Here is a 47007-nt window from a genome sequence, read left to right as displayed (position 1 = left end):
GGGCCAAAGTCGATTCATCCGCGACAGAAGCCGTTGAAAACAATCTAACCGAACAGTATTGAGACCTGACCCTAATTTTCCTTCAAGTTTATGACTTCTCGGTTTTCAACACCGAAGGCAAGCGTATTGCCTTCCTGACGGCGCAGGTTGATCCATTTGGCCCAATCTCCGCGATACACGATATCGAGTGCGCGAACACGCGCGATCTGCCGGCGTTGGTCGACGGATTGTTGAATCCATAGTTGCGAACCAGCCGGATACGGTTCAAATTATCGATATGATCCCGCAGTCGCGGGAGTTCTGGCGCAAGCTGGGGATTGAAAATGAAACAAGTAGAAGCGATGACTTCATCCAGAACGGGGAACTCAACTGGGACAGTCTCCGACGTGCTGACCGGCAGGGAACGCCTGCACCGGCAGCGCGAGAAAGCGATACGGATTCTCGAAGAGCAGAGAGTGCAGGAATCCTTGGCGAAACGCCTCGCGGAGAGGGAGCAACAGAAGAACAGCTGAGCGACGAAGAATTCGCCCGGCTTTTCCCTGATCGCCCCAAGTATTCCCGCCTTGGCCAACGCACTGAGGGCATTCAAGACCAACGACTTGTAGAGCGCCAACAGCGCATCAAAGAAGTACAAGACCAACTGAGTGGCCTCGGCGACAGGCTTTCGGACGATGCCGATGGGGCAGAGTCCTTGGTTCCAAACAAGGCGAACTATTCGTTGCGCCCATACAGTGGCAATGAGTTGGAACTGGACTTCGTTGGCCCTCTGCGTCCACTTAGTCGACAGCAGCTTGATATGCTCACATCGCATCCTGATGCGCACTCTACTGTGCGTCACGGAGGGGCTGTTACCGATCCGCAATTGATGGATAGATCACTAACTGGGGTGGCACCTGATGGCCACGTGAAGATAGACAAGAAAAGCGGAAAAGTAATGCTGCCTCCAATGTCATCTGCATTTCATTCAGATCGATTGATGGCTTATGCCGACGATGTAGTGCGTAACAATGGTGTATTGGCGTCAAAGACTGCCCAGAACCCAGGTGATGATCTTGTTACGCTCTACCCAGCAGATGTCGGTGATTTGGGATTAAATCTCGGGCGCGGATATGCCCGTCTTGGCAGTAGCAAGCTTAATCCTTCGCTAGAAGGTGCGCCTCAGTTAATTGATAATCTTAGAAGCGTCCAGGCTACTTATGGCTCCAACCCACTTACCAATCGGTGGGAACCTGTAACAATTTTCCCTGCGAGATAGAGCATGAGTGAATACCGAACACTGAAAAATTTACTGGCATCTGTTATGTCAGTAGAAGTTGGATTGTCTGAAGAACGCGAAGAGGCTGTTCTGATGGCGTCTTTGCAAAAGACGGAGTATCGGAACAGGCTTCGAGAGGAGTTGGAAACTGCCTTTGCCGATTCCAGCTTATCTTGGATAAATCTTCTAGACAATGAGAGATATTGTGTCTTCGCTGCCGACTCTGACGAGGAAGCAAAGGAATACATAAAGGAACACCTTTGGGATAGGATTGTTTCTATGGATTCTTGACCGCCACATTCAATAGGGCTGGCGAGCCTCCAGCCTTATTGTTCCAAACAACGTGTCCCCGTTTGGACCAGTACGTGCAGGCCTGGAAATTCCACAAGGACTATCCGGTGCGCAGTTTGACCGTATTTCAGGTAGGGTCAGAAATGCTGCAAGTAGCATGGGGCTTGGTGATGATATCTTCGTGATGGGATCACGGGCCGGTGGAAATGCGAAGACAGGGTCAGACCTTGACATAGGTATTCGGGTTACTCAGGAACAGTTCGACGACTTGATTGCTAGTTCGTTTGCTAATGCCAAGAACGCGCCGGCGGCGACGATGGAGGTCGCAATCAGAGATGGTCGCATTCAGGCTGGAGAAGCTGGATTGAGTCGGCTTGGCAGGCTTGTGGCCAAAGATTTGAGTTTTCCGACAAACAAGGTCCAGATTTCTGTAATTCGTGCGGGAGGCGTTTTCGATAACGGACCTCAATCCGCGTTGGTATACACACTTGGGTTTTAAACGATGAGTTACTGCAAACTCTATATTTATGCGAACTTAGACCTGGACCAGATGGAGGGTGTTTTTGATCTGGGTTTCAAGGAGTGCATATGCATTCCAGGGGTGGAATACTCTTTGTTTGTAAATGACAACCACATTGACGGGGCGAGTATTACTTCATCTACTTATCCAGTGGATAGATCTCGATATTACGTTGAGATTGATTCTGATCCTGCTGACGTGGGTAGTGAGGGCGATTTCAATCGATCCGTGTCGGAATTAGTGATTTGGTTGCGTTTGAAATGTGACTTTGTCGTGGCGTCTTGTGATTTCGAAGATTACATAGTTGAGGTTACCGGGTGGAATTGGACCCCTGAACATCCCTTGCCACCCCCAGGCTAATTAGTTGTTTGTGGTTTGTAAGCAAGGGCTCTGACCTTGGCTTATTGTTCCAAACACCGTAGGAATAGAGCTTCACGCATCACGTTTACTACAGATGGTATGGACCTTGATGGGCTTGGACCAATCTCATTGAGGAATTTCGGCAATCACTTAGGGCAGCATCCAGTTTCCTATGCCGCTTTACGGCAGGTTCAGCGAGTACAAGAGCGCATGGGAGGGTGCGTAACTCTGCAGTTTGGTGATGGACCATCTGGGCTGGCTGGTGAAGTCGGTAAGGCAATTGATGGTTCTATGGAAATGGATCTGTATATGCTCAATCGTGCGAACCTGTCTGCCGAGGGGGCTGCTTCCACTTTTATCCATGAATCGAGCCACTACATGCGTGGCGCGCGTGGCTTTGAAATTGGAACTCAGGTTGAAGAATATATGGCATTCCGCCGAGAGAAGTTGTTTGAACTTGGCCGTCGCCCATCATTCGATGAACGAAAAGCCATATGGACAGATAAAATTTTGAATGATCCATAATATTCAACGCGCCCTGCTGGTGGTGACATTCCGAAGTTATTGCAAGGACTGGGAGGCTGATGTGGAAAAAATAATCTACGATGGGAAGTTGGAGACAAAAAAGAAGATATTTGACGAGTATCGCCACGGGAACTTGTCCGTAGTTTGTCCAAAATGTCAGGAGCAGGTAATTGTTGTGCTTGATGTTTCGGACATAGGAAGGCATCAAAAAGCACCGGGAATATACTGCCCCAATGGGCATTTCTGGACGGTCTTTAATTACAGATGATTTATTGGCCTAAATCAGCCTTGCTTGCGTGAAGTTGATTTATATATTCCAGACGGCGCAGTTGATTTGCAACCCGGCGTGGCTACGGCGTCTCAGCCGAGGAAACGACTTCAACGCTGAGCGCTCTGTGGCTTACCCGTATAATGAAGTTTACATCAACAGCCCCAAGGGTTCTGGATATACCCGCCTTGATTCGTATAATCCAACTGCTGGTGAAATTGTTTCCCGTAACTTTACGCAGCTTTCTGAGGTTCAAGAGCAGACAGCAGTTGGCTATATAAATGAATTGATTGCCAAGTACACGGTCAATGAAAAAAATCTGGGGTCTGGTCTTGCAATCATACATTTTTCATCGCCTTGATTGCTCCGGCTGACCGTGGCGTAGTGCACGCCAAAGCGGGTACAGCCCAAAGTACCCGGCCACTTCCCGCAGGGCTTTGCGTGATATTTGTAAATTCTTTTAAATCATCGATTTATAGGCGATACGTGCACATTTTTGCTTCATCGCGGCACGATCCCAACTAATCTGCTCGCTGCACTCGCTCTAAATCGTCTTCTTTTACTGTTAGAACAGCTAGTGACTCACCGGTACTATCGACGAACTCCGCTTCGTAATGCGGGAGATCCGAGGCAAACACCATCAGCACGGCTCCAGATGTCCCCAAGGGGACGCCAGCAAATGATCGAATCGATCTTACAACATCATACTCAAAGAATTTTTGATTCATTTTTTCGTTCAACTGCACAGAGCCCCGGCGGGGATGAAAGCCATCATATCGGGACAGCTCTTCAAGCGTGGCCGACATGGCGTATCAAAAGCCAATGCAAGCATGCAATATCGTGGCGCAAATTCAGCAATTGCCGGTTGCAATGCAAAAAAGGGGTGCTTCAAAGTCCCCCCTTTTGTTAGCAACCCACCCCAGCTCAAGCCCCCAGAAACAGCTGATACGCCGGATTATCGCTTTCCACCCAGTGCGGGTAGCCCAGCTTTTCCACGAAGGCATTGAATGCCGCGTCATCCTCGGCCGGTACCTGGATACCGATCAGGATGCGGCCGTAATCGGCGCCGTGGTTGCGGTAGTGGAACAGCGAGATATTCCAGCCCACGTTCATGCTTTCGAGGAAGTTGAGCAAGGCGCCCGGGCGCTCGGGGAATTCGAAGCGCAGTACGCGCTCGTTGGTGACCTGCGGCGCGTGGCCGCCCACCAGGTGGCGGATGTGCAGCTTGGCCAGTTCGTTGTCGGTCAGATCGACCGTGGGCAGGCCGTGGTTGGCCAGCTTTTCGATCAGGTCGGTGACTTCCGAACGGTTCTGGATCGACAGGCCGACGAACACGTGCGCTTCCTCCGCGCCGCTGTAGCGATAGTTGAATTCGGTGACGTTGCGTGCACCGATCAGGCCACAGAAGGTGCGGAAGCTGCCGGGTTTTTCCGGCACGGTGACAGCGACGATGGCTTCGCGGCCTTCACCCATTTCTGCCTGTTCGGCCACATAGCGCAAGCGGTCGAAGTTCATGTTGGCGCCGGAAGCAATGGCGACGAAGGTCTTGCCTTCCTGCTTTTCGCGCTTGGCCCACAGCTTGGCGCCGGCAATGGCCAGCGCGCCGGCTGGCTCCAGGATGGAACGGGTGTCTTCGAATACGTCCTTGATCGCCGCGCACATCGCATCGGTATCGACCAGGATCACGTCGTCGACCAGATCGCGGCACAGCCGGAAGGTTTCTTCCCCTACCTGCTTCACTGCCACGCCATCGGCAAAGATGCCCACTTGCGGCAGCGTCACGCGTTCGCCCAGTTTCAGGCTCAGGTACATGGCGTTGGCGTCTGTCGGTTCCACGCCGATGATCTTCACTTCCGGGCGCAGGCGCTTGATATACGCGGCCACGCCGGCGATCAGGCCACCACCGCCTACCGGGATGAAGATGGCATCGAGCGGATCCGGGTGCTGCATGAGGATTTCCATGCCCACCGTGCCCTGGCCGGCAATCACTTCCGGATCGTCGTACGGGTGCACGAAGGTCATGCCGTTTTCTTCACACAGCTTGATCGCGTGCGCGTAGCAGTCCGAATACGATTCGCCTACCAGCACCACTTCGGCGCCGCGGCGCGATACCGCGTCCACCTTGATCTGCGGTGCGGTGGCCGGCATCACGATGATGGCGCGGCAATCGAGGTACTCGGCCGAGAATGCCACGCCCTGTGCGTGGTTCCCGGCGGACGCACAGACCACGCCACGATCGAGCTGGGCGCGGGTGAGCTTCACCATCTTGTTGTACGCGCCACGAATCTTGAAGCTGAACACCGGCTGTACATCTTCGCGCTTCAGGTAAATCTGGTTGCCGATGCGGCGGGACAGATTGGGCGCGAGTTCGAGCGGGGTTTCCACTGCCACGTCGTAGACGCGCGCAGTCAGGATGCGTTCAAGATAATCGTTGGGCGTTTGAGCCATGGGGAAAGCCTTTTAAAATCAATGGCGGAACCCATGACTGTAACGCCGAAAACGCTGGCGGGCCAGCCCGGCAAGGGCTGGCCATGTATCAATGTGTGCTGGAGGGGCTGACAAACCGGGAACAGTGCGGCCGGCGAGGTGAAGCTCGCGAGGTGCGGGCGGTGAGGGGATGAACAGGCTCGGCCGGAGAGGTACGTGGCAAAGCATCCCTACACCACACAGTCAGCCACGTGCATCAATCTTTGCCAACCGATCTCAGTGCGCTGCCCCGGCATCACGGTACAGCAATCGCACCGCTTCCACTTCGTGCAGGATACCGAAGAACGCATCGACCACTTTGGGGTCCAGGTGGCTGCCGCGCATGCGGCGGATTTCTTCCAGCACCTCTTCGGTGGGCCACGCTTCCTTGTAGCAGCGCTTGTTGGCCAGCGCATCGTACACATCGGCCAGCGCGGTAATGCGCCCGGCAATATGGATATCCTCGCCGGACAGGCCCTGCGGATACCCGCTGCCATCCCATTTCTCGTGATGCTGTTGCGCAATGGTGGCGGCCATCCTGAGAATGCGCGGCTTCGCCCCCTTGAGCATGGTGTAACCGATCTCCGCATGGCGGTTCATGATCACGCGTTCATCGGCATTCAAGGGACCGGGCTTGAGCAGTACCGCATCCGGTATGCCCACCTTGCCGATATCGTGCAGCGGCGCGGCGGTGCGGATCACATTGGCCTCTTCCTCATCCAGCCCCATCGCCCGCGCAATCAGGTACGAGTATTCGGCCATGCGGCGGATATGCTGGCCGGTATCCTGCGAGCGGTATTCCACCACTTCGGACAACTGGTAGATGATGGTGCGCTGGGTTTCCTCGACTTCACGCGCCATCAGCAGGTTCTCGTAGGCGATGCTGACGTTGCTGCAGAACAGCTCGATCAGGTCGCGGTCACCATGGGACAGCGATACCGGCCCCTCGATGATGAACAGGTTGACCGGGCCGTGCGGCGTCTTGAAAAAGCCGACGAAATGATCATCGGCGTAGATGCTGCGTTCGGTCTGGATGGCTTCGTCGATGGTGGGGCGGAAGCGTACCAGGTCGGCTTCCGGCAGGGTCTTGCCACGCAGTTCCGAGTAGCCCCCGGTGGCGTACAGCACGCGCACCGCGTCGTCGTCGGTCAGTGCCGCCACGCCGCCATTCACCACCACGTACAGCGCATCCTGCTCGAAAAACAGCAAGGATTGCAGCTGCTCCAGCACGCCCTGCGCCAGTTGCTCGATCGACGATTGCTGGAAAATCACGCTGGAGGCTTCGATCACCTTCAGCAGCCCGCGCCGGTTGGCGTCCAGCATCTGCCGTTGCTGGTCGATCAGCATGATGTCGTTGTACGAGCGCAGCGTGCCCAGCACGGCGGTATACAGCTTGTCGCGCGTCAGCTCGGTCTTGGCCTTGTAATCGTTGATGTCGTAGCTCTCGATCACCTGGCGCTCCGGCGCCACGCCGGGCTGGCCGGTGCGCAGGATGATGCGTACCTGGCGGTTGCCCAGTTGCTCGCGGATCGCGCGCGCAGTCTTGAGGCCGGCATCCTCGCTTTCCATCACCACGTCGAGCAGGATCAGCGCGATATCGGTGGTGTGCGCAAGGAATTCGAGCGCTTCCTTGCCGGAATAACACGAATGCAATTTCAGCGGCCGGCCAAGGAAATCGATGCCGGACAACGCCAGCTGCGTAACGCGATGGATATCGGGCTCGTCATCGACGATCAGCACATGCCACGCGGGCCCGGTGTTTTCCTCGGCGGCTTCGTGGCTATCGTCGATCAGCCAATCTTCGTCTTGGGACATGGTCTTGGTATTCCGGCAGCACAGGCGGGAGTTTCACTATAGAACGCCGTACCGCTGACGTAAGCCGAAACGATGAAGTGTTGATGAAACCTGCCGCAATCTCCCGGTACCGGCACGCACCTCATTCGAATGCCTGCTTGCGCAGCGCAGCCAGCGCGGTCACGTACGCATAGTCTTGATGATCGGGATAACGGCGGTCCAGCTCGGCCAGCGCCACTGCATACGCCTGCTGGCGTGCCTGCTGTGCAGCTGCCGCGGCTTCCTGCTGCGCCTGGGCCTGCGCATCGGCTACCGGCAGGTATTTGCTGCGCAAGCTACCGCGCAGCGCGGCGTCGGCTGCGGCATCACGCGCATCCAGCCGGGCCAGCCCGTATTCGATCTGGTAGTTGGCTTGAGGGCTTTCCGCAGCTTTCAGCTCGGCATAGTCGCTGCCGTAGTGCTGCTGGCGCAGCGCCTCCACCCTGGCCATGCGGGCCTGTTGCGGCATGGTGGCTGCGGGGCCCTGGGCAAACTCGTTCACGGCGGCCTTGAAGGCGATGCCGGCTTCTTCCGCGCCATACCAGGCCTCGGCGGCAGCTTCGCCCATGCTGGCCTTGCGCAAGGCGCTCAGCTTTGCCAGCCGTTGCGACAACGGCGTGCTGGTCGATTGCACCAGCTGTGCTTCTGCATGGGCGGTGGCCGCCAGCTGCGCGATGGCGCTGCGGGCGATGGCGGCCGCTGCCTGATCGGGCCAGCTGGCCAGCGCATCCTGCAGCACGCGCTCGCAGTTGTTGCCGCCGGCTTGCTGGCACAGCGCCAGCCCGTCGCGCCACCAGCGTTGCAACTGGCCCGAATGCACAGCGGTTGCGCCGCTGGCGTAATGCGCCTGCATCACGTCCGCCAGCCGCTTGGGCAGATCGGGCGGCGGGGCTGCCTCGCCCCAGGCGCGGGCGAACAGGCCATCGCGCCGGGTTGGGGCTGCCGTTGCCACCGCGCTGGCGGTGTTGCCCGCTGCAATGGCCCGGGCGCCGCCGGCAGGGGCCGCTGCCGGCCACCACTGCCAGGCGGCCGTGGCGCCTGCGGCCAGCAACGCCGCTACTGCTACCGTGCGTTTCAGCATGTGCGGGCTCAGAAGCTGAACAGGCCGGCTACCGGGAAGTGATCGGACAGATCACGTACCGACCACAGGTCGTCGCGCAGCGTGCGCAGGATGCGTACGTCGTTCACGCTGGTGCGCGGCTGGCGGTTGTCGTTGCCCACCAGCACGTAATCCAGGTATTCGACCGTGCCGCCGGATGTGGGGTTGCCGGCATTGGTGTTCACATTGGCGTCGAAGGTGTTGATATAGCCCGAGCTGGCCGGTGCCCTGGCGCGCAGCAGTGTCTGCATCTGCACGTAGTCATCCGGAAACTTGTACTTGTTGACGTTCATGTCGCCGGCGATCAGCAGGGTTTCGGTCGCCGGGATGCGCTTGCTGTCGAGCAGCGTGCGGATCTTGCCGAATGCCAAGCGGCGCATCTGGCGTGCTTCGTCGGTATCGAACGAGGGGGCGTGCGTGGTGCTCAGGTGGTAAACCGCGCCCTGCTTGAGCACTTGTACGTAGTTGGCGCCCTTGTTGGCCAGGCAATCGCTACCGGTGCACTGGTCAAACACGATGGTGGCATCGGCCATGATGGGCCAGCGGCTGATGATCATGGTGCCGCCGTCCTGCAGGATATTGCCGGGGATATCCACCAGCGTGGATTGGTACGGGAACGCGCTGCGTACCTTGGCCAGGAATTTGCTGCGGCAATCGTTATCGAACAGCTCCTGCACGGCCACTGCATCGTAGCCGGCCAGGTTGCTGGCAATTTCATCCAGGCGTGCACAGTTGTTGCTCGAGATCGGTGGCAGCGCCCACACGTTGTAGGTGAGCATCTTGAACTCGTTCGGGCCGCTGGTGGTTTCCACCTTGTTGCGGTTGTGGATCACATACTTGAAGTCATCGTAGCCACCGGTGGCCTCGGCCCGGTACGACAGGACCGATGCCGCGTTGCCGTACACGGTATCGCGGTTGTGGATGGCGCGGTCGCTGTACCATGGATCGTCGAAATTGTTGCCGCGTGCTGCGTGCCAGATATTGCTGGAAGTCCAGGTCCCGGTGAGCTTCTGGCGCAGTGTTACCGTGCTGCCACCCCCGGTGACGGTGGTATCGAAATAGAAAGTCTTGCCGTTGGTGATGCCGATATTGCGGTTCATCCACAGCACGCGGCGGGTGGCATATGCGGGGATTTCGGTGGCTTCGCTGTCCCAGCTCTTGCCGCGCACCAGCGTGGCATCGCCGCTCTGGCGGGTTTGCACCTGCACGGTGTTGGCGGTGGTGTTGGTGATGTAGATATAGGATTCCGCGTGCACGACGCTGGCCACGCAGGCCAGCAGCAACAGCGCGAGGGTACGCAGCCATATGGTCATGATTTTCGCCCGGTTCAAGGATTTGAATATGGGCGGAACCTTACTCACCCCTCGTGACGTATAGATCACCGATAAATGACGAGTGCATGGCGCGGGGGTGACAATGTGACGACGGCATCCCCGCCGGGCGTGACCGGCGCTGAACTGTCAGCGGCGGTGGGCGATGGCCAGTAACACCACGCCAGCCAGTACCACGCCCATGCCGGCCAGCATGGGGGCGCTCAGGTGTTCGCCTGCCAGCAACCAGCCCAGCAGCACTGCAACCGGCGGGTTCACGTAGGCATAGCTGGAAGCCAGTGCGGGGCGGGCGTGCGACAGCACATAGACGAAGGCGTTGTAGGCAATCAGCGAGCCGAAGACGATCAGATAGGCGAGCGCGGCCCAGCTGTGCCAGTGCACATCATGCGGCCACGGTTCGCCGCGCAAGCGCCCCAGCAGGAACAGGATGACGCCTGCACTGCTCATCTGCACCGCAGCGGACATCGCGCCGGCCGGCAGATCCAGCTTTTTCTGCCATACCGCCGCAAACGACCACGATAGCGATGCGGCCAGGATCAGCGCGAATGCCCACGGGCTGCCGCCCAGCCGGGTGTCCTGCTGTAGCAGCGCCACGCCCGCGAGGCCCAACACTACGCCCAGCCATTCCTCCTTGTGCGGCGGCGAGCCGAATGCCCAGGCAAACAGCACCGCGAACAGGGGCGCCACCGCCAGCAGCAGTGCGGTCAGCCCGGATGGCACCGATACTTCGGCCACGCTGACGCCGCCATTGCCCACCACCAGCATCAGCGTACCGACCGCAATGGCAGATACGGTCTGTTTCAGGCTGGGCCATGCGGCGCCACGCCATTTCAGCCAAGCCAGCATCACGCCGCCGGCAACCAGGAAGCGGAACGACGCCATGGTCAGCGGCGGGATATCCGCCACGGCAATGCGGATGCCCAGGTAGGTAGAACCCCAGACGAGGTAGATGATGAGCAAGGCAAGCAGCAGGCGGGAACGGATCATGGCGAACAAGGCAGGGGCTGATCCGGCACCAGCATACGCGCGCGCATGCCACCGCGCAGTGCACAGCCGCCAGCCAAACGGGCCCGCACAGCGCCGCTAGGTGTTGCTGCCCTCACCCGGAGCAATGATGGGGATCAGCACGGTGAACGTGGTGCCCAGTCCCGGTTTGGAGCTGACGGTGATTTTGCCCCCCAGTCGCGCCACCACCAGGTTGTAGACGATGGCCAAGCCCAGCCCGCTGCCGCCCCGGCCGCGCTTGGTGGTGAAGAAAGGCTCGAAAATGCGCTTGAGTTCACCGGGCGGGATGCCTGGCCCGTTGTCGGAAAACTGCAGCACCACGGTGTCCTTGCCGCGTGCTTCCACGGTGATGGTGAGCAAGCCGGCATCGACCTGTTCGAAGCCGTGCAGCAGCGCATTGGTGACGAGGTTGGTAAACAGCTGGGTGAACGCGGCCGGGTAGCTGTCCAGCTCCAGATTGGGCGGGCAATCGAAGGTGAAGCGGTGCGGCGTATGCCGGAACTTGGGCGCCAGGCTGTTGAGGATGTCGGTAAAGTAATCGCGTGGCTTGAATAGCCTGCGCTCGTCGATGTTCTGGTCCACCGAGATCTGCTTGAATGAGCGTATCAGCGTGGCGGCGTGCTCGATATGCTTGAGCAGCAGCGTGCTGGTATCGCTGCTATGCGCAAGGAACGCTTCCAGCTCGCTTTTCTTGATCTGCCCGTCTGCCAGCCGTGCAATCACGCGGGCGGTTTCTTCATGCAGGGTGGAGGCGGCTGTCACCGCGATGCCCAGGGGGGTGTTCACCTCGTGCGCGATGCCTGCCACCAGCCCCCCCAGTGCCGCCAGTTTTTCCGACTGCAGCATCTGCTGCTGGGTGCTTTGCAGTTTCAGCAATGCGTCTTCTGCTTCGTCGCGCGCATTGATCAGCGCCGCTTCGGCCAGTTTGCGCTGCGTGATGTCGGTTTGCGTGCCCACCACGCGGATCACATTGCCGCCGCTATCGTGCTGGGCGCTGCCATTGCTTTGCAGCCAGCGCCAGCTGCCGTCCTTGTGCTTGAGGCGGAACTCCACCCGGTAGCTGGCCTGCTGGCCTTCCACGAAGTGCTTGTATGCGGTGAGCGCGCCGGGCGCATCGTCCGGGTGCAGCCGTAGCGCCCAGTTGTCGAAATCATCGTGCAGTTGCGCCGGGGCGAAGCCGAGCTGGGCTTTCCAGCCGGCGGAAAACTGCACGCGGTTGCGCAGCAGGTCGTGTTCCCAGATGCCCGATTCGCTGGCTTCCAGTGCCAGCTTCCAGCGCTCTTCGTTGGCTTGCAACGCAGATTGCGATTGTTCCAGGTCTGCCAGCGTGCTGACCAGCTCATCGTTCTGCGCGTGCAGTTCGTCCCACTGCACTTTCAGGCGCTCATACACAGCCAGCAGGTTGTCGTGAATCTGGCCGATTTCGTCGCCCCCTTCCAGCGCGGGCGGCAGATCGAGGTCGTTGCGGGCAATTGCGGCAGACAGCGCCTGGATCGCCTTCACCCGGCGGATCAGGTAAAACGCCAGCGCTGCGCCGCCAAAGCCGGTGACCAGATACGCAAGAATGGCGACATTGATGGCCTGTGCACGCGCCTGCATGACGGTATCGCGTGTCTGCTTGAGCGATGCATTGGTGCGCGTCAGCTCGGCGCGCATCTGTTCTTCCACCAGCGTGGTGAACGGATCGATGGCCGGATACAGCTCGTACTGGATGAAGCTGCGCAGCGCCGCCGGTTCCTCGGTGCTCAGCACTGCACCCAGCCGCGCAAATGCCTTGCGCGCGCGTTCCTGTGCTTGGCTCAGCTGCGCGCGCTGTGCCAGCGGCACGTGTTCGGCATAGCTGCGCCAGCTGGCATCGCTGGCGCGCAGCTCGGCCTGCATGCGAAAGCGCACCGTGGTGCTGTCGAGGATGCCCAGGTTGAGCTTGTGCGCCAGATCCACCATGGGCACCGCATAGCGCCATGCGGTCTGGCGCAGCGATTCCTCGCGCTGCTGGCGGGCTTCGATGATGTCGTTCAGCGACTGGAAGCCGGCACGCTGGGTGCGGTCGATGGCCACGGTCGTCAGAACGCCGATCAGCATGCTGACCGCCAGCAAGGCTAGCAGAAGGGTGGCAAAACGATGGCGCATCGAGCAACAGGGTGATGATTTGTCTAGATACTATAGCTGGCGCTTTAAATCCGGCTTGCTGCCATCATCTTCTCAGCTATCGTTTGCACGGATGCCACCATGAGCACCATGACCCCGCAGGAAATCGTCCACGAGCTGGATAAACACATCGTCGGCCAGGCCGATGCCAAGCGTGCGGTGGCGATTGCATTGCGCAACCGCTGGCGTCGCCAGCAGGTGGCCGAACCGCTGCGGCATGAAATCACTCCCAAGAACATCCTGATGATTGGCCCCACCGGCGTGGGCAAGACCGAGATCGCCCGCCGGCTGGCCAAGCTGGCTGATGCGCCGTTCATCAAGGTGGAGGCCACCAAATTCACCGAGGTGGGCTATGTGGGCAAGGATGTGGACAGCATCATCCGTGACCTGACCGAGATCGCCATCAAGAGCGCGCGCGATATTGCCATCAGGCGCAACCGGGCCAAGGCCGAAGGCGCTGCCGAGGAACGCATCCTGGATGTATTGCTGCCGCCGCCCGGCAAGATTGGTTACGCATCGGTGGGCGAGGTGGAGCAGGGCAGCGAAACGCGGCAGAAATTCCGCAAGATGCTGCGCGAGGGCAAGTTCGACGACAAGGAAATCGATATCGACGTGGCAGCGGCCACGCCGAGCATGGAAATCTTCAGCCCGCCGGGCATGGAGGATTTTTCCAGCCAGCTGCAGGGCATGTTCAAGACGGCGTTTTCGGACAAGAAGAAAACCCAGAAGCTCAAGGTGCCCGATGCGCTCAAGCTGGTAACCGATGAAGAAGCCGCCAAGCTCGTCAACGATGAAGACCTGAAGGCCGAGGCGCTGCAGGCGGTGGAGCAGAGCGGCATCGTGTTCATCGATGAAATCGACAAGGTCACCAGCCGCGGGGAAAACAGCGGCGGCGAAGTCAGCCGCCAAGGCGTGCAGCGCGATCTGCTGCCGCTGGTCGAAGGCACCACGGTCAGCACCAAATACGGCATGGTGAAGACCGATCACATCCTGTTCATTGCCAGCGGCGCATTCCAGCTGGCCAAGCCGTCAGACCTGATTCCCGAGCTGCAGGGCCGGCTGCCGATCCGCGTGGAATTGTCATCACTGACGGTGGAAGACTTCGGCCGCATCCTCACCGGCACCGATGCCTGCCTGACCAAGCAATACCAGGCATTGCTGGAGACGGAGAGCGTGGAACTGGCGTTTACCGATGACGGCGTACGCCGGCTGGCCGAGATTGCCTACCAGGTGAACGAAACCACCGAGAACATTGGCGCGCGCCGCCTGCATACGGTGATGGAAAAGCTGCTGGAAGAGATTTCCTTCGACGCGAAGCGCGGCACCGTGAACATCGATGCTGCCTATGTGGAAGGCCGGCTGGGCAAGCTGGCGCAGGACGAAGACCTGGCGCGCTACGTGTTGTAGCAGCGCGGGGGTGGGCAGCAAAGCACAAGGGCCGCATCGCGGCCCTTGCTGTTTATCGGATATGCGCTGATCGCGTTGCCAGGCGGGTATTGCGAAAGCACGCGCTGCGCGGTGGGCAATCAGGCGCTGGTATTGACCAGCGAACCCGGCTGTAGCGGTTGCGGTTGCGGTGTTTCGGCCGCATTGGCCTGCCGGTTTTCATATACAGCCACCGTGGTGGCGCGCCGTTGCACCAGTTGCTGCGCATCCAGCACGTTCTGGGTATCGAAGCCTACCTGCTGGGTGTTGGTATCGCTACTGTCTTCGCTGCTGCTGGCGCTGTTTTGCACGTAGATGTCGTACTGCTTTTGTGCCTGCTGCGAGATATACACCGTTTCCACCAGCGGCTTGGCCGCTTCGCGGATATCCTGCCGCTGCGTTTGCAACTGCTGCGCCAGTTCGCCATTGCCGGATGCTGGCGCCGGCGGTACATACGCGCTGCGGGATACATTGCTGATGTCGGCCATGGCGGGGCTCCTTGCGGAATGCATTGCGGATATTGCTTCAATATACGCCGCGATTTTCGCCGTGCATGGTAAAGATGACCAGCGGAAAGCCCAATTGATACAGTGACTTGGCGAACACCGTGCGTAGGCCGTGAGCGAACCGTGCTGATGCGGGCGGGAGCCCCCAGTGGTGACACTTCAGGCGCGGGTATCGATATTGCCGCCGCGGTTGACCGGTGCGCTCTTGGCCGGTGCCTGCGCCGCCTGGTCGATACGCCGCTGCTGTGCCTGGTCTTCGGTGGCCTGCGCTTCGCGGCGCCGTTCGGCACTGCGCTGTGCATCCAGCGATTTTTCTTCGTTGGCATCGCGCGTGCGGGCCTGCGCAACCTGCCGGTTGTTGCTGGCTTCGGTTTGCTGCCGTTGCTGCGCCTGCTGGGAAATGGTGACGCGGTCTGCCTGGCTGCGGCTGATGGTCAGCGCTTCCTGGCGGTTGGTGCGTGCCTGCTGCGTTTGCGCATTGCGCTCGGTAGCCGGTGCATTTTGCACGCTGCCAGCGCGGTTGATACTGCCTATCTCAGCCATAAACCTCTACCCGTTTGACCTTGCATCCATCATACGCCGCCACCCGGATGGCATGCCCGATGAGTTGACTGGCGGCAGCGCGGCGCATGGTCGCTTGCTACCCGCAACGGTGTGCAACTATTCACGCCCCCGTTCATCTGCATACTCCGGGAAAGGCTGTGGTCAGGAAGCTAAAGTGCAAGATCGCCCATAGCCCCGGAGCCTGCCATGCGATCCTTGTCCATTGCCCAGAAACTCTACGGCGCATTCGGGCTACTGATACTGGTGGTGGTGCTGATGGTGGGCAGCACGCTGTTCAACTTTCACCGCGTGGCGGATCGCAGCGGCTGGACAGTGCATACCTACCAGGTGCTGTTGCAGAAGGATCAGTTGCTGGAGGCACTGGTGAATATCGAAACCGGGCAGCGTGGTTTCCTGATCACCGGCAAGGATGAATTCCTAGAGCCCTACAACGGTGGCCAGGCGCAATTTGCCAAGGCATTGGCGCAAATCCGCCAGCTGACCAGCGACAACGCCGCACAGCAACAGCGGTTGCAGCAGCTGGAAGGCCAGCAGCAAGCATTGCTGAGCCAGGTCTTGCAGCCGCAGATCGAACTGCGCCGGGCCATCGCCCGCAATGAAAAATCGCCGGATGAACTGATGCAGGCCATGGGCAATGGCGCGGGCAAGCAGCGCATGGACGAATTACGCAGCGTGCTGGCGCAGATCGGCGATGCCGAAAGCAGCTTGCTGGATGCCCGCGCGGAGGAGGTAGCGCAAATCCGCGCGTTCAGCTTTGCGTGCCTGATCATTGCGGGGCTGATCGTGGTGGCAATTGCACTGGGCATGATCCTGACCTTGCCGCGCAGCGTGGGTAAACGGCTGGGCTATGCAGTAGGACTGACCGAATCCGCGGCGGCCGGGGATTTCAGCCGCCAGATCGAGGTGGAGGGCAGCGATGAAATCAGCCAGTTGCTGCAGGCTTTTGCCGCGATGCAGCAGCGCTTGCGCCAGTTGCTGCAGCAAGTCAGGCAAAGCAGCGATGCATTGCTGGGCGGTGCCGCCGATATCAGCAGCAGCGCCGAGCAGGTAGCGCAGCAGGCGCGCGACCAGAGCAATGCTGCTGCGGCGATGGCCGCGGCGGTCGAGCAGTTGACGGTCAGCATCAATCACGTTGCTGCGTCCGCCGCCGATGCACACAGCGAATCACGCGAGGCCGGCCGCGTTTCCAGCGCAGGCGCGGAGGTCATCGACCTGACCGTGCACGGCATCCGCGAGATTGCCGCCACCGTGCGCTCGGCATCGGGCAGTGTTACCCAGCTGGGCGAGCAGGCGCAGCAGATTTTCAGCATCGTGAAGGTGATCCGCGAGATTGCCGACCAGACCAATTTGCTGGCGCTCAATGCCGCGATCGAAGCGGCACGCGCCGGCGAGCAGGGGCGCGGCTTTGCGGTGGTGGCGGATGAGGTGCGCAAGCTGGCCGAGCGCACCGGCAGCTCCACGCAGGAGATCGCCAACATGATCCAGCGCATCCAGAGCGGTACGCAGCAGGCAGTGAGCAATATGGGCAGCGGCGTAGAGCAGGTAGAAACCGGCGTGGAGCTGGCCAACCAGGCCGGTACCGCCATCGGGCAGATACGCAGCAACGCCGCGCGGGTTTCTTCGGTGGTCAGCGACATCAGCGAGGCGTTGAACGAGCAGCGCACGGTATCACACGATGTAGCCAGCAATGTGGAGCGCATTGCGCAGATGAGCGAGGAAACCAGCCGCGCGGTCGAGGCATCCGCGCAGACCGCGCAACGGCTGCGTGATCTGGCGCAGCAACTGGGGCAGGCGGTCGGGCAGTTCAGGCTGGCCTGATGGCGGGCCGTAGGCTGCCAAGCAGGCATTCATCACACTTTGTCGACCACGCTTGCTGCACTATTCACTTGTCATTGCACAGGTACACGCGCATGGTGCATGCGGGTACTTCACCCGTGGAGAAAGCAATGGGTTTCATCTGGTTCATCCTGGTCGGGCTGATTGCTGGCTGGCTGGCAGGCACACTGGTGCGTGGCGGTGGCTTCGGCGTGGTGGGCGATATCGTGGTGGGCATACTGGGCGCACTGCTGGGTGGCTATGTGTTCAGCAAGCTGGGCGTGGCAACCAGCGGTGGTTTGCTGGGCAGCATACTGGTGGCCACGGTGGGCGCGATCATCCTGATCGTGATCATCCGCCTGATCAAACGCGCCTGACGCAGCACCGCCGGTTTTAGCGCCCGTTAGTGGCGCCTGCAGCACGCCGCCCCGCCATTTGACGGGGCGGCGTTGTTTTTAAGGGGGAAATCTCTTCTAACGGGTTAAAATAGCCGGCTATTTTGCCATTGCCGACTTTGCCCATGACCACGCCTTCGCCGCGCTACGCTCAAATCCAGTCCCTGCTTGAAAACCGCATCCTGATTCTGGATGGCGGCATGGGCACGATGATCCAGCAATACACGCTGGACGAAGCGGCCTACCGGGGCGAGCGCTTTGCCGATTGGCAGTGCGATGTGAAAGGCAACAACGACCTGCTGGTGCTGTCGCAACCGCAGATCATCGCCGCTATCCACCAGGAATACCTGGACGCCGGCGCGGACATCATCGAGACCAACAGCTTCAACGGTACCTCGATTGCCATGGCCGACTACGAGATGGAAAGCCTGGTGTGGGAGCTGAACTTCGCCGCCGCCAAGCTGGTTAAAGACCTGTGCGTGGCGCAAACCGCCAGGACACCGGAAAAGCCGCGCTTCTGCGCCGGCGTGCTCGGCCCCACCAACCGCACCTGTTCGATCAGCCCGGACGTGAACGACCCCGGCTACCGCAACGTGACCTTCGATGCGCTGGTAGAAAGCTACCTGGAGGCCATCGATGGCCTGGTGAAGGGCGGCGCAGACCTGCTGCTGGTGGAAACCATTTTCGATACGCTGAACGCCAAGGCAGCGGTGTTCGCGATCCACACCTATTTCGACCAGCACCCGGAAACCGCGCCGCTGCCCATCATGGTATCGGGCACCATTACCGACCAGTCCGGCCGCACGCTCACCGGCCAGACCACCGAGGCGTTCTACAACTCGCTGCATCATGCAGATGCGATCTCGTTCGGCCTGAACTGTGCACTGGGGCCGGACCTGCTGCGCCCGTATGTGGAAGAGATGTCGCGCATCTCCGATACCTTCGTATCGGTGCACGCCAACGCCGGCCTGCCCAATGCCTTCGGCGGTTACGACCTGGGCCCGGATGAAATGGCCGAGAACGTGCGCGAGTGGGCGCAATCGGGGCTGATCAATATCGTCGGCGGTTGCTGCGGTACCACGCCGGCGCACATTGCCGCCATCTACCAGGCGGTGAAGGATGTACCGCCGCGCGTGCTGCCGCAGATCGAAGCCAAGTGCCGGCTATCCGGTCTGGAGCCGTTCAATATCGGCGACAGCGACCTGTTCGTGAACGTGGGCGAGCGCACCAACGTTACCGGCTCCAAGGCGTTTGCCCGGCTGATCCTGAACGGTGATTACCCGGCCGCGCTGGACGTGGCGCGCCAGCAGGTGGAAGCCGGCGCGCAGGTGATCGACATCAATATGGACGAGGGCATGCTCGATGCCCACAAGGCCATGGTCACCTTCCTGAACCTGGTGGCGGCCGAGCCGGATATCTCGCGCGTGCCCATCATGATCGATTCGTCCAAATGGGACGTGATCGAAGCCGGCCTCAAGTGCGTGCAGGGCAAGTGCATCGTCAACTCGATCTCGATGAAAGAGGGTGTTGATCAGTTCATCCATCACGCCAGGCTGCTGCGCCGCTATGGCGCTGCAGTGATCGTGATGGCGTTCGACGAAGTGGGCCAGGCCGATACCTTTGCCCGCAAGATCGAGATTTGCGAAAAGAGCTATCGCATCCTGGTGGATGAAGTGGGCTTCCCGCCGGAAGACATCATTTTCGACCCCAACATCTTCGCCGTGGCCACCGGGATTGAAGAGCACGCGCGCTACGGGCTGGATTTCATCGAGGCCACCGGCTGGATCAAGCAGCACCTGCCGCACGCCAAGATTTCCGGCGGTGTATCCAACGTATCGTTCTCGTTCCGCGGTAACAACAAGGTGCGCGAGGCCATCCACGCGGTGTTCCTGTACCACGCGATCAAGCAGGGCATGACGATGGGCATCGTCAACGCTGGCGCGCTGGAAGTGTACGAGGAAGTGCCGAAAGCGCTGCGCGATGCGATCGAAGACGTGGTGCTGATGCAAAACCAGACGGCGGATCCGCTGGCGGCAACCGAAGCGCTGATCGCGCTGGCCGAAGCATTCAAGGGCGATGCCAATGCCGCCAAGGGCGAAGACCTGAGCTGGCGCAACGGCAGCTTGCAGGAGCGCATTACCCACGCGCTGGTGAAGGGCATCACCACCTTCATCGTTGAAGATACCGAAGAAGCCCGGCTGAACGCCGAGCGCCCCATCCACGTGATCGAAGGGCCGTTGATGAACGGCATGAACCACGTGGGTGACCTGTTTGGCGCCGGCAAGATGTTCCTGCCGCAGGTGGTGAAATCCGCCCGCGTGATGAAGGCGGCAGTGGCGCACCTGGAGCCCTTCATCGAGGAAGAAAAAATCCGCATGGGCCTGGCGGATGCGCCAGCCAAGGGCGTGATCGTGATGGCCACGGTGAAGGGCGACGTGCACGATATCGGCAAGAACATCGTCGGCGTGGTGCTCCGTTGCAACAACTACCAGGTGACCGACCTGGGCGTGATGGTGCCGGCGCAAAAGATCCTCGATACCGCCAGGGAGATCGGCGCGGACATCATCGGCTTGAGTGGCCTGATCACCCCGTCGCTGGAAGAAATGGCGCACGTGGGCAAGGAGATGGAACGCCAGGGCTTCGATATCCCGCTGCTGATCGGTGGCGCCACCACCAGCAAGGTGCACACCGCGGTGAAGATCGAGCCCAACTACCCGAGTGGCCACGTGATCTACGTGCCGGACGCCAGCCGCGCGGTCGGCGTGTGCTCCAACCTGCTGAGCGATGAACTCAAGCCGGACTTCGTCGGCAAGGTGCGCAGCGAATACGACAACATCCGCACCATCCACGCCAACAAGGACCGCACCAAGTTCCTGCCGATTGCCACTGCGCGCGCCAACGGCTTTGCAGCGGCCACCGGTTTCGACTGGGCCGGCTATACGCCGCCCAAGCCAAAGCAACTGGGCGTGCTGAAGTTCGAGAACGTGCCGCTGGAAGCCATCGAGCCCTATATCGACTGGAGCCCGTTCTTCAACGCGTGGGAGCTGTTCGGCAAGTACCCGAAAATCCTGCAGGACGAAGTGGTGGGCGAATCCGCACGCGCACTGTTTGCCGATGCGCAAGCCATGCTCAGGCAACTGGTGGCCGGCAAGTGGATTTCGGCCAACGGCGTGGTCGGCCTGTTTCCCGCCAACAGCGTGGATGAAGATATCGAAATCTACGCCCCTGCGTCTGACCCGCAAAACCGGGGCGCCCCGCTGATGATCTGGCACAACCTGCGCCAGCAGAACATCAAGGCGGCCGGCAAGGCCAACTGGTGCCTGGCGGACTTCATTGCCCCCAAGGCCAGCGGCGTACAGGATTACATCGGCGCGTTTGCCGTCACCGGCGGCATCGGCATCGACCCGCACGTGAAGGCCTTCGAGGACGCCAACGACGACTACAGCGCCATCATGGTGAAAGCATTGGCAGACCGCTTTGCCGAGGGCTTTGCCGAATACATGCACGAGAAGGTGCGCAAGGAACTATGGGGCTACGCTGCCGATGAACACCTGAGCGTGGATGAGCTGACCGACGAAAAATACAGCGGCATCCGCCCAGCCCCTGGCTACCCGGCCTGCCCGGACCATACCGCCAAGACTGGCCTGTTCGACATCCTAGGCGCCAACAGCATCGGCATGACGCTGACCGAAGGTTACGCCATGCTGCCCACCGCGGCGGTGAGCGGCTTCTACTTCAGCCACCCGCAATCGCAGTACTTTGCGGTGGGCAAGGTGAACAAGGATCAGGTGGAAGAATACGCAAAACGCCGTGGCGTGAGTATCGAGCAGGCCGAGCGCGATCTGGCGCCGAATCTGGGGTATAACGCCTGATCGTCATTTCCGATGGTCTATACTTGTATAAAACGGAGTGGGGAAAAGGCACATGTCGAAAGCATCTCATGCGATCAAGCGCGCATATGTTCAGCAAACTCGGCTGGCTAACTACAATGCCAGCTTGCGGCTGGAGGGGTATGCACCGGTATCCTTGCGCGTGCATGATGCCAATGAGCTAGATTCTGCCAAAGCAAAGCTGATCAGGAAATACGCGCTGAAATCTAACCGTGAATGACAAATACGGCGTGGGGCAGGATGTCTATTGCTACCCGGATTCGGATGTTTTACAAAACCGGTTGGGTATCAGGGATGCTGTCACGCTGGAGCAAGCGGAGCGGGAAATAAGTGCGCTGGCTAGCCAAGGTATCGATTTCAGTAGCCCGCCCTACGATCTGTCATATTTCCAATCACTGCATCGCCAGCTTTTTGCAGACCTCTATGATTGGGCTGGTGATATCTGACGTGTGGATATCAGCAAGCAAACTACGCGTTTTTGCACGACCTCCCGGATTGAACCTGAGGCGGACAAACTTTTTTCCAGGCTGGCGATACTGAATTACTTCGAGGGATTGAGTCGCTTGAGCCTGATCGGAGAGGCCGCCATTTTTTATGCCGACCTCAACGTGATTCATCCTTTTCGTGAAGGGAATGGTCGGGCACAACGCATTTTGTTTGAACATTTGATAGTAAATTGCGGTTATCAAATTAGCTGGGAACACATAGGCCAAGATGAATGGTTGCAAGCCAATATCGATGGCTACAATGGGGAATACGCTGGCATGACCCGGTTGTTCGAGCGCAGCATCGGCCAGCTGCTTGCCGATGAATTCGGAACATGAACGTTTGAACATGAAATCAGATCCCGAATGAAAAATGGGACCACTTGTGGCCCCATTTTTCATATCACCAGCTAATTACTTCCATCACCTACAACACCCGCTGAACCGCCTTGACGGTAATCAGAGGCATGGCCGGGCTATCGGTATAGAACTGTTGCTGCCAGCTGTACTGCCCGGGCTTGGCGTTGGCGAAGTTCGCCACGAAATACACTTTGATCGGTACCGATTGCCCCGGCTGCAGGGTGGCATACAGGGCATCTGCATTGCGCAAATCCAGCAGGAAGAACGGGTCTATGCCCTGACTGTAGCCATTGTCCTGCATGATGCTGCGGTTGAGCGTGCCCTGGCCGTTCCAGGCCGTGTATTGCCCCTCGGCGCGGTAGACGCGCATCACCTGGCTGCTGGTATTGGTCAGCGTGACGGTCTGGCTGGGGGCGGCCGGCAGGCTGCTGGTGGACAAATCCGGAAACTGCATCTCGCTGCTGCTCAGCGTCAGCAGGGTTGCGGCCGTGGTGGGCTGGCGCAAGCGCAGCGTGGGGTCGCCAAACAGGGTGGTAATGTCGATCGGGTTGGTGATGCGGCGGGCATCGCCCAGCGTATAGCCGGCTGCCAGCAAGCGGTGATCCAGCCCTGCGCCCGGACGGCCCACCTGGAACACGAGATCGGTGTTGGCGCGTACTGCCAGCGCCTGCCCGTAAAAAAGGGCATAGCCGGCCAGATAGTCGGCCGCGCTGAACATGCCGTTGTTGCACGATGCCATGTCCACCAGCAGCGCATTGGCCGGGTTGTTGCGATAGGCGTCGCTGCCCATGTACACGGTGGGGCTGAATTCCTGCCCGTTGGCCGCGCCGTGGATGTTGATGTAGGCATATTCTTTGGGCTGGTTGATGGCGCTGAACCAGTTGGCGGCCTGCATGGCCATGTCGTTGTTCCAGATCACGTTCAGCCCGGTGCTGGCCGGTGCGGCGAACAGGCCGGTATCGGCGTAGAACGCTTGGGCATCGGCCAGATTGGTGGCCTGGTCGATTTCATAGTCGCTGCTCAGCGTGTTGTGACCAACGCTGTTGAAATACACCATGCCGGAGCCGTAGTGCTTGCTGCCGGTTCGATACGCGTGGTTGCGATCCAGGTAGCTGCGCAGCAGGCTGATGCGCTCGGCTATCCCTAGGGCGGCGGGCGGTTGCAGGCGGCCGGTCCAGATATCGCGCGTACGCGCCAGGCTGCTCAGGTCGTAGCGCAGGCCGCGCTGGCCGTTGCCGTCTACATCGGCGCTGCGGTTGAAGATACCGTTGCCGTCCGGATCGTTCCAGAATGCATCGCTCAATACTTCGTAATACGCATCGCTCAGCAAGGCGGGATAGCTTGCGCCATCCACGCTTGCGTCGCCTTCCTGCACGGCGGGGATGTCGCCGATCAGGATGGCGCCGCGCAACTTGGGCGCTAGCGCCTTCAGCCGTGCTTTGACCAGTGGCGCGCTGCTGTTGGGGGTGATGGCCAGCTGATGTACGCAGACGTTCTGCTCGGCCTGGATATCGGCCGCCAGGCGGACCAGCTCCGCGGCCAGCGGGGTGGCAAAGGCGCTGTCCACCACCAGCGCCACGCTGCCGGGCTTGTCGCAGGTGGGTGCCACGCTGCACGCACCGCCGGCCTGCCACAGGCTGGCGACCAGCGCCGGGTTCCAGTTGGTGCCCACAAACGGGGTATGGCTTTGCAGCGCGGTATAGGTGCTGCCGTTGTAGCTCACCACATCGCCCAACTGGTAGGCGGCGGTATTGCTTTCTGCCCAGAGGGGGCAACTGGCATCTGCCGCCAGGGCGGCGGGTGCGGTCAGCAGGGTGGCAAGCAGCGTCAACGCGGCGTTGCGGCGTGCGCTGGTGAACAATGGTTTCATTTTATCTCCTCTCCGGTGGCGGCCCCATGGCCCCGGGGGACTATGGCATTGGCGTATGAGCCGCAGAAGAGGGACGGTCAGGTCAATTCATGAACGGCTGTGGCGATATGGAAATTTGCATATGATTCAATCGCTTGTGATCGATGGTCGTTCGTCTGCATTGCATGAACGGCAAGGCTGGCCTCTGTTTGATGAAGGGAGGATCAAGCCGGTAGCAAGCACGTCAGGTAGCGGTATGCGGCATGGTCCCGATTCAAAAATTGCTATCGCGTGTGCTTTAAGCACTTCCCGATCTAAATTTCCGCCAAAAACGTCATTCAGCTCGTTGCACGCTCCTGCTAGATTGTTGCCCAGCCTTACCAGCCATGCAGAACCCACATCAGGAGCACGTCATGAAGTTCGATACCCAGGCCATCCACGCCGGTTACAGTCCGGACCCGACCACCAAGGCGGTGGCGGTGCCGATTTACCAGACGGTCAGCTATGCGTTCGACGATACGCAGCATGCTGCAGACCTGTTCGACCTGAAGGTGGCGGGCAACATCTATACCCGCATCATGAACCCCACCAATGACGTGCTGGAAAAGCGCGTGGCAGCGCTGGAGGGCGGCATTGCCGGGCTGGCGCTGGCATCGGGCCAAGCGGCGATCACCTATGCGATCCAGACCATTGCCGAGGCGGGCGACAACATCATCGCTACTTCCACGCTGTATGGCGGCACGTATAACCTGTTCGCGCATACGCTGCCGCAGTTCGGCATCGAGGTGCGCTTTGTCGATTACCGTGATCCGGAAGCGCTGGGCCAACTGGTGGATGCGCGTACCAAGGCGGTGTTTGTCGAATCCATCGGCAACCCGCTGGGCAATGTGGTGGACTTCGGCGCGTTTGCCGATGTCGCGCACCGCCATGGCATTCCGCTGATCGTCGACAACACCGTGCCGTCACCGTACCTCACGCGGCCGATCGAGCATGGCGCGGATATCGTGGTGCATTCGCTCACCAAGTACATTGGCGGCCATGGCAACAGCGTGGGCGGCATCATTGTTGATTCGGGCAAGTTTCCGTGGGCGGAGCACAAGGCGCGCTTCCGCCGGCTGAACGAACCGGATGTGAGCTATCACGGCGTGGTGTATACCGAAGCGCTGGGTGCAGCCGCGTATATCGGCCGTGCACGCGTGGTGCCGCTGCGCAATACCGGTGCGGCGCTCAGCCCGTTCAACGCCTTCCTGATCCTGCAGGGGCTGGAAACCCTGCCGCTGCGCATGGAGCGGCACACCGAGAATGCCCTGAAGGTGGCCGAGTACCTGCAAGGCCACCGCGCGGTGGAGTGGGTGAACTACGCCGGCCTGCCGGGGCACGAATCCAAGCCGCTGATCGACAAATACTTTGGCGGCAAGGCATCCGGCCTGCTGACGTTTGGCGTGAAGGGCGGCCGCGAGGCGGGCGCGCGCTTTCAGGATGCATTGCAGCTGATCACGCGGCTGGTGAACATCGGCGATGCCAAGAGCCTGGCTTGCCACCCGGCCAGCACCACGCACCGCCAGCTCTCGCCGGACGAGCTGAAGAAAGCCGGCGTCACCGAGGAAACCGTGCGGCTGTCGATCGGCATCGAGCATATCGATGACATCCTGGCGGATATCGAACAGGCATTGGCTGCAGCGGGCTAAGCAATGGGCGGGGGCGGCCTGCTTGTGCAGTCGCCCCTGCCAGACCTTGTTATTTGCCTTCGGCTTGCATATCAATGAAGCCCATAGTCAAACAACACGGATCATCTGCATGGCCACTGCCAATACCGCACCAAGTAGTTATTCGAACACCGTCGTCATCGTGGTACCCACCGCACCTGGCGCGATAGGCAGCAGCGATACCGATGTGACCATCTGGTATGTGACCAACAGCAGCGGCCAGCCGGCATCCATCCTGGATGCTACCGGCGCGCTGGCTTCCACCGCAGTAAGCGTGGAGGCCAAGATGCATGTCCGTGGCATGGCTACAGCCAGCCTGCCCAAGCAGCAGTATTCGGTAAAGCTCAAGCACGAGCCTGCCAGCGGCAACTTCCTGGATATGCCCGGTAGCGGCAAACACTGGGTATTCAACGATTGCGGCGCGATGGATTTCACGCTGGTACGCAACCCGCTGACCTTCACCGCGCAGAACGCACTGGGGCAGTACGCGCCGGCCTACCAGTATTTCGAGCTGTTCTTGTGTGACAGCACTGCCGATGTGACGACTGCAGCAGGCATGACGGCCATCCTGGCGAGCAGCTACCACGGCCTCTACCTGAACGTGGACAAGATCCGGTTTGAATCATCCCGCATCAATCTGCCCTATGACGAAGACAACCTCACCAGCGATTACGCGATCATCCAGCTCAACCAGCTGGAAGCGTCCAAGTACTATGCGTTCCCGCCACCCAATCTGGTACTCACCGCCAATGTGCAGCTTTATGAGCCGGAACTGAAGGACCTCACGCCAGCGCTGGAAAGCGAATTCAACGCCTGGTACAACGGCAGCGGCACCAATTGGGGTGGTACGTTTGCCGATATCTACAACAATTACAACGCAGCCCCCGCCACAGTGCCAGCCAGCACCTGGACCACCGTACAGCAATGCACCGACTACCAGTCATTTGCGGTGTATTTCCTGCTGAACGAAATCGCCAAGGATGAAGACGGCTACCACAAGAGCACCTTCATGGTGAAAAACCGGGCGGTCTGCCAGGCCGGCCCGCTGTGGGACAAGAACAAGTCATACGGCAACGTTGCCTCGGTGGGTGATGCCACGTATACCTCACCGGATAACTGGTTGTTCCAGGTAACCGGTCAGTGTCCGGTGTGGTGGGTGGTGTTGCCGTGGGATCCGCAGTTCTGCAGTAGGGTGTGGGACGTGTGGCAGCAGCACAGCCAGCCGGGGCATGCATTGAGCGCAGCGGCGCTGACCGCATTCGTGAACGCGCAGGTGGCCACGCTCACCGGTTCCGGCGCGCTGCAGCGCGATTGCGATCGCTGGCCCAGCGCCTACAACTCGCCATTCAGCAACTACACCGCACAGGTCACCCAGCTCAACGATTACCTTACCCGGCGGCTGGCATGGATAGGCGCCAACCTGGCAACCATGCTCACCACGCAATCCGGTTTTGTGCCGCCGGCTACGCCGGCGCCCACACCTGCGTCGTTACCTGCAAACAACGGTTAAGGCCGGCTGAAACACCGGGTGGCATTACGCCGCCCGGCTGTTTTAACCGGGTAGGTGCTGCCATGGCTGTTAGCATGGGGGCCTTCCACTCGTTTCCGTCTGCCTGCCCTCATCCCTATCCGTCTTGCGCCGGCCTGTAGCTCCAGGCCCCGCTGGATCGAAAAGCCTGCTGCGCCCCGCATACGCAAGGCCCCTCTGTCCCTTTCCCTTCCGCTTGGCTACCAGGTCAAGTTGCAACACATTGCCGTCGCCACTGGCGCCGATCTGCATATCCGTTCCTTGCTGGATCGCCAGCAGTATCACGATCCGCTGGGCGAGGCCGAAGCCGCCGGCATCTCGCCGGCCTGCTGGCCGCTGTTCGGCCAGGTGTGGCCGTCCGCACAAAAGCTGGCCGACCTGATGCAGGGCTACGATATCGGCGGGCGCCGTGTGCTGGAAATCGGTTGCGGGCTGGCGCTGGCCAGCATGGTGGTGCACCGCCGCGATGGCGATATCACCGCCAGTGATTGCCACCCGCTGACCGATCTGTTCCTGCAGGCCAATCTGCAGCTCAATGCGCTGTCGGCATTGAAGTACCAGACTGGCAACTGGGGGCGTGCCAACCTGGCGCTGGGCGAATTCGAGCTGATCATCGGCAGCGATGTGTTGTATGAGCGCGGCCAGCCCGAAGTGCTGGCGGCCTTCATCGCGCTGCACGCGGCGCCGATGGCCGAAGTGCTGATCATCGATCCCAATCGTGGCAACCGCAGCGCGTTCCACCGCCAGATGGCGGCGCTGGGTTTCGTGCTGAGCGAAACGGTGATCACCACGCCGCTTTCGGATGGCAGTGCTTACCGGGGCCGCCTGTTGCGTTACCTGCGCGCACCATGATTCGCCGGGCTTGGTCTTTGAGGTGGCCCCGGTTTCGATACAGCAGGGAGCGAGCTGGGCAAAACGGGTTCCCTGAAAATTTTTTACACAATCACAATAAAATTAATAAAAACTGTGTGTAAATATCTGTCATGATATTTTCATATTTCTGGCCAATTAAAGTAAGGATGGGGCATGAAAGTATTGTTTTTTACCTCGGTGCTGGCCAGCATATTGGCAGGCTGTGGGGGTGGAGGCGGTGGTGCGACCTCGCCAGTCGTGGAGCGTGTCAATGGCGTCCCGCTGCCGCTCTACAACGAGGTAAAGCAGAAAGCAGTGCCCATACGCACATTGAATGCGTCTGCCGATGATGATTTTGCCGATATGGCGGCGTTTGGCGCTGCAATTGGCGATGCCCAGGTGGTATCGCTGACGGAAGATACCCACGGCGATGCCAATGCATTGGAGCTGATGAACCGTCAGGTTCAATACCTGCACAAGGTGAAGGGCTTTGACGTGCTGATGATGGAAAGCGCGATGTTCGACGTCGAAGCTATCTGGCGTAGTGCCAGCACCAAGGATGCCAAGATCGTTGATCTGGCGCCCGATCGCATTTTCTTCATGTATTCAAAGACGGATGCAGGCCGCAAGGTGCTGCAATACGTTGACGAGCAGCGTGGGAGTGCGCGGCCCTTGTTGCTGGCCGGGGTGGATGTACCACTGGGCGGGGCTACATCGATCGATGAGATCGTGCCGGCTTTGAAAGCATTTCTGGACAAACGTGGCTCGGGTATTCCGCAGCAAGCCAGCTGGTCTGTCTTCGCTGAAGTCGCACAGAAAGCCGCGGCGCTCACGGCTGCCGGGGTGAACAGCAAGACGTTCACCAGCGTTGCTGCCCAGATCCGGAAGGAAATCTGCAGCGATCCCGCTGCGGGTGCCACCCCGCGTGAAACGGCGGGTTGGTGGTGTTTGCAGGTAAAGGGCCTTGAGGCGGACGTTGCAAGGCAAGCCACGGCAACGCTGCCCATTCCCGATCCACGGGACCAGCAAATGGGCGAAAACGTGCTGTGGGCGATGGATAACCTGTACAGCGGCAAGAAAGTGATTCTGTGGTCAAACAGCGGCCACGGCCTGATATACAGGGAGCCCTGCGCGTACAGCGGGATCTGCAGGACACCGGCGAGGTCGATGGCTGCTTTCGTGAGGGATCGTCTGGAATCGAAACTCTATGTGGTCAAGAACACGCCCAAGACTGGCCGGGTTACCGATTTCTCGTCCACGAATGCCACGACGGAAGTCTATTCGTTTCCGGATCACATCACCAAGACACTGGATATGCTGAATTATCCGATTTCGTTCGTCAGTCCGAAAATCGAGTCGACAATGGTTGGTTTGCAGTTCAGCGTGCCAACCGGCGTGATGTACGTGTTTGGGCCAAATGGCCATATGGACGGTCTGTTTTACTACCCGCTGGCGGTGCCTGCGCCGTTCAAGCAATACCCGGTTACGCCCTTGCCATAGCCCGACCGGGGGCGTTGCAAGCTTGCGGGATGCCACCGGCGGCATCCCGCATCACCGGGATCAACCTAGCCGGCAATCCCGGGATGGATCATTGGCATGCCCCGTCTTTCTGGCCCGTGAAGCTGCCGCTGCCTTGCGCACCGACAAAATGCCAGCCGCCGCTGATGGCGCAGGTCACCGTGGTGTTGCCGGTTGCCGTGAAGATGCTGTCCTGCGCAAAGCCCTGCGTCGGTGCGCTCAGCTTCACGGCACCGGCAGGCGAAATCTGGCCCGATGCGGGGAAGTCATTGCCTGCGGTATTGGATGTGACCGTGCCCGTCAGCCGGCCCTGCTTGTCAACCGATACCAGAAAGCTGCCCACATCCGCGCCGGTATAGCTGCCACGATAGGTGCCAGGGATTCTTGCCCACGCGGCATTGCCACGCGCGCGGCACTCTGCGCCTTCGGCCAGATCGCCGAACGCAAAGCGCTGCACGCTGATTTCCGGCATGTCGTTGTAGCGCAGCGTGCCGATGCAGGGGTCGCTGAACAGCAGGCTGAACTGATTGCCATCGATGACCTGCAGCGGCGATTTGTACGGTCCGCCCAGCGTCTGGCCGTTGATATAGGTTTCAAAATTGGCGGTGACTGCGCCGTTGCCCAGCTCGCCCTGCACGATATTCCAGGTCGGAGAGCCATCATTGCGGTAATGGAACATGGCAAGGAAAACACGGTTGTTCTGCACTTCGATCGCATATCCGCGGCCCCCTTCCGCCGGCTTCCAGTACCAGCCCACTTCCGGCTGCGTGGCGGTGGCCGGCACGCCCAGCCCGGCAAAATCGTAGCGCGTTGCCTGCCAGGTGCGGGCAGGGAGGAACGCGGTGGCTTTGCCGCCAGCGCTGAAATCGATGCGTACCTGCCCGATCAGGGTCGAGGTCGGGGCCGCGTAATTGACCGCGGTAACCGCCTGGCCACCGTGATACTGCAAAAGATCGCCGCTGAAGGTGTAGCTGCTGCCGCTACCGGCTATCGAGCCGCTGGCCACGTACCAGACCGGCTGGCCGCTCTCGTCATACAGGAAGAAGCCGGCAAAGCCCTTGCTGCCCTGGGCTTCAAACATGAAGCCGGTACCGCCTTCGGCGGCGTTCCAGTACCAGCCATTTGCAGTGAAATCTGCTCTGGCAAGCGCCATGCAGAGGCCAAGCAAAAACCCCAGCAATACAAGTAACTTCCTCATCCCGCGTGCTCCCCGATATGCATGTATGCAATGCTGGCTGCCAAAACACCCGGGATCATCTGGAGGTTTTTACAAGCCGCTCAGTTACATATAGTTGTACTTCTGCATGCAAGCCATCACCAGGTTGTAATCATTGGACAGGCAGGTATAGAAGTCCTTCACCGCCCCAGTGCTGCTTCTGCATTCGGATTCCGAAATACGCGAACGTACTTTGTTGAACTGCGCGGTGCCCTTGTCCAGATCGCTTTGTTTCATATGGCCGGTTTTTACATTGGTGCGGCCGGTTTCCAGCATGGTATCGATCCCGTCCTTGCCATTGCTGACTGCCTTGGCGCAGTCGAGCGTACCGGGCTTCACGCCATCAGCCATATTCTTGAGCATTTCTTCACCGGCTTTCTTGGCCGCCGCATCGCCGCTGCCAGCGGTGCTGTTGCTGGTATTGCCACTCGGCACTTTCAGCTCCTTGCCCTTTTTGGAGGCAGGTGGCGGCTCGCTGGTGTACTGGGTGACGCCGTTGTCATCCACCCATTTATAGATCGCCGCATGGGCGGCGGTAGCCAGTGTGGCAATCAGCAAGGCACAAAGCAGGCGGTGCATGGGCGATCTCTCCTATGGGGCTGCAAACAGCTTGAGCATGGCAGGGTTGCCGCGGCGCTGCGCATATTGGCGGATAGTGCTGGGCTTTTCGCCGCTGGTAAATACCCGTTCGGCATTGGCGCCCTTTTGCAACAACAGGTTGGCAATGCTGACGTCATCCTCGGCCACTGCCCAGAACAGCGGGGTGCGTCCTTCGTCATCGGCCGCCTCGATATCGGCGCCGGCCAGGATCAGCGCTGCGGCGCTGTCGCTGGCCTTGGCCGAGATGGCCACCTTCAGCGGGCGTTGCGATGCAGCGTTGGGTTGATCGATGCGGGCACCGGCGGCAAGCAGTGCTTCCACCATCGTTGCCTGATCGTAGCGGGCAGCCAGATGCAGCGGGGTGTTTTCCCACAGATCCTTCGGATCGTGATTGTTCACCCCCAGCCGTTTCAGCAGGCAGGCCAGCTGACTTTGCTCGCCGGTGCGGGCTGCTACGCTGAGGGTCAGCCATGGATCCGGGTCGTTGGTGCAGTCGGCATGGGCAACGGGGCTCAGCAGGCCCAGCAACAGCACGGCCACCTGCAGCCGGCTGTGCCACACCCTTGGCAAGGCAATCGCCCGGCGGCGTATTGCGGATACACCTTGGTGGTCCGTGATATTCATCTGGTCAGCCAGAGGATTCAGGTGCGTTCAGCATAGCTGATCTGCCGCTGCGCCAGCATGCGGTCATCTGCTCTTTTTGACTGTTCAGCGGATCGTCTGGCTGTGCTGGAGGGCTAAACCTCAATTTGAAAGGGGGCCCTTGCGACCCCCTTGAAAACGGCAGGTGCTGCTTACCGGGTTCAGCAGCCGCCGTCCTTGTTGCCACTGAAAGTGCCGCCGCCCTGGCTGGTATTGAGAAACTGCCAGTTGCCGGAGATCGCGCAGCTCTTGCTGGTATTGATGGTGCCGGAAAATACCGAACCACCGGCAGTGCCCAGGGTACTGACGCTGACCGTGCCGTCTGCCGCAACCTGACCGCTTGCAGTAAAGGTCAGGCCATATCGGGTTGATTGCACAGTGCCGAATACCCGGCCGCCGGCATCGATATACACGCTGTAGTTACCGGTGTCATTGCCGGAGTAATTGCCCCGATAAGTACCGGGAATCTTGCTCGAGATCGCCACGCTGCCGGCGCGGCATTCCTGGCCGCCTGGCAATTGACCAAAAGAAAAACGCCGTACCGCAACCGGTACCGTCGCATTGAACTGCAGCGTGCCCGCGCATGCTTCCGAAAAGCGCATGCTGAATACATCGTTGCCCGCCCGCTTGGTGGCGGCCTTGAAAGCACCACTCAGGGTTTGCCCGCCGATATACGCTTCAAATTCATTGGTGAGCATGCTGCCGGACAGCGGCCCTTGCAGGATGTTCCACGTAGGGCTGCCGTCGCTGTTGTAATGGAACATCGCAAGGAACACGCGGTTGTTCTGCACTTCGATCGCATAGCCACGGCCGCCTTCGGCCGGGTTCCAGTACCAGCCGGTCTCGGGCTGGGTTCGGGAAGCCGCTACGCCGATGCCGGCAAAATCGAAACGGGTAACCTGCTGCGTGCGGGAGGGCAGGTACAGGGTGGCCAGACCGCTGGCGGCAAAGTCGATGCGTACATTGCCTACCGTGCTCGCAGTCGGCGTTTTGTAAACCGTTGAGCCGGCCGGCTGGCCATTGCGGTAGTACTGCAACGTGCCATTGAAGCGATAGGCATTGTTGCCGTTATCCGTGATCTGGCCCGAAGACACGTACCACACGGGCTTGCCACTGTCGTCATACAAGAAGAAGGCCACGAAACCGGCGTTGCCCTGTGCTTCGAACATGAAGCCGGTGCCGCTTTCGCTCGGGTTCCAGTACCAGCCGTTTGCGGTGAATGCGGCTTTGGCGGCCGGCATCAGCAGGGTGAGCAACATGCCCAGTACCAGCAATGTTTTCTTCATCGTCCATGTCCCGTGCGTGCATCAGCCCGGCGGCATAACCACCCTGGCAGGTCAATCTGGCTATTTGCGATCAATTTTGTCAGCGTATGGTAAATATTTTGCCTGATACAAGCAAGCTGCCGGCGCATCTACGTGGCGGGATGGCGATCAGCAAGTGGCGGCGGGGTGATCAGGATCACAGCCGGCATTGCGAACAGGGATATACGGGTACGCGTTATTTGCAAATGTCATTGATTTGCTGGTACCTTTCTGCCGTTTTAAGTATTTGCGGCTGCCATGCGGCGGGTATCGCCCGGCTTGCTGCTGCACGTCATCAATCAAGGAAATGGTCACAGATGAGTAAAATAATCGGGGCCTCGCTGGCCGTCATCGCGTTGGGCGCGGCAGGTTTTGCAGGCGCTACCTGGTATGCCGGCCACAAGGTCGATGGCAAGTTCGATACCGTGGCAGAGCAGTTGAAGGGCTACGAGCTCATCAAGGTGGCCAAGCGCGACTTCCAGAAAGGTTTCTGGACCTCAACGGAAACGGTGACCTATCGCGTCGGTTGTGAGGATGTCAAAACCAATGGCCAGTCGGTGTTCCCCAGCCAGGAGCTGACCTTGCGCAACACCATCCACCACAATCCGTTCGATACCCGCATCGATACCGAGATCGTATACAGCAAGGACGCGCAGGAAACACTGAACAAGGTATTCAAGGGCCAGCCCCCGCTGGTGATCCGCACCGCGATTCCGCTCACTGGCGACATCACCACCGAAATCAGCAGCCCGGCTGCCACGGTCACCGAAGCCGGCAAGGGCACGCTCAACTGGAAGGGCTTCAGCGGTTCGTTCAGGTATGACGAGAACCTGGCCCGTGTGAAGAGCCAGATCAAGCTGACCGGCTTTGACGTGAGCGAACCCAATGGGGGTACCGCGCATTTTGACGCGCTCACTGCTGAAAGTGACCAGACGCGCGTGCTGGAAGGGATCTACACCGGCAAGCAGACCATCAGCTGGGCCGGTTTTGGCGCCAGCATGGTGACGCCGGAAGGCAAGCCGGTCGATTTCAGCATCGGCAAGTCGAGCATGCAGGGCGAATCGTCGATCAAGGATGGCCTGGTGACCATGGCTGCCTCGGGCAGTGCGGATGACCTGATCATCCACAAGAAGAAGGTAGGCGCGCTGTCGATGGATTACAGCGCCAACCGCATCGATGCCAAGGCGCTCAAGGCCTATAACGACCTGAGCTGGAAAGAGGGCATCCTGCGTTGCAACTTCGATCAGAAGGGCAGCGAAGAGCGCATCAAGACGCTGCTGGTGGAAGTGCTGGCGCGTGATCCTTCGGTGAAGATGAACCTCAAGCTCAAGACCACGGCGGGTGAAGGTCTGTATCAGGTGGATCTGGCCAGCAAGGACGTGAAGCAGGCTGACCTTGCCAACCCGATGGGCTTGCTGGCCAAGCTGACCGCTACCGTCGCCGTACAGGTACCGAATGCCTTGGTTACGCAGCTGATTACCGATTTCAACCCGGAAGAAGCGGAAATGTCGCAAGCCATGTTTGATGCAGCGCTGGAGCAAGGCACGGCACGCGGCTTCGTGCAGAACGACGGCAAGCTGATCCAGGCCAAACTGGTGATGAAGGGTGGCGAGTTCGAAATCAACGGCCAGAAGAAAACCATGGCCGAATTGATGATGCAGCAATAAGCAATCTGGCCGGCAAATCCACCCCGGCCAAGCAATGAAGAAAGGGCTTCGTGATCAACGAAGCCCTTTTTGCTGGCTGACCGTTATGCAGTCAGCGTCGGGTAGTCGGTATAGCCGTGTTCGGCGCCACCGTAGAACGTGCCTTGATCCGGGGTATTCAAATCGGCGCCCTTGGCAAAACGGGTAACCAGATCCGGGTTGGCAATGTAGGGGCGCCCGAAAGCGATGGCATCGGCGCCACCGGCAGCAATGACCGCTTCCGCTTTTTCCGCGGTGTAGTTGCCGCAATAGATCAGCGTGCCGTTGAACGTCGTGCGCAATGCGTTGCGGAAGTCCTGGCTGAGCGGCGCACCGCCGGTCCAGTCCGGCTCGGCAATATGCAGGTAGGCCAGCTTGCGCTGGCTGAAGGCGGCGGCCACGTACAGTGCGCTTTGTTCCGATTCGCTATCGCTGATGTCGTGGTAAGTGAAGTTGGGCGACAGACGCACGCCCACCTTGTGCGCACCGATTTCGGCCGCAATGGCGTCTACTACTTCCAGCAGCAGGCGGGCGCGGTTTTCCAGGCTGCCACCGTAGTTGTCGGTACGCTGGTTGGTGCCGGTGGCCAAAAACTGGTGCAGCAGGTAACCATTGGCGGCGTGGATTTCCACGAAATCGAAGCCAGCCCGCACTGCACGGCGCGCAGCTGCCGCATAGTCGGCAACGATGCCGGCCAGTTCACCGGTTTCCAGTGCGCGTGGTGTATCGGTGGGGGCATTGCCGGTGGTGCCGTCCGGGTGCACGACGAAGGTATGCGATGTAGCGGCCTGGATGGCAGACGGGGCAACCGGGGCCGCGCCGTTTTCCTGCAGCAGGCGGTTGGAGATGCGCCCCACATGCCACAGTTGCAGCGATATCGCACCGCCGGCCTGGTGCACCTTGCTGACGACGTTTTTCCAGCCGGCTTCCTGTGCATCGGTATAGATGCCCGGCGTCCACGCATAGCCCTGGCCCTGGCGCGAAATCTGCGTGGCTTCGGTCACGATCAGGCCGGCGCTGGCACGCTGTGCGTAGTAGGTGGCATTCAATTCGGCGGGCAGATCGCCCGGCTGCGCCGCGCGCGAGCGGGTAAGCGGCGCCATGAATACGCGGTTGGCCAGTTCCAGATTGCCAGCGCGGACGGGGGTAAGCAGTTTATCCAGTGCCATGTAACGCTCCTTGATTAGACCGGTCGTCTATATTTTGCTTCAAAAAAACAGCCTGATGGCTGAACTTGCGTTCCCTGTGCCCGTGGTGAGCACAAGGGTGATTGCTGCAGCGATGCTGGCCGGTTCTGCCTGCAGTGCGCTGCGGATGTTGGGGGGTGTTTACCTACCGCCGGCGCGGCGCGTGGTGACGCTTTCGCCGCCTATGCCCCAGTTATCGGTATCCACTTCATCGATCACCACCACGGTGGTGGCCGGGTTCTTGTTCAATACCCGTTGCAGCAGCTCGGTCACGCCGGCAATCAACTCGGCTTTCTGTTCACGGCTGGCACCGTCGCGGGTGATCTTGATATTCACATAGGGCATCAACAGGCTCCTGCGCCAAGCAGCGCTGCGGTTGCGGATTGCGCAGCCTTGAATGGCTGCGCGCTTTGCTGCACCTTGCTGAGCAGCGCCGCACCCAGCCATAACTGATACAGGCCGGCTGCCAGCTGGCCGGCATCGCCGCCTGCCGGGATCGAGCCATCGGCGCGGCCGATCAGGATGAAGGCGGTCAGCCGCTCGATCACCTGCGCCATGCCGCGCTCCAGCGTGCCGCGCATGTCTGCAGACAGGTCGCAAACCTCGCCGCTGAGCTTGACGGCCAGGCAGCGTGAACCGGCGCATTCCGTGGTTTGCGGCGGTTGCCAGGCATTGAAGTACACATCCAGCTTGGCGCGCCCGCTCAGTTCGCGGTCGGCCAGCAACTGGTCCACCTGGCCCAGATAATCGTCGAAGTAGCGCTGCAGCAATGCAACGCCAAATCCTTCCTTGGAATCGAAATAATGATAAAACGAGCCTTTGGGTACACCGGCGGTACCGAGGATTTCAGTCAGGCCGACGGCCGCAAAGCCCTTGCCGAGCATGATGGATGCGCCGGTGGCTAGCAGGTGGTCGCGAGTGTCTTGGCTGCGTTTGCTCATGATGCTGTGCAGGATAGTCCGAACTAGACCAGTCGTCTAGTATCTGGTTTAGAATGATGCAAGTTAACCATACCGAGGGATCATCATGCCTACCACCCTGAAAATCGATTTCGTATCCGATGTATCGTGCCCATGGTGCATCATCGGCCTGAAGTCATTGCAGCAAGCCGCCGCGCAAGTTGGCAACGATGTGCAGCTTGATCTGCATTTCCAGCCGTTCGAGCTCAATCCGCAAATGGGCGCTGCCGGGCAGGATATCGGCGAGCACTTGGGCGAGAAATACGGCATGGCTGCCGACCAGCTCAAGCAGAACCAGGAAGCGATCCGCCAGCGTGGCGCGGCGCTGGGCTTCACGTTCGACATGGACGGCCGCAGCCGTATCTACAACACTTTCGATGCACACCGGCTACTGCATTGGGCCGAGACGCAGCACAAACAGCTGGCGTTGAAAGAAGCGCTGTTTGCCGCGTATTTCACCCACGGGCAGGATCCGAGTGATCACGCCACGCTGGCGGCAGTGGCTGAAAAGGTGGGGCTGGATGGCGTCGAGACGCGGGCGATCCTGCAATCAGACCGCTATGCGGATGATGTGCGCGAGCAAGAGCGCTTTTACCAGCAGCAGGGCATTTCATCGGTACCCGCCATCATCATCAACGAGCAATACCTGATTTCCGGCGGCCAGCCGCCCGAGGTGTTTGCCAATGCATTGCGGCAGATCGCTGCTGAAAACGCCGGCGGCTGAAGGCAGGCATCAAGGCGTCGAGCGCAGCACCATGCTGCGACAGCGATGGATCGGCGCTAATGCGCCGCCGTGCGCGGATGTAGCACCATGGTGGCCAGGTGATGCAGATCCAGCAGGTTGAGCATGCGCTCGTCGCCAGCGCTGTTCACCAGTACACGGCCCCAGCACTGGCGAACGTCCTTGTCGGATTCGGTCAGCGCCGCGTGCGCGGCCAGCGCATCGATGTCTTCCTGCGGCGCCCAGGTGGCTTCGTCGATGCTGATCAGCCGCGGCACGGTAAACCCGATCAGCCCGCCCTGATTCTCCACTACCAGTACGCTGGCGGTGGGGGTAAGCGCGCTGCGTGGCTGGCCGGTCAACGTGCTCAGGCAGAAGGTGGGGATGGCATGACCGCGGTTCATCATCAGCCCCATGGCCGGGCCATCGTCCCCCAGCAGCGTGGTGGCGTGTGACCAGGGCAGTATTTCACTGATCTGCTCGATGGGCGTGGCGATTTCGCCATTGCCCAGGTCATAGGTCAGCATCTTGCCGTGCATGCCGGTCCGCCCGGTTTCGGCCTTGTCGGCATCACGCGCGACCACCTTGCCATCCGGCGCGGTATTCATCTGCGATAACGTGACCAGATCCGGGTGGCTGGAAAGCGCTTCCCCGCTCAGCAGGAAGTAATAGCCGCAATCTGCGGTGGGCAGCTCCGCCGCATGTGCGGGCAGCACCGTGTTGGGCAGCACGCCGGCAAAAAAGCCGGCCCGCTGCAGCGCCTGATCGGGCACCGGTGCGGCCAGGCCGGCATCGGCGCTGACCACATCCATGATTTCCTCCACCATGAACGCTACCAGCCCCTGCGGGTACTGGATCACGAACGCCTGCGCGTGCTTGCCGCAGGCACGTAGCCCGCACAGGCTGGTCAGGTCGACAGCCGGGACCAGGATGTCGGCAAATTCGATGCTGCCCAGACAATACCCACCGGCGAGCGTGGACGGGTGGATATGCGGGTTGAGCACGGTGCTGTGTACCAGTGCCGATGAAATGGCCAGCGGCAGCCCGCCGCAGCGCATCAGCAGTACATAGGATTCATTCGGCGCTGCCTCAGCCCCCCCGGCGTCATCGGGCTGGCTATCGGCCCCGATGGCTTGCTGCGCCGGCTTGGGGTCGTCCACCAGCGGGGTATCTGGCAATGCCGCAATCGCGGCCGGGTTGAGGATGCTGATGGGGATCGGCGTATCCGGGTGCGAAAAGCTGCCATTGAGCAGCGTGCCCTGGCCCTGTGCGCCGATGGCATGGCGCTCGGCATCGTCGCAGGCAAACACTCCCGTCACGTTGTCTGCCAGCAGCCCAAGCAGGCGCTGATCGTGTGCCATGATCACGATGGTTTGCGCTTCGCCATCCAGCGGCATGTCCAGCTGGCGGCGCATGTCCAGCACCGGCACCATCAGCCCGCGCAAGTCGATCCCGCCCAGCACCGCCGGATTCCCGCAAGGCAGGTTGATCAGCTTCTGCAGCGGCACCACCTCACGCAAGGCATCCAGTGGCAGTGCCAGTTGCATGCCGGCCAGCCGGAATACGCCGTAACGGCTGTCATTGGCCATGTCAGCTGCCTACCGAGTGGCTCAATTCCTGCACGAATGCGCTTACTTCACCGGTGGTACTGCGCTGCTCGCCGGTGGCCTGGGCAATCTCATCCACTCTGGCGGTCACACTGCGCACGCCCTGGATGATGCTCTCCAGCCGTAGCGCCGCAGTACCGCTGACATCCGCACCGGCATTGACCTGGTGCACGGACGTTTCGATCAACTGGCTGATCTCCTTGGCCGCTGCCGCGCTGCGTTCGGCCAGCTTGCGCACTTCTGCCGCCACCACCGAAAACCCCACGCCATACTGGCCGGCACGCGCGGCTTCGATTGCGGCATTGAAGGCCAGCAGGTTGGTCTGATTGGCAATCTCGCTGATCACCCGAACGATGTCCGATACTTTCTGCGAGCTAGCCTGTACCTGGCCGATGCTGTTCAGTGATTGCTTCACCGCGTCGTAGCTGGCATTGGCGGCATCTGCGGTTTCATGCGCCGTTTGCGTGGCGATCTGTGCGTTGCCGGTGATGAAGTCGATGCTTTCGGTCAGTTTTTTCAGCGTATCGGTCATCACGCCCGAGCGTGCGGTGATCTGTCGCTGCAGCTTCACTTCGCGGGTGACGTCATACGCGTACTTCACCACTTTGGTCACGTTGCCGTTCAGGTCGCGGATCGGGTTGTACGATGCCTGCAGCCACACGTCACGGCTGAACTTGCCCACGCGGTGGAAGCGCCCGCTGATGAATTTCCCTTCCCCAAGCTTGAGCCAGAACTCGCGGTATTCGGCGCTTTGCGTATATTCGCTGGTGCAGAAAATACTGTGATGGTGACCAAGGATTTCGCGCATGGTGTAACCCATGGCGGCGAGGAAATTGCGGTTGGCCGACAGCACATTGCCATCCAGGTCGAACTCCACCACCGCCTGCCCGAGGTCCACGGCCTCGATCTTCGCCGCCGATTCTGCGCCACGCAGCTTCAGCTCGGTGACATCGGTGGCAAATTTCACCACTTTCACCGGCCTGCCATTCGGATCGAATACCGGGTTATAGGTGGCCTGCAGCCATACTTCCTTGCCACCCCGGCCAATGCGGCGGTACTCGCTGGCTTCGTGCTCGCCACGCGCCAGCCGCTCCCAGAAGGCCTGGTAATCCACGCTGGCCGCATAGGCCGGGTCGACAAACATGCGGTGATGGCGGCCGACGACCTCTTCCAGCCGGTAATCCATCAGCTTGAGGAAATTCTCGTTGGCGTTCAGTACCTTGCCGCTCAGGTCGAATTCGATCATCGCTTCGGAACGGTCGATGGCCTTGAGCTTGCCTTCGTCATCCAGCCGCCGCACTTTCTCCGCGGTAATGTCCTGGCCGATCACCACCACCTTGGTCAGCAGGCCATCCAGCCCCATCACCGGATTGAGCGTGATGCCAAACCACAGCTCACGCCCGCCGCTGCCCATGCGGCGGAATTCGCCTGAAACCGGCTGGCCATTGCGCAAGCGGTTCCAGTTTTCCAGGTGTGCGGGGTTATTGATGTCTTCGGGGAACATCAAGCTGCTTTCATTCTTGCCGATCAGCTCGGAACGGCTATAGCCGAGTGCGCGTTCCAGCTGATCGTTCATGCTCAGCAGTGTGCCGTCGCGGCTCAGGTCGAAAATGCAACTGCTGGCCGATACCGCATCCATGCGCGCTTCTGCTTCGATGGCGGCCATTTTGGCGGCGGTGATGTCGCTGCAGAATTTCACCACCTTCACCGGGCGCCCTTCCAGATCAAGGATGGGGTTGTAGGTTGCCTGTATCCAGATGCGCTTGCCGTTCTTGCCCAGCCGCAGGTATTCGCCGCTGTCATACTCGCCGCGCCCCAGCTTCTGCCAGAACGCCCGGTAGGCGGCGCTGGCTGCTTCTTCGCGGTCGACGAAGGTACGGTGATGGTGGCCCTGGATTTCCGGCAACGTGTAGCCCATCAGGTTGAGGAAGTTGTCGTTGGCGGTGATGATGTTGCCCGCCATGTCGAATTCGATCATGCCCTGTGCGCGCTCAATGGCGGCCACCTTGCTGTCATCCTCGATGGATTTGAGCTTGGCCGCGGTAATGTCGCTGGCAAACTTGATCACCTTGAACGGCTTGCCGTCCAGCCCCAGGATGGGGGTGTAGGTGGCCTGCAGCCATACCGGTTCGCCCTTGCTGTTGAGCCGCATGAACTCGCCCGCTTGCGGGCGCCCCGCGCGCAGTTCCGCCCAGAATTGCGCGTACGCCTGGCTTTCCGCATATTCCGGTTCGCAGAACATGCGGTGTTGCTTGCCGCGTATCGCATCGATCGGATAGCCCATGGTGCGCAGGAACAGCGGATTGGCGGTGAGGATCTTGCCATCCAGATCGAATTCGATCGATGCCTGCGTGCGGTCGATTGCGGCGATCTTGCTGTCGTCTTCCAGCGCCCTGAGCTTGGCAGCGGTGACGTCGGTACAGAATTTCACAATCTTGATGGGCTTGCCATCCAGCCCCAGGATGGGGGTATAGGTAGCCTGCAGCCATACCGGCTGGCCGCGGCTGTCCAGCCGCATGAATTCGCCGCTTTGTGCCTCGCCCGCGCGCAATGCCACCCAGAACGCTGCATATTCACTGCTGGCCGCGTATTCCGGCGTGCAGAACATGCGGTGATGATGGCCGACGATCTCGTCCAGCGCGTAGTACATGGTGTGCTGGAACAGATCGTTGGCCGCCAGGATGGTGCCATCGAGCGCAAACTCGGCCACCGCCTGCGTGCGGTCGATGGCCTGCAGCTTGCCTTCGTCTTCCAGCGATTTGAGCTTGGCAGTGGTGATGTCACTGGCAAATTCGATCACCTTGTACGGCACGCCGGTGGGGCCCTTGATCGGCGTATAGGTGGCCTGCAGCCAGATGGTTTCGCCAGCATGGTTGCGGCGCGGAAATTCGCCGCTCTTGGCAAAGCCCTGCGCCAGTGTCGCCCAGAATGCCGCGTATTCGGGCGAGCCGGCATAATCCGGATCGCAGAACAGGCTGTGCGGCTGGCCCACCACGTCGTTCAGCGTGTAGCCTACGATTGCCAGGAACTGCTCGTTGGCATACTGGATATTGCCGGCCAGATCGAACTCGATCACCGCTTGCGTGCTGTTGATGGCGCTGACCTTGCCGCTGTTTTCAAAATGCGCGCGCGATAGCGCGGTATGGTCATCGATCACCAGCAGCGCCATGCCGCCATCGAGCGGATAGCCATTCACCCGTACGAACAGTGGCTCGCCGCTGCTGGTCTGGCTATGGCTTTCAAACTGCCACATTTCCCCCTTCACCAGGCCCGCCAGTGATTCGGCGGTGGCATCCGGGAACAGGTCTGCGGTGGTGGTGCCCGCTGGCAGCGTACTGCCCAGGTTGAACAGCGCCAGCAGCACCGGGCTGGCATCGAGCACCTTGCCTTTCTTGTCGATCATCGCCAGCGCGCGATGCCGTGTGAGCACGGTCAGCACATGCACCACGCTGGCCATCTTGTCGCTGGCTACGGAATTTCCGGCAAGGGCATCCGGAAGCAGGGTTTCGGAAATCGTGTCCAGCAGCATCGGCGTTCTCCCGGCAATACGTCGCTATTGCTGTCTTTTTTGGACAGCATTTGTCAGCTTGTAGTGATATTTGCTAAGCCAAACCTCATATTAGCCAGCGCTGCAAAAATAAAAAGTGTCGGCTGCGTCCTTCTTGTAACAAGCGTATGCGTGGGCGGGATTTTTAGATTTTCCTTGCCGCATCAGCATATTGCCGGGGGCATGGGCATTGCCGCTGCGGTGCTGCCTTTTGGCAAGCGCGTACTCCATGCTGCGCTTGCTACCCAGCGTGGCCCAGTTGCGGTAACCGGGATGAAAGGCGCCATTGTTGCGATACTGACTGCAACCGTTGTGGAGCAATGCATATGCATGGTCGAATCTGCACCGCGCTGTCTGGCTTGGCGCTGGCGCTGCTGATGCTGGTGGCTATTGCGGCAGCCACGCCGCCGGCAATCACCATCCACTACGGCCCGCAAATACTGCAATACGGCCGGCTGCATTTGCCGGCTGGCGCAGGCCCGCACCCGTTGCTGGTGTTTGCATGGTGGCTGCTGGCAGGCGCGCATCGCCGATCACGGTTATCTGGAACCGCTGGCAGATGCCTTGGCGGGGCAGGGCTGGGCGGTCTGGAACGTGGAATACCGCAGTGCTGATGTGGCCGGCGGCGGTTGGCCGGGCACCTATCAGGACGTGGCCGCAGCAGCCGACTTCACGCGCACGCTGGCAGCGCGCTACCGGCTGGATCTGCAGCGGCTGGTGTTTGCCGGCCACTCCGCTGGCGGGCATCTGGCGCTGTGGGCCGCCAGCCGTGACCGCATCGCCGATAGCAGCGTGCTGCATGCCGCGGCCCCGGTATTGCCGGCACGGATGTCGGTCACCCTGATCACCGTGGCTGATGATGCGGTGATCCCGGCTTCACAAGCGGCCGCATACCGGCGCGCTGCCCGGCTTGCCGGTGCAGCGGTCACGGTGCGTGTTTTGCCGTCTGGCGGGCATTTTGCTGCGGTAGCCACGCAAGGCGCGGGTTGGCAGGTGTTGCTGGATGAGCTGGCACAGGTCCGGGTGCCGCGTTGATGCCGTAAACTGCAGGCATTCCCATGGTTCCCCTGATCAGCCCGCCCCATGCACATCATCGTTGTTTTCCCCACCCGCACCGAAGCCCGTTATTTCAGCCACCCGGCAGTGGAAATCGCTTTTTGCGGCGTGGGCCTGACGGCGGCGGCGTACGCCACCGGCAAGCTGATCCACGAGCGTGCGCCGGATGTGCTGATCCTGGCCGGCATTGCCGGCGTGTATGCCGGATCGTGCCTGCAGATTGGCGATACCGTGCTGGTGGCGAGCGAGCGCGAAGCAGATCTGGGCTTCTTCAATGCTGCCGGTTTCCGCCATTTGTCGAAGCTCGATCTGGATATGGATTTTGATGTGAACACGGTGCTGCATTGCCCGCACCTGCCCGCACAACCACCGTTGCCGCTGGCGCACAGCAATTCTTTGAATGCGGCCATGGCGCCGTTCGTGGAGACCAGCGGAGTGGATGTGGAAAACATGGAAGGCGCGGCGTTTTTCCATGCCTGCCTGCAGGCCGGCCAGCGTTTTTACGAAGTCCGCTCGGTTTCCAATCGCGTAACGCTGGATGAGGATCCATGGGATTTCGACGCCTCGATCCGCAACCTCACCCAGGGGCTGCATACGCTGGTGGATTACCTGCTGGCCGAGCCCGCTGCGGCGTGAGCATGCAAAGCCCCGTTCCCTCGCCATGCATACAGCGTTGCCAGCTGGACGGCACACAAACCTGTACCGGCTGCCGCCGCACCATGGCCGAAATCATCGCCTGGCCCAGTCTGGATGAGGCCGGCAAGGTTGCGGTGTGGCAGCGGCTGCTGGCATTGCCGATGCCGGTACGGCAAAAGCATTGCCAGCAATGCGGCGCGGCATTCACCTGTGGCAGCGGGGGTGTGGATGGGGGTTGCTGGTGCATGGAGGTAGCACCCGTTTTGCCATTGCCCAGTTCCGCAACCGGTGAAGGTGATTGCCTGTGTGCGGGCTGTTTGATGCGTCACCGGGCGTCACTTACAAACAATGGTTGATTGTTGTGCTATTGCCGGAAAAATTTGTTGGTGATTGTAAGTATGCAATGCGCATGTGTATGCTATGACCGCGGCCCATGCCGCCTTTGCATAACAGATTCATTTCCAGTCGATTCATTTGCCACAGGGCATGGAGCAGCGCATGAGCACCGATGATTCCTTCAACAATCCGTATGCGGCTACCCAAGCCTCGCTGCAGGAGCATCCGGCCAGTGGTGATTTCATTCCCGGCGGACAATCCGTTTCGGTCAGCGAATCGTTGACCTGGTTTGGCAAAGGCTTTGCGATTTTCAAATCAGCGCCCGGCCAGTGGATTGTGGCGCTGATCATCCTGGTGGTGTTGGCTTTGCTGGGTGCCTTGCTGAACATGATTCCTTTTGTAGGCATGTTCGTAACCAATCTGGGCATGCCTGTGCTTCTTGGTGGCTTGATGCTGGGTTGCCAGGCTGCCGATCAAGGGGATGGTTTCAAGATCGATCATCTGTTCGCCGGGTTCAAGGCGCATTTCGGCCCGCTGGTCCTGGTAGGGCTGCTTTATCTCGCGGGTATTTTCATGCTGGCAATCCTGTTTGGCATCGTGGCTGTGATCGGTGGCGTCGGTATCGCCGCAGCTTCAAGCTTTTCAGCGATCGAGCAGAGCTGGCCGATTTTCCTTGCTGTCCTGCTGGTGTTGATGCTGGCATTCATCCCGTTGGCCATGGCCTTTTACTTCGCACCAACATTGGTGGTCACCCAGAATCTGGGTCCGTTTGATGCGATGGTGCAAAGCTTCAAGGGCTGCCTGAAGAATGTGCTGCCGTTCTTCGTATATTTCCTGGTGGCGGGGCTGCTTTCCCTGATCGCGGCGATCCCGTTGGGCTTGGGTTTCCTGGTGCTTGGCCCCATGCTGTTTGGTGCTACGTATGCGTCGTACAAGAGCATCTACCTGCATTAAGTCCAAGGCTGAATGACGCTATTGCAAACACCCCGCAGATTGCGGGGTGTTTGCATTCAGGCGGCCAGCCTGTTTTCAAACAGGTCCGCACGGGGAACGCCCGGCTTTGCAAACCGTGGCAGCGGCGGATAATCGGGTGATGTCACTCTGGAACACACGTTCATGCTGCAAGTGATCGAACACGCCGAAGGTATCCGCGAACTGCGCATCGCAGCGCCGCCCGTCAATGCGCTGAACCCGGCGCTGATCCGCGCATTGCGCGAGGCTATCCTCGCGGCGCCAGCCGAGGGGGCGCAGGCACTGGTGCTGTCCGGCGCACCCGGCATGTTCAGTGCCGGGCTGGATGTCCCTGCGCTGCTGGCACTGACGGCGGAGCAGATGCCGCCGGTATGGGCCGATTTTTTCGGCATTTTCGGGGCGCTGGCGTGCTCGCCGATTCCGGTGGTGGCTGCCATTAGCGGCCATAGCCCTGCCGGCGGTGCAGTAATGGCGGTGTTTTGCGATTACCGGGTGATGGCTGAAGGTGCGTTCTGTATCGGCTTGAACGAGGTGCAAGTCGGGCT

43 protein-coding genes are annotated in these 47007 nt (G+C 60.1%); 23 read left to right on the top strand and 20 right to left on the bottom strand.

Features of this window, described 5'->3' with window-relative positions:
* Nucleotides 1-187: 187 nt before the first annotated feature.
* The 5 genes from IGB42_RS20245 to IGB42_RS20225 all read left to right on the top strand — a co-directional run bounded on the left by IGB42_RS20245 (nucleotide 188) and on the right by IGB42_RS20225 (nucleotide 3580).
* Nucleotides 188-1255 carry a hypothetical protein gene (locus IGB42_RS20245; protein WP_159675145.1) on the top strand — a complete coding sequence of 356 codons (1068 nt, stop codon included), beginning with the start codon at nucleotides 188-190 and terminating at the stop codon, nucleotides 1253-1255.
* Nucleotides 1256-1258: 3 nt separating this feature from the next.
* On the top strand, nucleotides 1259-1546 hold the full coding sequence (locus IGB42_RS20240; RefSeq protein WP_159675143.1) for a hypothetical protein: 288 nt from the start codon (nucleotides 1259-1261) through the stop codon (nucleotides 1544-1546).
* 52 nt (nucleotides 1547-1598) lie between these two features.
* Complete coding sequence (locus tag IGB42_RS20235; RefSeq protein ID WP_255461544.1) at nucleotides 1599-2045, top strand: nucleotidyltransferase domain-containing protein; 447 nt, start codon at nucleotides 1599-1601, stop codon at nucleotides 2043-2045.
* A gap of 480 nt (nucleotides 2046-2525) precedes the next feature.
* Nucleotides 2526-2951, top strand: a complete 426-nt coding sequence (locus tag IGB42_RS20230; protein WP_159675139.1) for a hypothetical protein — start codon at nucleotides 2526-2528, stop codon at nucleotides 2949-2951.
* Between the two features lie 296 nt (nucleotides 2952-3247).
* The gene (locus tag IGB42_RS20225) at nucleotides 3248-3580 is read left to right on the top strand and encodes a hypothetical protein (protein WP_159675137.1); all 333 of its coding nucleotides are present in this window, start codon (nucleotides 3248-3250) and stop codon (nucleotides 3578-3580) included.
* 160 nt (nucleotides 3581-3740) lie between these two features.
* Here IGB42_RS20225 and IGB42_RS20220 read toward each other — a convergent pair whose 3' ends face one another.
* From IGB42_RS20220 to IGB42_RS20190, 7 genes are all read right to left on the bottom strand, one after another.
* The gene (locus IGB42_RS20220) at nucleotides 3741-4025 is read right to left on the bottom strand and encodes a DUF4926 domain-containing protein (protein ID WP_159675136.1); all 285 of its coding nucleotides are present in this window, start codon (nucleotides 4023-4025) and stop codon (nucleotides 3741-3743) included.
* Nucleotides 4026-4143: 118 nt separating this feature from the next.
* Complete coding sequence (gene ilvA, locus IGB42_RS20215) at nucleotides 4144-5667, bottom strand: threonine ammonia-lyase, biosynthetic (RefSeq protein ID WP_159675134.1); 1524 nt, start codon at nucleotides 5665-5667, stop codon at nucleotides 4144-4146.
* A 255-nt stretch (nucleotides 5668-5922) separates the two neighbouring features.
* A complete protein-coding gene (locus IGB42_RS20210; RefSeq protein WP_159675132.1) occupies nucleotides 5923-7500 on the bottom strand; it encodes a response regulator in 1578 nt (525 codons plus the stop codon).
* Between the two features lie 121 nt (nucleotides 7501-7621).
* On the bottom strand, nucleotides 7622-8599 hold the full coding sequence (locus IGB42_RS20205) for a lipase secretion chaperone (protein WP_159675130.1): 978 nt from the start codon (nucleotides 8597-8599) through the stop codon (nucleotides 7622-7624).
* An 8-nt stretch (nucleotides 8600-8607) separates the two neighbouring features.
* Entirely contained in the window at nucleotides 8608-9930 is a 1323-nt protein-coding gene (locus IGB42_RS20200) for a sphingomyelin phosphodiesterase (protein ID WP_201800029.1), read from the bottom strand.
* Between the two features lie 147 nt (nucleotides 9931-10077).
* Entirely contained in the window at nucleotides 10078-10935 is an 858-nt protein-coding gene (yedA, locus tag IGB42_RS20195) for a drug/metabolite exporter YedA (protein WP_159675128.1), read from the bottom strand.
* A 96-nt stretch (nucleotides 10936-11031) separates the two neighbouring features.
* Nucleotides 11032-13035, bottom strand: coding sequence for an ATP-binding protein (locus IGB42_RS20190; RefSeq protein ID WP_159675126.1), 2004 nt, complete (start codon nucleotides 13033-13035; stop codon nucleotides 11032-11034).
* Between the two features lie 147 nt (nucleotides 13036-13182).
* On the opposite strand from IGB42_RS20190, the gene hslU reads away from it, so the two are divergent.
* Nucleotides 13183-14508: an ATP-dependent protease ATPase subunit HslU gene (gene hslU / locus IGB42_RS20185; protein ID WP_159675125.1), complete on the top strand. Its 1326-nt coding sequence runs from the start codon at nucleotides 13183-13185 to the stop codon at nucleotides 14506-14508.
* Between the two features lie 119 nt (nucleotides 14509-14627).
* Here the strand turns inward: hslU and IGB42_RS20180 are convergent, their stop codons facing one another.
* Nucleotides 14628-15014 (bottom strand): hypothetical protein, encoded by a 387-nt coding sequence (locus tag IGB42_RS20180; RefSeq protein WP_159675123.1) that lies wholly within the window; start codon nucleotides 15012-15014, stop codon nucleotides 14628-14630.
* Between the two features lie 177 nt (nucleotides 15015-15191).
* A complete protein-coding gene (locus tag IGB42_RS20175) occupies nucleotides 15192-15575 on the bottom strand; it encodes a hypothetical protein (RefSeq protein ID WP_159675121.1) in 384 nt (127 codons plus the stop codon).
* A 207-nt stretch (nucleotides 15576-15782) separates the two neighbouring features.
* Here IGB42_RS20175 and IGB42_RS20170 point away from each other — a divergent pair, with 207 nt between their 5' ends.
* From IGB42_RS20170 to IGB42_RS22710, 6 genes are all read left to right on the top strand, one after another.
* Complete coding sequence (locus IGB42_RS20170; RefSeq protein WP_236822667.1) at nucleotides 15783-17414, top strand: methyl-accepting chemotaxis protein; 1632 nt, start codon at nucleotides 15783-15785, stop codon at nucleotides 17412-17414.
* A gap of 128 nt (nucleotides 17415-17542) precedes the next feature.
* A complete protein-coding gene (locus IGB42_RS20165; RefSeq protein ID WP_159675119.1) occupies nucleotides 17543-17788 on the top strand; it encodes a GlsB/YeaQ/YmgE family stress response membrane protein in 246 nt (81 codons plus the stop codon).
* Nucleotides 17789-17931: 143 nt separating this feature from the next.
* The gene (metH, locus tag IGB42_RS20160; RefSeq protein ID WP_159675117.1) at nucleotides 17932-21678 is read left to right on the top strand and encodes a methionine synthase; all 3747 of its coding nucleotides are present in this window, start codon (nucleotides 17932-17934) and stop codon (nucleotides 21676-21678) included.
* Nucleotides 21679-21730: 52 nt separating this feature from the next.
* Nucleotides 21731-21916 (top strand): YhfG family protein, encoded by a 186-nt coding sequence (locus IGB42_RS20155; protein ID WP_159675115.1) that lies wholly within the window; start codon nucleotides 21731-21733, stop codon nucleotides 21914-21916.
* Entirely contained in the window at nucleotides 21909-22142 is a 234-nt protein-coding gene (locus tag IGB42_RS22715) for a hypothetical protein (RefSeq protein ID WP_201800028.1), read from the top strand. Before IGB42_RS20155 ends, IGB42_RS22715 begins: the two co-directional genes overlap by 8 nt.
* Before the next feature lie 3 nt (nucleotides 22143-22145).
* Nucleotides 22146-22520 (top strand): Fic family protein, encoded by a 375-nt coding sequence (locus IGB42_RS22710; RefSeq protein ID WP_201800027.1) that lies wholly within the window; start codon nucleotides 22146-22148, stop codon nucleotides 22518-22520.
* 88 nt (nucleotides 22521-22608) lie between these two features.
* On the opposite strand, the gene IGB42_RS20145 is transcribed toward IGB42_RS22710, so the two are convergent.
* A complete protein-coding gene (locus IGB42_RS20145) occupies nucleotides 22609-24411 on the bottom strand; it encodes a carbohydrate-binding protein (RefSeq protein WP_159675113.1) in 1803 nt (600 codons plus the stop codon).
* Between the two features lie 392 nt (nucleotides 24412-24803).
* Here IGB42_RS20145 and IGB42_RS20140 point away from each other — a divergent pair, with 392 nt between their 5' ends.
* From IGB42_RS20140 to IGB42_RS20125, 4 genes are all read left to right on the top strand, one after another.
* Nucleotides 24804-26078: an O-acetylhomoserine aminocarboxypropyltransferase/cysteine synthase family protein gene (locus IGB42_RS20140; RefSeq protein WP_159675111.1), complete on the top strand. Its 1275-nt coding sequence runs from the start codon at nucleotides 24804-24806 to the stop codon at nucleotides 26076-26078.
* A gap of 109 nt (nucleotides 26079-26187) precedes the next feature.
* Nucleotides 26188-27606, top strand: coding sequence for a CotH kinase family protein (locus IGB42_RS20135; protein WP_159675109.1), 1419 nt, complete (start codon nucleotides 26188-26190; stop codon nucleotides 27604-27606).
* 231 nt (nucleotides 27607-27837) lie between these two features.
* Nucleotides 27838-28476: a methyltransferase gene (locus IGB42_RS20130; RefSeq protein WP_236822663.1), complete on the top strand. Its 639-nt coding sequence runs from the start codon at nucleotides 27838-27840 to the stop codon at nucleotides 28474-28476.
* A gap of 174 nt (nucleotides 28477-28650) precedes the next feature.
* Entirely contained in the window at nucleotides 28651-29976 is a 1326-nt protein-coding gene (locus tag IGB42_RS20125; RefSeq protein WP_159675107.1) for an erythromycin esterase family protein, read from the top strand.
* Between the two features lie 88 nt (nucleotides 29977-30064).
* On the opposite strand, the gene IGB42_RS20120 is transcribed toward IGB42_RS20125, so the two are convergent.
* The 4 genes from IGB42_RS20120 to IGB42_RS20105 form a co-directional block, all read right to left on the bottom strand.
* Complete coding sequence (locus IGB42_RS20120; protein WP_159675105.1) at nucleotides 30065-31192, bottom strand: hypothetical protein; 1128 nt, start codon at nucleotides 31190-31192, stop codon at nucleotides 30065-30067.
* An 84-nt stretch (nucleotides 31193-31276) separates the two neighbouring features.
* On the bottom strand, nucleotides 31277-31789 hold the full coding sequence (locus tag IGB42_RS20115; RefSeq protein ID WP_159675103.1) for a DUF4124 domain-containing protein: 513 nt from the start codon (nucleotides 31787-31789) through the stop codon (nucleotides 31277-31279).
* Nucleotides 31790-31801: 12 nt separating this feature from the next.
* Nucleotides 31802-32434 carry an ankyrin repeat domain-containing protein gene (locus IGB42_RS20110; protein ID WP_159675101.1) on the bottom strand — a complete coding sequence of 211 codons (633 nt, stop codon included), beginning with the start codon at nucleotides 32432-32434 and terminating at the stop codon, nucleotides 31802-31804.
* Nucleotides 32435-32613: 179 nt separating this feature from the next.
* The gene (locus IGB42_RS20105) at nucleotides 32614-33738 is read right to left on the bottom strand and encodes a hypothetical protein (protein WP_159675099.1); all 1125 of its coding nucleotides are present in this window, start codon (nucleotides 33736-33738) and stop codon (nucleotides 32614-32616) included.
* Between the two features lie 335 nt (nucleotides 33739-34073).
* On the opposite strand from IGB42_RS20105, the gene IGB42_RS20100 reads away from it, so the two are divergent.
* Nucleotides 34074-35423, top strand: coding sequence for a YdgA family protein (locus tag IGB42_RS20100; RefSeq protein ID WP_159675097.1), 1350 nt, complete (start codon nucleotides 34074-34076; stop codon nucleotides 35421-35423).
* A gap of 83 nt (nucleotides 35424-35506) precedes the next feature.
* On the opposite strand, the gene IGB42_RS20095 is transcribed toward IGB42_RS20100, so the two are convergent.
* The 3 genes from IGB42_RS20095 to IGB42_RS20085 all read right to left on the bottom strand — a co-directional run bounded on the left by IGB42_RS20095 (nucleotide 35507) and on the right by IGB42_RS20085 (nucleotide 37569).
* Nucleotides 35507-36610, bottom strand: coding sequence for an alkene reductase (locus IGB42_RS20095; protein ID WP_159675095.1), 1104 nt, complete (start codon nucleotides 36608-36610; stop codon nucleotides 35507-35509).
* Nucleotides 36611-36769: 159 nt separating this feature from the next.
* Nucleotides 36770-36973 carry a 4-oxalocrotonate tautomerase family protein gene (locus IGB42_RS20090; RefSeq protein WP_159675093.1) on the bottom strand — a complete coding sequence of 68 codons (204 nt, stop codon included), beginning with the start codon at nucleotides 36971-36973 and terminating at the stop codon, nucleotides 36770-36772.
* Entirely contained in the window at nucleotides 36973-37569 is a 597-nt protein-coding gene (locus IGB42_RS20085; RefSeq protein ID WP_159675091.1) for a TetR/AcrR family transcriptional regulator, read from the bottom strand. The genes IGB42_RS20090 and IGB42_RS20085 overlap by 1 nt, the downstream gene beginning before the upstream one ends.
* Nucleotides 37570-37654: 85 nt before the next feature.
* Here IGB42_RS20085 and IGB42_RS20080 point away from each other — a divergent pair, with 85 nt between their 5' ends.
* A complete protein-coding gene (locus IGB42_RS20080) occupies nucleotides 37655-38311 on the top strand; it encodes a DsbA family oxidoreductase (protein ID WP_159675089.1) in 657 nt (218 codons plus the stop codon).
* 56 nt (nucleotides 38312-38367) lie between these two features.
* On the opposite strand, the gene IGB42_RS20075 is transcribed toward IGB42_RS20080, so the two are convergent.
* From IGB42_RS20075 to IGB42_RS20065, 3 genes are all read right to left on the bottom strand, one after another.
* Nucleotides 38368-39897: a chemotaxis protein CheW gene (locus IGB42_RS20075; RefSeq protein WP_159675087.1), complete on the bottom strand. Its 1530-nt coding sequence runs from the start codon at nucleotides 39895-39897 to the stop codon at nucleotides 38368-38370.
* 1 nt (nucleotide 39898) lies between these two features.
* Nucleotides 39899-43444 (bottom strand): PAS domain S-box protein, encoded by a 3546-nt coding sequence (locus IGB42_RS20070; protein WP_159675085.1) that lies wholly within the window; start codon nucleotides 43442-43444, stop codon nucleotides 39899-39901.
* Between the two features lie 90 nt (nucleotides 43445-43534).
* Nucleotides 43535-43783, bottom strand: coding sequence for a hypothetical protein (locus tag IGB42_RS20065; protein WP_159675083.1), 249 nt, complete (start codon nucleotides 43781-43783; stop codon nucleotides 43535-43537).
* A gap of 177 nt (nucleotides 43784-43960) precedes the next feature.
* Here IGB42_RS20065 and IGB42_RS20060 point away from each other — a divergent pair, with 177 nt between their 5' ends.
* From IGB42_RS20060 to IGB42_RS20040, 5 genes are all read left to right on the top strand, one after another.
* Nucleotides 43961-44497 carry an alpha/beta hydrolase gene (locus tag IGB42_RS20060; protein WP_159675081.1) on the top strand — a complete coding sequence of 179 codons (537 nt, stop codon included), beginning with the start codon at nucleotides 43961-43963 and terminating at the stop codon, nucleotides 44495-44497.
* 48 nt (nucleotides 44498-44545) lie between these two features.
* Entirely contained in the window at nucleotides 44546-45154 is a 609-nt protein-coding gene (locus IGB42_RS20055; protein WP_159675079.1) for a purine phosphorylase, read from the top strand.
* Entirely contained in the window at nucleotides 45067-45510 is a 444-nt protein-coding gene (locus IGB42_RS20050; RefSeq protein ID WP_308419240.1) for a DUF1289 domain-containing protein, read from the top strand. Before IGB42_RS20055 ends, IGB42_RS20050 begins: the two co-directional genes overlap by 88 nt.
* A 259-nt stretch (nucleotides 45511-45769) precedes the next feature.
* Entirely contained in the window at nucleotides 45770-46444 is a 675-nt protein-coding gene (locus tag IGB42_RS20045) for a BPSS1780 family membrane protein (RefSeq protein ID WP_159675075.1), read from the top strand.
* Nucleotides 46445-46606: 162 nt separating this feature from the next.
* Nucleotides 46607-47007 (top strand): enoyl-CoA hydratase/isomerase family protein (locus IGB42_RS20040; RefSeq protein ID WP_174764243.1); only part of this gene is annotated, 401 nt, incomplete at its 3' end.

Origin of the sequence: Andreprevotia sp. IGB-42 (genome assembly GCF_009848685.1) — a bacterium.
Taxonomy (GTDB): Bacteria; Pseudomonadota; Gammaproteobacteria; order Burkholderiales; family Chitinibacteraceae; genus Andreprevotia.
Note: the sequence above shows the minus strand (reverse complement) of the source record. Positions and strands in the feature narration are given on the sequence as shown.

What these genes read in the sequence shown, in the direction of transcription:
- IGB42_RS20240 (WP_159675143.1), top strand. Translation starts at nt 1,259, where the DNA reads ATGAGTGAATACCGAACACTGAAAAATTTACTGGCATCTGTTATGTCA.
- IGB42_RS20230 (WP_159675139.1), top strand. Translation starts at nt 2,526, where the DNA reads ATGGACCTTGATGGGCTTGGACCAATCTCATTGAGGAATTTCGGCAAT.
- IGB42_RS20220 (WP_159675136.1), bottom strand. Translation starts at nt 4,025, where the DNA reads ATGTCGGCCACGCTTGAAGAGCTGTCCCGATATGATGGCTTTCATCCC.
- ilvA (WP_159675134.1), bottom strand. Translation starts at nt 5,667, where the DNA reads ATGGCTCAAACGCCCAACGATTATCTTGAACGCATCCTGACTGCGCGC.
- IGB42_RS20210 (WP_159675132.1), bottom strand. Translation starts at nt 7,500, where the DNA reads ATGTCCCAAGACGAAGATTGGCTGATCGACGATAGCCACGAAGCCGCC.
- IGB42_RS20205 (WP_159675130.1), bottom strand. Translation starts at nt 8,599, where the DNA reads ATGCTGAAACGCACGGTAGCAGTAGCGGCGTTGCTGGCCGCAGGCGCC.
- IGB42_RS20200 (WP_201800029.1), bottom strand. Translation starts at nt 9,930, where the DNA reads ATGACCATATGGCTGCGTACCCTCGCGCTGTTGCTGCTGGCCTGCGTG.
- yedA (WP_159675128.1), bottom strand. Translation starts at nt 10,935, where the DNA reads ATGATCCGTTCCCGCCTGCTGCTTGCCTTGCTCATCATCTACCTCGTC.
- IGB42_RS20190 (WP_159675126.1), bottom strand. Translation starts at nt 13,035, where the DNA reads ATGCTGATCGGCGTTCTGACGACCGTGGCCATCGACCGCACCCAGCGT.
- hslU (WP_159675125.1), top strand. Translation starts at nt 13,183, where the DNA reads ATGAGCACCATGACCCCGCAGGAAATCGTCCACGAGCTGGATAAACAC.
- IGB42_RS20180 (WP_159675123.1), bottom strand. Translation starts at nt 15,014, where the DNA reads ATGGCCGACATCAGCAATGTATCCCGCAGCGCGTATGTACCGCCGGCG.
- IGB42_RS20175 (WP_159675121.1), bottom strand. Translation starts at nt 15,575, where the DNA reads ATGGCTGAGATAGGCAGTATCAACCGCGCTGGCAGCGTGCAAAATGCA.
- IGB42_RS20170 (WP_236822667.1), top strand. Translation starts at nt 15,783, where the DNA reads ATGCGATCCTTGTCCATTGCCCAGAAACTCTACGGCGCATTCGGGCTA.
- IGB42_RS20165 (WP_159675119.1), top strand. Translation starts at nt 17,543, where the DNA reads ATGGGTTTCATCTGGTTCATCCTGGTCGGGCTGATTGCTGGCTGGCTG.
- metH (WP_159675117.1), top strand. Translation starts at nt 17,932, where the DNA reads ATGACCACGCCTTCGCCGCGCTACGCTCAAATCCAGTCCCTGCTTGAA.
- IGB42_RS20155 (WP_159675115.1), top strand. Translation starts at nt 21,731, where the DNA reads ATGTCGAAAGCATCTCATGCGATCAAGCGCGCATATGTTCAGCAAACT.
- IGB42_RS20145 (WP_159675113.1), bottom strand. Translation starts at nt 24,411, where the DNA reads ATGAAACCATTGTTCACCAGCGCACGCCGCAACGCCGCGTTGACGCTG.
- IGB42_RS20140 (WP_159675111.1), top strand. Translation starts at nt 24,804, where the DNA reads ATGAAGTTCGATACCCAGGCCATCCACGCCGGTTACAGTCCGGACCCG.
- IGB42_RS20135 (WP_159675109.1), top strand. Translation starts at nt 26,188, where the DNA reads ATGGCCACTGCCAATACCGCACCAAGTAGTTATTCGAACACCGTCGTC.
- IGB42_RS20125 (WP_159675107.1), top strand. Translation starts at nt 28,651, where the DNA reads ATGAAAGTATTGTTTTTTACCTCGGTGCTGGCCAGCATATTGGCAGGC.
- IGB42_RS20120 (WP_159675105.1), bottom strand. Translation starts at nt 31,192, where the DNA reads ATGAGGAAGTTACTTGTATTGCTGGGGTTTTTGCTTGGCCTCTGCATG.
- IGB42_RS20115 (WP_159675103.1), bottom strand. Translation starts at nt 31,789, where the DNA reads ATGCACCGCCTGCTTTGTGCCTTGCTGATTGCCACACTGGCTACCGCC.
- IGB42_RS20110 (WP_159675101.1), bottom strand. Translation starts at nt 32,434, where the DNA reads ATGAATATCACGGACCACCAAGGTGTATCCGCAATACGCCGCCGGGCG.
- IGB42_RS20105 (WP_159675099.1), bottom strand. Translation starts at nt 33,738, where the DNA reads ATGAAGAAAACATTGCTGGTACTGGGCATGTTGCTCACCCTGCTGATG.
- IGB42_RS20100 (WP_159675097.1), top strand. Translation starts at nt 34,074, where the DNA reads ATGAGTAAAATAATCGGGGCCTCGCTGGCCGTCATCGCGTTGGGCGCG.
- IGB42_RS20095 (WP_159675095.1), bottom strand. Translation starts at nt 36,610, where the DNA reads ATGGCACTGGATAAACTGCTTACCCCCGTCCGCGCTGGCAATCTGGAA.
- IGB42_RS20090 (WP_159675093.1), bottom strand. Translation starts at nt 36,973, where the DNA reads ATGCCCTATGTGAATATCAAGATCACCCGCGACGGTGCCAGCCGTGAA.
- IGB42_RS20085 (WP_159675091.1), bottom strand. Translation starts at nt 37,569, where the DNA reads ATGAGCAAACGCAGCCAAGACACTCGCGACCACCTGCTAGCCACCGGC.
- IGB42_RS20080 (WP_159675089.1), top strand. Translation starts at nt 37,655, where the DNA reads ATGCCTACCACCCTGAAAATCGATTTCGTATCCGATGTATCGTGCCCA.
- IGB42_RS20075 (WP_159675087.1), bottom strand. Translation starts at nt 39,897, where the DNA reads ATGGCCAATGACAGCCGTTACGGCGTATTCCGGCTGGCCGGCATGCAA.
- IGB42_RS20070 (WP_159675085.1), bottom strand. Translation starts at nt 43,444, where the DNA reads ATGCTGCTGGACACGATTTCCGAAACCCTGCTTCCGGATGCCCTTGCC.
- IGB42_RS20055 (WP_159675079.1), top strand. Translation starts at nt 44,546, where the DNA reads ATGCACATCATCGTTGTTTTCCCCACCCGCACCGAAGCCCGTTATTTC.
- IGB42_RS20050 (WP_308419240.1), top strand. Translation starts at nt 45,067, where the DNA reads ATGGGATTTCGACGCCTCGATCCGCAACCTCACCCAGGGGCTGCATAC.